Annotated in this window: 44 protein-coding genes and 2 riboswitches; of the genes, 15 read left to right on the forward strand and 29 right to left on the reverse strand. The window is 44.0% G+C overall.

Translation table 11 applies throughout. The features are described 5' to 3' along the window. Window positions 1-103 precede the first annotated feature (103 nt). The 3 genes from C7Y66_RS13600 (at window position 104) to C7Y66_RS13610 (ending at window position 4,942) form a co-directional block, all read left to right on the forward strand. Window positions 104-1,801 carry a M14 family metallopeptidase gene (locus C7Y66_RS13600; protein ID WP_106545990.1) on the forward strand — a complete coding sequence of 566 codons (1,698 nt, stop codon included), beginning with the start codon at window positions 104-106 and terminating at the stop codon, window positions 1,799-1,801. Window positions 1,802-1,927: 126 nt separating this feature from the next. Next, the gene (locus C7Y66_RS13605; RefSeq protein ID WP_106545991.1) at window positions 1,928-4,132 is read left to right on the forward strand and encodes an alkaline phosphatase family protein; all 2,205 of its coding nucleotides are present in this window, start codon (window positions 1,928-1,930) and stop codon (window positions 4,130-4,132) included. Between the two features lie 555 nt (window positions 4,133-4,687). Further along, the gene (locus C7Y66_RS13610) at window positions 4,688-4,942 is read left to right on the forward strand and encodes a hypothetical protein (RefSeq protein WP_106168846.1); all 255 of its coding nucleotides are present in this window, start codon (window positions 4,688-4,690) and stop codon (window positions 4,940-4,942) included. Between the two features lie 70 nt (window positions 4,943-5,012). On the opposite strand, the gene ychF is transcribed toward C7Y66_RS13610, so the two are convergent. Continuing rightward, window positions 5,013-6,104: a redox-regulated ATPase YchF gene (gene ychF / locus C7Y66_RS13615; RefSeq protein WP_106218216.1), complete on the reverse strand. Its 1,092-nt coding sequence runs from the start codon at window positions 6,102-6,104 to the stop codon at window positions 5,013-5,015. A 138-nt stretch (window positions 6,105-6,242) separates the two neighbouring features. Here ychF and C7Y66_RS13620 point away from each other — a divergent pair, with 138 nt between their 5' ends. Further along, on the forward strand, window positions 6,243-6,587 hold the full coding sequence (locus C7Y66_RS13620; RefSeq protein WP_106545992.1) for a hypothetical protein: 345 nt from the start codon (window positions 6,243-6,245) through the stop codon (window positions 6,585-6,587). Between the two features lie 13 nt (window positions 6,588-6,600). Here C7Y66_RS13620 and C7Y66_RS33260 read toward each other — a convergent pair whose 3' ends face one another. The 3 genes from C7Y66_RS33260 to smpB all read right to left on the reverse strand — a co-directional run bounded on the left by C7Y66_RS33260 (window position 6,601) and on the right by smpB (window position 7,937). Next, window positions 6,601-6,810: a hypothetical protein gene (locus tag C7Y66_RS33260; protein WP_106170570.1), complete on the reverse strand. Its 210-nt coding sequence runs from the start codon at window positions 6,808-6,810 to the stop codon at window positions 6,601-6,603. Between the two features lie 194 nt (window positions 6,811-7,004). Next, window positions 7,005-7,295, reverse strand: coding sequence for a WGxxGxxG family protein (locus C7Y66_RS13630; RefSeq protein WP_106545993.1), 291 nt, complete (start codon window positions 7,293-7,295; stop codon window positions 7,005-7,007). Window positions 7,296-7,472: 177 nt separating this feature from the next. Continuing rightward, entirely contained in the window at window positions 7,473-7,937 is a 465-nt protein-coding gene (gene smpB / locus C7Y66_RS13635; RefSeq protein WP_039715995.1) for an SsrA-binding protein SmpB, read from the reverse strand. 497 nt (window positions 7,938-8,434) lie between these two features. Between smpB and C7Y66_RS13640 the strand changes: the two genes are divergently transcribed. After that, the gene (locus C7Y66_RS13640; protein ID WP_015153616.1) at window positions 8,435-9,091 is read left to right on the forward strand and encodes a response regulator transcription factor; all 657 of its coding nucleotides are present in this window, start codon (window positions 8,435-8,437) and stop codon (window positions 9,089-9,091) included. A 75-nt stretch (window positions 9,092-9,166) separates the two neighbouring features. On the opposite strand, the gene C7Y66_RS13645 is transcribed toward C7Y66_RS13640, so the two are convergent. The 9 genes from C7Y66_RS13645 to C7Y66_RS13685 all read right to left on the reverse strand — a co-directional run bounded on the left by C7Y66_RS13645 (window position 9,167) and on the right by C7Y66_RS13685 (window position 18,515). Beyond that, a complete protein-coding gene (locus tag C7Y66_RS13645) occupies window positions 9,167-9,688 on the reverse strand; it encodes a low molecular weight protein-tyrosine-phosphatase (RefSeq protein ID WP_106545994.1) in 522 nt (173 codons plus the stop codon). Between the two features lie 64 nt (window positions 9,689-9,752). Beyond that, complete coding sequence (locus C7Y66_RS13650) at window positions 9,753-10,103, reverse strand: YbaB/EbfC family nucleoid-associated protein (RefSeq protein ID WP_015153618.1); 351 nt, start codon at window positions 10,101-10,103, stop codon at window positions 9,753-9,755. 282 nt (window positions 10,104-10,385) lie between these two features. Beyond that, window positions 10,386-11,342 (reverse strand): UDP-N-acetylmuramate dehydrogenase, encoded by a 957-nt coding sequence (murB, locus tag C7Y66_RS13655; RefSeq protein WP_106545995.1) that lies wholly within the window; start codon window positions 11,340-11,342, stop codon window positions 10,386-10,388. A 119-nt stretch (window positions 11,343-11,461) separates the two neighbouring features. Then, window positions 11,462-12,961, reverse strand: a complete 1,500-nt coding sequence (murC, locus tag C7Y66_RS13660) for a UDP-N-acetylmuramate--L-alanine ligase (RefSeq protein WP_106545996.1) — start codon at window positions 12,959-12,961, stop codon at window positions 11,462-11,464. A 414-nt stretch (window positions 12,962-13,375) separates the two neighbouring features. Next, window positions 13,376-14,101, reverse strand: coding sequence for a GTP cyclohydrolase I FolE (folE, locus tag C7Y66_RS13665; RefSeq protein ID WP_039715992.1), 726 nt, complete (start codon window positions 14,099-14,101; stop codon window positions 13,376-13,378). Between the two features lie 206 nt (window positions 14,102-14,307). Further along, entirely contained in the window at window positions 14,308-15,033 is a 726-nt protein-coding gene (locus C7Y66_RS13670; protein ID WP_106545997.1) for an SDR family oxidoreductase, read from the reverse strand. A 394-nt stretch (window positions 15,034-15,427) separates the two neighbouring features. Further along, window positions 15,428-16,408, reverse strand: coding sequence for an acetyl-CoA carboxylase carboxyltransferase subunit alpha (locus C7Y66_RS13675; protein ID WP_015153624.1), 981 nt, complete (start codon window positions 16,406-16,408; stop codon window positions 15,428-15,430). Between the two features lie 157 nt (window positions 16,409-16,565). Next, window positions 16,566-17,603, reverse strand: coding sequence for a long-chain acyl-[acyl-carrier-protein] reductase (locus C7Y66_RS13680; protein ID WP_106545998.1), 1,038 nt, complete (start codon window positions 17,601-17,603; stop codon window positions 16,566-16,568). A gap of 216 nt (window positions 17,604-17,819) precedes the next feature. Next, a complete protein-coding gene (locus C7Y66_RS13685; RefSeq protein ID WP_106545999.1) occupies window positions 17,820-18,515 on the reverse strand; it encodes an aldehyde oxygenase (deformylating) in 696 nt (231 codons plus the stop codon). A gap of 196 nt (window positions 18,516-18,711) precedes the next feature. Here C7Y66_RS13685 and C7Y66_RS13690 point away from each other — a divergent pair, with 196 nt between their 5' ends. Next, on the forward strand, window positions 18,712-19,551 hold the full coding sequence (locus C7Y66_RS13690) for a carbohydrate ABC transporter permease (RefSeq protein WP_233222674.1): 840 nt from the start codon (window positions 18,712-18,714) through the stop codon (window positions 19,549-19,551). A 35-nt stretch (window positions 19,552-19,586) separates the two neighbouring features. Here C7Y66_RS13690 and C7Y66_RS13695 read toward each other — a convergent pair whose 3' ends face one another. Together C7Y66_RS13695 and C7Y66_RS32940 are read right to left on the reverse strand one after the other, a co-directional pair. Beyond that, entirely contained in the window at window positions 19,587-20,618 is a 1,032-nt protein-coding gene (locus tag C7Y66_RS13695; protein ID WP_199197420.1) for a hypothetical protein, read from the reverse strand. Between the two features lie 95 nt (window positions 20,619-20,713). Next, window positions 20,714-20,842, reverse strand: coding sequence for a hypothetical protein (locus C7Y66_RS32940; RefSeq protein ID WP_255409980.1), 129 nt, complete (start codon window positions 20,840-20,842; stop codon window positions 20,714-20,716). Window positions 20,843-21,510: 668 nt separating this feature from the next. On the opposite strand from C7Y66_RS32940, the gene mgtE reads away from it, so the two are divergent. Next, on the forward strand, window positions 21,511-22,911 hold the full coding sequence (mgtE, locus tag C7Y66_RS13705; RefSeq protein WP_106218494.1) for a magnesium transporter: 1,401 nt from the start codon (window positions 21,511-21,513) through the stop codon (window positions 22,909-22,911). A 23-nt stretch (window positions 22,912-22,934) separates the two neighbouring features. Here the strand turns inward: mgtE and C7Y66_RS13710 are convergent, their stop codons facing one another. From C7Y66_RS13710 to C7Y66_RS13730, 5 genes are all read right to left on the reverse strand, one after another. Next, window positions 22,935-23,192 carry a hypothetical protein gene (locus tag C7Y66_RS13710; protein ID WP_106166946.1) on the reverse strand — a complete coding sequence of 86 codons (258 nt, stop codon included), beginning with the start codon at window positions 23,190-23,192 and terminating at the stop codon, window positions 22,935-22,937. A gap of 167 nt (window positions 23,193-23,359) precedes the next feature. Next, window positions 23,360-24,532 carry a M20 family metallopeptidase gene (locus C7Y66_RS13715; protein WP_106166945.1) on the reverse strand — a complete coding sequence of 391 codons (1,173 nt, stop codon included), beginning with the start codon at window positions 24,530-24,532 and terminating at the stop codon, window positions 23,360-23,362. 194 nt (window positions 24,533-24,726) lie between these two features. Further along, window positions 24,727-25,173 (reverse strand): DUF732 domain-containing protein, encoded by a 447-nt coding sequence (locus C7Y66_RS13720; protein ID WP_106218495.1) that lies wholly within the window; start codon window positions 25,171-25,173, stop codon window positions 24,727-24,729. A gap of 517 nt (window positions 25,174-25,690) precedes the next feature. Further along, the gene (rbfA, locus tag C7Y66_RS13725; protein WP_106546002.1) at window positions 25,691-26,110 is read right to left on the reverse strand and encodes a 30S ribosome-binding factor RbfA; all 420 of its coding nucleotides are present in this window, start codon (window positions 26,108-26,110) and stop codon (window positions 25,691-25,693) included. A gap of 182 nt (window positions 26,111-26,292) precedes the next feature. Further along, window positions 26,293-26,499, reverse strand: coding sequence for a DUF751 family protein (locus C7Y66_RS13730; protein ID WP_015153636.1), 207 nt, complete (start codon window positions 26,497-26,499; stop codon window positions 26,293-26,295). Between the two features lie 229 nt (window positions 26,500-26,728). Here C7Y66_RS13730 and C7Y66_RS13735 point away from each other — a divergent pair, with 229 nt between their 5' ends. Beyond that, on the forward strand, window positions 26,729-27,586 hold the full coding sequence (locus C7Y66_RS13735) for a DNA adenine methylase (protein WP_106546003.1): 858 nt from the start codon (window positions 26,729-26,731) through the stop codon (window positions 27,584-27,586). Here the strand turns inward: C7Y66_RS13735 and C7Y66_RS13740 are convergent. Then, window positions 27,583-28,065 (reverse strand): PD-(D/E)XK nuclease superfamily protein, encoded by a 483-nt coding sequence (locus C7Y66_RS13740; RefSeq protein WP_106546004.1) that lies wholly within the window; start codon window positions 28,063-28,065, stop codon window positions 27,583-27,585. The genes C7Y66_RS13735 and C7Y66_RS13740 overlap by 4 nt on opposite strands. A 292-nt stretch (window positions 28,066-28,357) precedes the next feature. Between C7Y66_RS13740 and C7Y66_RS13745 the strand changes: the two genes are divergently transcribed. Next, on the forward strand, window positions 28,358-28,969 hold the full coding sequence (locus C7Y66_RS13745; RefSeq protein WP_015153640.1) for a hypothetical protein: 612 nt from the start codon (window positions 28,358-28,360) through the stop codon (window positions 28,967-28,969). Between the two features lie 33 nt (window positions 28,970-29,002). Here the strand turns inward: C7Y66_RS13745 and C7Y66_RS13750 are convergent, their stop codons facing one another. Next, window positions 29,003-29,290 (reverse strand): antibiotic biosynthesis monooxygenase, encoded by a 288-nt coding sequence (locus C7Y66_RS13750; protein WP_106546005.1) that lies wholly within the window; start codon window positions 29,288-29,290, stop codon window positions 29,003-29,005. A gap of 93 nt (window positions 29,291-29,383) precedes the next feature. Here C7Y66_RS13750 and C7Y66_RS13755 point away from each other — a divergent pair, with 93 nt between their 5' ends. The 3 genes from C7Y66_RS13755 (at window position 29,384) to C7Y66_RS13765 (ending at window position 32,410) form a co-directional block, all read left to right on the forward strand. Continuing rightward, window positions 29,384-30,169 (forward strand): transglutaminase family protein, encoded by a 786-nt coding sequence (locus C7Y66_RS13755; RefSeq protein WP_106166938.1) that lies wholly within the window; start codon window positions 29,384-29,386, stop codon window positions 30,167-30,169. Between the two features lie 26 nt (window positions 30,170-30,195). Continuing rightward, window positions 30,196-30,969: a DUF1350 family protein gene (locus C7Y66_RS13760; protein ID WP_015153643.1), complete on the forward strand. Its 774-nt coding sequence runs from the start codon at window positions 30,196-30,198 to the stop codon at window positions 30,967-30,969. A gap of 655 nt (window positions 30,970-31,624) precedes the next feature. Further along, the gene (locus tag C7Y66_RS13765) at window positions 31,625-32,410 is read left to right on the forward strand and encodes a class I SAM-dependent methyltransferase (protein ID WP_106218498.1); all 786 of its coding nucleotides are present in this window, start codon (window positions 31,625-31,627) and stop codon (window positions 32,408-32,410) included. Between the two features lie 82 nt (window positions 32,411-32,492). Here C7Y66_RS13765 and C7Y66_RS13770 read toward each other — a convergent pair whose 3' ends face one another. The 6 genes from C7Y66_RS13770 to C7Y66_RS13795 all read right to left on the reverse strand — a co-directional run bounded on the left by C7Y66_RS13770 (window position 32,493) and on the right by C7Y66_RS13795 (window position 38,415). After that, window positions 32,493-32,627 (reverse strand): SDR family NAD(P)-dependent oxidoreductase, encoded by a 135-nt coding sequence (locus tag C7Y66_RS13770; RefSeq protein WP_015153645.1) that lies wholly within the window; start codon window positions 32,625-32,627, stop codon window positions 32,493-32,495. 74 nt (window positions 32,628-32,701) lie between these two features. Next, complete coding sequence (locus C7Y66_RS13775) at window positions 32,702-33,319, reverse strand: universal stress protein (protein WP_106546006.1); 618 nt, start codon at window positions 33,317-33,319, stop codon at window positions 32,702-32,704. Between the two features lie 138 nt (window positions 33,320-33,457). Next, the gene (locus C7Y66_RS13780; RefSeq protein WP_106546007.1) at window positions 33,458-34,297 is read right to left on the reverse strand and encodes an ABC transporter ATP-binding protein; all 840 of its coding nucleotides are present in this window, start codon (window positions 34,295-34,297) and stop codon (window positions 33,458-33,460) included. Between the two features lie 48 nt (window positions 34,298-34,345). Further along, window positions 34,346-35,752 (reverse strand): ABC transporter substrate-binding protein, encoded by a 1,407-nt coding sequence (locus C7Y66_RS13785; protein ID WP_106546008.1) that lies wholly within the window; start codon window positions 35,750-35,752, stop codon window positions 34,346-34,348. 79 nt (window positions 35,753-35,831) lie between these two features. After that, a complete protein-coding gene (gene ntrB, locus C7Y66_RS13790; RefSeq protein ID WP_106546009.1) occupies window positions 35,832-36,674 on the reverse strand; it encodes a nitrate ABC transporter permease in 843 nt (280 codons plus the stop codon). Between the two features lie 99 nt (window positions 36,675-36,773). Further along, a riboswitch (cyclic di-AMP (ydaO/yuaA leader) is annotated at window positions 36,774-36,922 on the reverse strand. 155 nt (window positions 36,923-37,077) lie between these two features. Continuing rightward, entirely contained in the window at window positions 37,078-38,415 is a 1,338-nt protein-coding gene (locus tag C7Y66_RS13795; protein WP_106218843.1) for an ArsB/NhaD family transporter, read from the reverse strand. Between the two features lie 371 nt (window positions 38,416-38,786). After that, a riboswitch (cyclic di-AMP (ydaO/yuaA leader) is annotated at window positions 38,787-39,003 on the reverse strand. Window positions 39,004-39,301: 298 nt separating this feature from the next. On the opposite strand from C7Y66_RS13795, the gene C7Y66_RS13800 reads away from it, so the two are divergent. Continuing rightward, window positions 39,302-40,492: a sensor histidine kinase gene (locus tag C7Y66_RS13800; protein WP_106546010.1), complete on the forward strand. Its 1,191-nt coding sequence runs from the start codon at window positions 39,302-39,304 to the stop codon at window positions 40,490-40,492. A 346-nt stretch (window positions 40,493-40,838) separates the two neighbouring features. Continuing rightward, window positions 40,839-41,423, forward strand: a complete 585-nt coding sequence (locus C7Y66_RS13805) for a hypothetical protein (protein WP_106546011.1) — start codon at window positions 40,839-40,841, stop codon at window positions 41,421-41,423. Window positions 41,424-41,471: 48 nt separating this feature from the next. Here the strand turns inward: C7Y66_RS13805 and C7Y66_RS13810 are convergent, their stop codons facing one another. Next, window positions 41,472-41,951, reverse strand: coding sequence for a hypothetical protein (locus tag C7Y66_RS13810; RefSeq protein ID WP_106546012.1), 480 nt, complete (start codon window positions 41,949-41,951; stop codon window positions 41,472-41,474). Between the two features lie 297 nt (window positions 41,952-42,248). On the opposite strand from C7Y66_RS13810, the gene C7Y66_RS13815 reads away from it, so the two are divergent. Then, window positions 42,249-43,291 (forward strand): ATP-binding protein (locus C7Y66_RS13815; protein ID WP_158265924.1); only part of this gene is annotated, 1,043 nt, incomplete at its 3' end.

The raw sequence follows: 43,291 nt of genomic DNA on the forward strand, positions 1-43,291 counted from the left end.
GACAAGGAAGACAAGGGAGACAAGGAGGTTATTCTAGTCACCAGCCACTAGCCACTAGCCACTAGCCACTAGCCACTAGCCACTAGCCACTTGATAACTGAAAATGCCAGAAGTCCGGTTCGATAAGTACTATCGCTATGCAGATTTGACCGAGATTGTCCGCGCATATGCCCGAGAATTTCCGCAATTGTTACGCCTGCAAAGCATTGGTAAAAGCTACGAAGGCAGAGACATTTGGCTATTAACAGTTACCAATTTCGCGACGGGCGACGACACGGATAAGCCTGCTTTGTGGGTAGATGGTAACATTCACGCTACCGAACTCGCGCCTTCGAGTGCTTGCTTGTATTTACTGCAAACGTTGGTGACTGGCTACGGTACTCAACCTGAGATCGCCCGTTGCTTGGATACTCGCGTATTTTATATCTGTCCTCGCGTCAACCCTGATGGTGCTGAGTTGGCTTTGGCAAACAAACCAAAGTTTATTCGTTCTAGCACTCGTCCTTATCCTCACCAGGGAGAACGAGAAGATGGGCTAGTGATGACAGATATGGACGGAGATGGGCGAATTCTACAAATGAGAATACCAGATCCGAATGGTGCTTGGAAAGTTTGCCCAACTGAACCGCGTTTATTAATGCCACGGGAACCGACAGAAACGGGCGGACAATATTATCGCATCCTCCCAGAGGGAGAAATTGAAAACTACAACGGCATCCAGATTGACATTCCACCACCGAAAGAAGGACTCGACTTAAACCGCAATTTCCCTAGTGGATGGCGACAAGAACAAGAGCAAATGGGAGCTGGACCCTATCCTGCCTCAGAAGCAGAAGTGCGATCGCTAGTTGATTTTATTACGAGTCATCTCAATATTACAGGGGCGATCGCCTTTCATACTTTTAGTGGTGTTATCCTGCGCCCCTACAGCCATCAAAGCGACGACGAGTTACCTACTAAAGATTTGCGCGTTTATCAACGCATCGGCGATAAAGCCACAGAAATCACTCAATACCCTGCTGTCTCAGTCTTTCACGAATTTCGCTACGATCCCAAAGACTTTATTACAGGTGCATTTGACGATTGGGCTTACGAACATCAAGGGGTATTTGCCTGGACGGTAGAAATTTGGAGTCCGCAGCGTCAAGCCGGAATTAAAGAGTATAAATTCATCGACTGGTACAGGGAACACCCCTTTGAAGATGACTTAACCATGCTGCGTTGGAGCGATGAAGTTTTAGGTGGTAAGGGTTATATCGATTGGTATCCCTTCGAGCATCCTCAACTCGGTCAAGTCGAACTAGGAGGCTGGGATGCAATGTATGCCTGGTCAAATCCTCCCCCTCAGTTTTTGGAAAAAGAGCTTGCGCGTTTTCCCGAGTGGTTGGTATGGCACTTATTAATCTCACCTCAGTTGGAAATCTATGAGGCGAGTATCAGTCACTTAGGCGGTTCTAACTACCGCATCCGCTTTGCCGTTCAAAATACAGGTTGGCTACCTACCTACGTTACCGAAAGAGCAATGGATAAAAAACTGGTACGGGGTTGTCTATGTGAAATCGAGCTACCAGAAGGGGCAAAATTGGTAACGGGTAAATTGCGAGAAGATGTAGGACAACTCGAAGGACGCGCCTACAAACCCTCTGCACCCCTGAGAAGACAAGCCGATCCGACAAGCGATCGCGCTTTAGTTGAATGGGTAGTATACGCGCCTGACGATGGTACGGTATTCAAATTAACTGCTCGTCACGATCGCGCCGGAGTCGTCAACTGTCAGTTATCAGTGACCAGTGACCAGTGACCAACCAACTACCAATTACCAACTACCGATAACTCTCCCATATTCTGTTCTTAAAGTCATGACGGTATGCTCCGATTATTCCTATCTTGCAGCGTAGGATTAAGACTTTCATAGAGGATAAGAAATATGGGGTTGAGGGTTCCGCTTAGTTTCAGTCTAGCTTCGCTCAAACGTTTTATCCCGATTGCGATTGTGACTTTCGGATTAACTTTTATATTGCACTTTTTTGCTGCAACTCCAGCTGTTAGTAAACCTCATCCCAAGATTGTTCTGATTTCCCTAGATGGTGCAACACCACCGTTGCTCGATCGCTACTTCGCAACTGGTGTATTAGATAAACGTGAGGGATTGGGACTGTTACAAAGTCAAGGACTTGTTGCAACACAAAATCAAACCATTACTCCATCTCTAACTGCACCAGCTCATATTGCGATCGGGACTGGTTCCACAGCTGCTCGTAACAATATTAACGCTAATAGCTTTCACCTCGTCGTCAGTCCTTTCAAACAAAATATCAGCGGTTTTGCGGCTCCAATTGGCGGCTACTCGGTGGGAATTGATGGACCCCTAGACGACCATACCCAAACTGCTGAATCTCTTTGGATTGCGCTGCGAAACAATGGTAAGAAAGTCGTTGCAGCTACCTTTCCTGGTGCTGATGGACTCGATATCAAAATTCCTGGTTTAACTGACAGCCCGATCGTGCAACCAGCTAGCGATCGCACGGTTGATTATACTGTACCATTTGGCGCATTTGGTGGCGTGGGAGCTAGGGGCTTTAGTTTCACAGCGGCAGATTTTAGCGATGCTCCAAGCGAGATTATTCAGCAACTCACAACCGCAGGCAGATCGTCTTTTAGCCCTGTCAAAGTAACGACTCTCGAAACCATCCCCGCAAGCGGTTCGGGTAGCTTGACGGGTGGCGGCGGTTCCTATAATCTGCAAGCAATTGCGATTGACACCAGCAACGATAAAGCAGTAAATTACGATACTTTGGTTGTTTTTGATACTAGTCAAGGTATCCAGCCTAGATCGTCTCAACCCCCTGCTACTGGTTCCGCCTACCTTAAAGCCAGCGATCGCACTTCTAGCTTATTTTATTTTGAAGGCAGTACAAATAAAGTCGGTACGAGTTTCTACGTCACTCAACTCGCCCCCGACCTTTCCCAGGTGCGGTTAGCGCGTTATTCTGCTAACTATATTCCTCGCAACCAAGCAGTTTTGGCGGATGTGGACGATGCAAATAACAATGTTGGATTTTGGGTTCCTCAGCCTGACTTCCGCATCCCCGAACGAATCAGTCCAGGCTTTGATGATTTTCCCGATTTAGAACTAGAAGCAATTTATCAAGATCAAGTCCGTACTTTTGTAGATTACCAAACACGGATTGCTTTACGGGCGATCGCCCAAAATCCCGATGCAGATCTCGTACTCACATATATCGAACAACCCGATGGTTCGGGACACCAATTTCTAATTACCGATCCTCGTCAAGCGACTGATTTTCGCGATCCAAACTCAATTGCCAATAACCAAGACCGAGAAAAAATTGAGCGATATCAAAAGTATCTGCGATCGGCTTATCGAGCAGCAAATACAGCCGTGCAGCAAATTATTGAGGCGGTTGGGACAAATAAGCGCGGTAGACCGAATAGTAATATTATCGTAGTTTCCGACCACGGTTTTGCCCCGTTCCACACCGCAGTTAGCCTCAACAACTACCTCAGCAGCTTGGGATTTGATAATACAAAAGTACGAGCAATTACCTCGGGTCCAGCGGTGAACATTTACATCAATTTGCAGGGACGAGAACCGGATGGCACTGTGAGCAAAGCAGAATATGTCACGCTGCAACAACAGTTGGTTAATGCTTTAGCCAAATTTACCGATACTAATCCAAACTATACTGCGGGAAGCAAATCTGTAGCGATCTTCGATAAGATCTACGCTCGTCCCATACCCAACGATCCGAGCGATCGCAACTTTGGCTTAGATACAAGTGAGTTTATCGGTCAAGACAGCGGAGATGTTTTTGCAATTATGCGACTGGGGTACAATTTTGACGGCACTCAAACCCCAGTGGTACAACGTTTGGGCGATTCGGCTTCAGAGACTCCATTGCTATCAGTCCCCAACTTCTACGGCGCTCATGGCTACGATCCAGAATTACCAGAGATGAGCGCAATTTTTTATGCTGCTGGACCAGATATTGGTACTGGGACAATTAAGCGAGTGCGTAATATCGATATTGCTCCTACGATCCTGCGAATTTTGGGCGTGCAACCCGCGCCCACTGTGGAAGGCGATCCGGTCAATCTAGGTCGGGCGTAAAGTCTTACGCAGATCCCCCAACTGGGTTAAAAAGTGGCATTTATTTCCCCCCTTTTGAAGGGGGGCTAGGGGGGATCTCTCTTGTCGCAGTCAAACAATAAAATGACATTCGTTAGCAATTCCGTTCGCTCCAGACTTGGCAAAACATTAAGAATATCTTAAGAATAAAAATAAATTCCCGAAATATGCTGCTATGCTTATTCGCTAATTATTCAGCAGTAGATCGTTCTGGGATTTAATCTTGGATAGAATTCTGTCAATTTGAATACAAAAACTAGCTGAATTACGACCTAACAGAGGAAAGCCAATGCAAGATAGCGTTTCCCTAGTGGATGGCAGATTTATCGGTTACGTATTTGCCAATTGCATATTTCTCGATCGCTCGCAGCTAATTTACTTATATTCGCAAAATTCACTCAAAACTTAAAAATCATAAGTAAGTGTGATGTATCGATTTACCTAAGTGCGATCGCAACTTTAACGACAGTTAACCACAGTTTAGATCGCTAAAATTCTGAATGTTTTTGCCGTTTACTTAATCCATGAGGAGTTTTTATGTCTAGACGTATGTGCTGGTTATCTCAAGCCCAAGAGGGAGAAAAAATCTTACACTTACAACTCTCGCCCGACGAGCCTTGGAAGCCATATACTACTTTTCGCCAATTCGCCGTACCAGACTATCCTATTCCAGGTGGTTCTAAGGGTTGGGCAACCTACCAAAAGTTATTAAAAGCAGGTTGGACTTTAGTGCATAGCTCCCGCGCTCAAGAATTTACCCTTAAGGATACCAGTGTCGTCAAAAACTCATAACTCCTAAAAGAATTTTGTCAGAGGAGTTAGGAGCCATTCTACCTTCTGTCTCCTGTCTCCTTTCGTAAAACTACACGTTAAACCGGAACAGCATCACGTCCCCTTCCTTGACGATGTATTCTTTTCCTTCACTACGGACTAAGCCTTTCTCTTTGGCTCCATTCATCGAGCCATTGGTTACTAGGTCGTCGTAAGCTACCGTTTCAGCGCGAATAAAACCGCGCTCAAAATCAGAGTGAATGACTCCAGCAGCTTGCGGTGCTACCATTCCTGCGGTAATTGTCCAAGCGCGAGTTTCTTTTGGACCTGTAGTAAAGTAGGTACGCAAACCGAGTAATTCATAGGTAGCGCGAATTAAAGATTTTAACCCGCCTTCTTCTACCCCTAATGTGGCAAGAAATTCGGCTCGTTCTTCTTCTGGGATCTCGACTAATTCCGATTCCACTTGTGCTGAAACTATAACCACCTGTGCTTTATCAGAGGCTGCAAATTGTCTGACTTGTTCCACCCATTGGTTTCCAGTTGACAGATCGTCCTCCGATACATTTGCGGCATAAATGACTGGTTTAGCTGTAAGCAATCCCAACCCTTTAATTAAAACAGCTTCTTCATCAGTTAGACTAACTTGACGCGCTGGTTTACCTAGATTGAGAGCTTCTGTCAATTTATCTAACACAGTTAATTCTAGCTGAGCTTCTTTGCTGGTTCGAGCTAGCTTGCGGGCGCGATCGCTTCTACGTTCGATTTGAGCTAAATCTGCTAAACCCAGTTCTAAATTAATCACCTCGATATCTCGTACCGGATCGACAGAACCAGCGACGTGAATGATATCGTCATTCTCAAAACAACGCACGACATGGACGATGGCATCAACTTCGCGGATGTGGGACAGAAATTGATTGCCTAGTCCTTCTCCCTGACTTGCACCTTCGACCAAACCCGCAATATCGACAAACTCAACCCGCGTAGGCACGATTTGCGCGGAGTTAGAAATTTCGGCAAGCACCTTTAATCGTTCGTCTGGTACGGCAACCACGCCCACATTTGGTTCAATTGTACAAAAAGGAAAATTAGCTGCTTCCGCTTTGGCATTGGCAACTAAAGCATTAAACAATGTAGATTTGCCGACATTAGGCAGTCCGACAATTCCGGCTCTGAGCATGGCTGTGTAACGATCGCTTATTCCTTTGTCAGGATAACAAAATCTCAGAGGGATATATGAAACTTAATTTCACAAAATTCACGGAGGTTTTTACTACAGGTGAATTCTATCCTGAGAAAACTATCTAGGTTAACGTTTGTGTTGCAGAATCAGACTTCTATTTTACTTATTGCTGCTAGCTTGTGCTTACCAGTTATTGGTGCGATCGCTCCAGCCGCCAGAGCCGATATCCGCGATTTTACGCTGCACAATGAAACCAGCGTCGATATTCAGGAACTACATATATCTAATTCTGGCGCTGACAAGTGGGGAGCAAATCTTTTGGATAAAGATATTCTACTTCCAGATGAATCGGCGGACATAGTTTTTGAAGACAACTCCACCTCATGCCTTTACGACATCCGTGCTATTACTGATGATGGTGAAATAGACAAGCGCCAAGTTAATCTTTGCGAAACTGTAGATTTCTCAGTCAAGGAATAGCATTTGCTGCTAGCTACACCGGTTCGGGAATTGGTTGTGGAATTGGTGCGGGGACAGGTTGAGGTATCGGTGCGGGTACGGGTTCTGGTGCTGGCGATGGAATTGGCTGCGGTACTGGACTCGGTACGGGTTCCGGTGCTGGTGAGGGAGTTGGTTCTGGAGTCGGTTGAGGTAGGGGACTTGGTGTCGGATCGGGAATTTGTGGGTCGGGAATATAAATCATAGATGGGTGAAAGTAAATACAATACTCATCTAAGCTAAAGAGCGATCGCCACTGCTGACATCTCCCGAAATGCTTACACCTAGATACTGAAAAAACTAGGCAACTCGATCGCATTAGTAGTAATAAAAGTTGCCTAGTTATTCATTTTTCCCTCAGATATTATTTAGATCTCCATTTTTGGGAAATCAGAGAGGCTATTCTCTATAAGTCGTGCTACCTACAGTGTGATTAGGGTCACGATATGCTGTGGGTTCTTTTCTCTTTCTTCCGGCTAGACCGAGCAAACCAGCTAAACCGAGTAAGCCAAGCCATCCCCAGTTGCTATCATCATCGCGATCGTCGACGTCATCGTCAACCACTGTAGGTTGAGTCGTTGTTGTTCCAGTGTCTGGGGTGGTAGTGGTTTGTGCGGATACAGGTAGTGCTGTCAAGCTGAAGGCGAGAACTCCAGCACTAATTATTTTAGGAAGAGCGGCAATTTTCATGGTCTAAGTTTCCTGGTTAAATTGTTATGTTGCCTACTAATCTATTCAGTGGCAATCTCAACTAAATCGCTCTTAAGCCAGAAAACTCATTTGTTGGTAGATCTAGCTAGAGAAATAGAAAAAAATATTTCTCTTAACCAAATTTAACTTTTCATTTGTAGTTAAATTAACTTCTGATTAGTAGTTTTTCATTGCCCTTTGTATCTCTCTTTGGTCTTGACGACGCTTTAAATCCTCCCGCTTGTCGTGGAGTTTTTTACCTTTAGCTAGTCCAATGCTAATTTTGACTAAGCCGCGTTTGAGATACAGTTTTAGCGGTACTAATGTCAAACCCTGTTGTTCTACCTTACCGATCAGCTTGCGAATTTCCTGCCGATGCAGTAGTAGTTTACGAGTGCGGCGAGGGTCGTGATTAAAATACTGACTGCTGCTAGTATAGGGTGAGATATGAACGTTAATTAGCCATGCTTCTCCGTTGCGAATTAGAGCGTAGCCATCTTGCAGGTTGACTTTACCTGCACGGATTGACTTGACTTCCGTACCCATGAGTTGCAGTCCTGCCTCATAGGTTTCGAGGATATCGTACAAAAAGCGGGCTTTGCGATTGTCACTCAATACCTTATAACCGTCGTTGTCGCTCATTGAAGTTTTCTTGCAGTATTCTCGTGCTGCTCTAAAGTACTAAAGTAAGGGGAAAATAAATTGTCTGCTATTTGCTAAAAGATTTACATCTACCTTGCTAAAAGTTAAGGTATGCTGGCTATTGCGAACTTATCACGTTTCTCGCTATCTTGCCATGTTAAATCGTTACTATTGAAATTAAGAATACATCTCATTTTCTTAATGTAAAGACACGGAAGACAGAATTATTCTCACAAATGAACTATTAGAGTCGAATAAGGATGCTTTGTTTAAACTCTCTCCATAAATTATTTGAGGGACTTGAACCGTCAGATCCACTCCTAAAAGTTCTGCCTCCTATTTCCTACTGTAGCGATCGCGATGACAATTTTCTATCAAGAGTTGGAATTACTTGCATGGATGAGTTTCGGTAGGATAAATAAATCCTTGGTTAATACTGTCAAAGTAGAGCCAGAAACTGCAAAATCTTTACTCAGCGTAGTAACTCCATATTATTCATGCCTCTGACTATTCTTGTTGTTGATGACGATCCTGGGACTCGTCTGGCTATCAGTGATTATCTTGAGATGGCTGGTTACTCAGTCATTACGGCTGCTGATGGGCAACAAGGCTTGGATATGGTCGAGACTTATCGCCCTCATTTGATGGTGACAGATATTGTGATGCCGCGCATGAATGGCTATCAATTGGTACGGAGTGTCAGACAACACCCTTCATTTCGACTGCTGCCAGTCATTTTTTTAACAGAACGTAACAAAACTGAAGAGCGAATTCAAGGCTATCAGTCGGGAGCAGATCTTTACCTACCTAAACCGTTTGAGTTACAAGAACTAGGAGCGGCAATCCGCAATTTGTTGGAGCGATCGCAAATGATCCAATCAGAGTATCGCCTATCCCAGGAAGAAGGTTTGCGTCCCCAGACAACCGCAACGGCGATCGTCGAAAAACTTGATTTTCCCTTCCACCTCACCCAACGGGAACAGGAGGTGTTAGTCATGCTCACTCACGGTCTTTCCAACGCTCAAATTGGCAGCCAGCTTCACCTTAGTCCCCGCACGGTAGAAAAATACGTCAGCAATCTCCTGCGCAAAACAGAAACCAACAACCGAGCCGAACTCGTCGGTTATGCCATGAAGCATCGGTTGGTTGAATAGTCATTTGTCATTTGTGAGTGGCTAGTGTCTGGCGGCTGGTGACTAGATTCTTTTCTAGCCACCAGCCACTACTCACTACTCACTTTCTTCAATTTCCTGTTTAACGCGATCGAGCAGTCCGTTACAGGCATCAAGTAGGAGGTCAATTACCTGGTTAAAACCCTCTGCACCACCGTAGTAGGGGTCAGGCACTTCTTTTATGGTATGCGCGGTACAAAAGTCACACATTAAATGCACTTTATCGCGGTATTTGCCACTGAAATCTAGCGCCAGAATATCGTAGTAATTTTCTCGATCCATTGCCAAAATCAAATCGAATTCCGCCAAATCCGATTTTTGCAACTGGCGAGCTTTACCGCATAACTGAATTCCTAGCCGATTAGCTGCTGCAAATGTCATGCGACGGTCTGGCGGACTGCCAACATGATAGCCACCCGTACCAGCAGAATCGCAAACAACGCGATCGCTCAACTGATGGCGATCGAGCAGATGGTTCATAATATTTTCTGCCGCTGGAGAACGGCAGATATTTCCCAGGCAGACAAAAAGTAACTTATACATACAAATAATTTTTGACAATTGCTTTTTGTCTATCATTTGTCATTTGCCATCAGCCATTGGTTGTATACAAATGACGAATGACGAATGACGAATGACGAATTTACATTCCTGGCAATTCCAAACCACTAGTTAACTCTTCCATCCGCTCTCGCATGGTAGCAGTAGATTTGTTGTACGCATCTTTCATCGCTGCCAGCACTAAATCGGAAAGGACATCTGCGCCTTCTTGCAGTGCTTCTGGAGCCACTTCTACCCGTCGAGGTTCTTGGTTTCCACTGAGAGACACTTTGACCATACCTCCACCAGCTTCCCCCTGAATTTCCATCATCTCCAATTCTTCTTGGAGCTTTTTCGCGCCTTCTTGTACCTGCTGCGCTTTTTTGAAGGCATCTGCGAGTTCCTTCATTTTGCCCAGACCGAAGCCAAATCCTTTTCCTTGTCCTTGTGTCATATGCTAGTCGAGTCGATTTAATCGAAGTTCCATTAAATTATAGATGCGCCGAGAATCGATAAAGGGCAAAGGTGAAGTTGTGATACGTAATTTGTAATTAGGGAGTCGGGAGCGGCACTTAGTAGAGACGTTACATGTAACGTCTCTACTAAGTATCGATCACTGATATAGCCTTTTTCAATTCGATGAAATACAAGATCTGTAGGGGCGCACAGCTGTGCGCCCCTACGAATGTATCGCATCATAACGAGAATCGCTATAACTGACAGCTGGTCACTAATATTAAAATTCTCCAATTGTTTTCACTTCTGGCTCTAGCAGTAGTGACCAACGTTCTTCTACATGATGCTGGACGTAACGAATTAGCTGCCATATATCGTGAGCTTTTGCACCACCACAGTTGAGAATAAAGTTAGCATGGCGCTGTGCGACTTGAGCTGCACCAATTTGATAGCCCTTCAAGCCTGACTGTTCGATCAACCAGCCAGCGGTGTAGGGTAGGGGGTTACGGAACACGCTACCACAGCTAGGTAGATGATAGGGTTGAGTACGCCGCCTTTGCTCTAGGTGTTCGGTGGTGGTTGCTAGCACTTGTTGTGGATCTGCGCCTGGTTGCAGCTGGAAGATCGCTTGAGTGACCAGACGCTGGCTGCCTTGCAAAATTGAGGTGCGATAGCTGTAACTTAGTTGGTCTGGAGTAAGGGTTTCTAGCTGCCCAGAGGGAGACAAAACTTGAGCGCTGACTAAAATATCGGCAATGCAGCTTTTGTGCGCTCCTGCATTCATCACCACAGCACCGCCGACACTACCAGGAATTCCAACAGCCCACTCCAGCCCTTGCCAGCCTAATTCTGCCACTTGCCAAGCTACGCGAGGTAAAGGTTCTCCAGCCGCCACGGTCAATTGACCGGTTCCCAGATCGAAGCGGCTGTAGCGCAAATGACGAGTGCCAATGACCAAACCAGGCAGACCGCGATCGCTAACTAATAAATTAGAACCTGCTCCAATTAGTGTCACGGCTAATCCTTCTGAGCGCGACCACTCCAAACTAGCTTGCAATTCTGCTAGATTTTGAGGTGCTACATACCATTGGGCTGGTCCTCCAACCCGAAAGGATGTGAGACTAGCTAGTGGGACTTGAGATTTAATCGCGCATTTTGTTCCAGGCAAGTATATTATCTGGCGATCGCCAGCAGTTTCTGGAATCGGAATTGGATTGGGGTGTTGGGAGGAGTTCATAGTGAGTGATGCGTGGTGTGTGGTTTGTGGTGCGTAGCTAGTGGCGATTGAGAGCTGGATTCTTTTCTAGTCACCAGCCACTAGTCACGCTTTCACCGATAACTGATAACTAATAACTGTCAGCCTTTAGCCTTGATTCTTTCAATTGCATTGGGAATAATTTGATTCAAGTTCCCTGCACCTAAAAATAAAGCTGTGTCTCCAGAACGCAAATTATCTCCCAAAAACTCCTCGACAGCAGCAAGTGTAGGTAAATACGTGACTTGAGGATGATGGTTTGCAACCAGTGCTGCTAGTCTTTCGCCGTCAATCTGCCCTGAATTGGACTCGCCTGCGCTATAGATATCCGTGAGAACGACGGCATCGGCATGACTAAAAGATTTAGCAAAGTCTGACAAAAAAGTCAGAGTACGGCTGTAGCGGTGAGGCTGAAAGATCGCCACGACTCTAGTTTGGGGTTTAGCTTGCAACTTCGCAGCCGCCAGGGTTGCCTGGAGTTCGCTGGGGTGGTGCGCGTAGTCGTCGATGAATTGGATGTCATTAACAACACCACGCAGTTCAAATCTACGCCTAGCGCCTTCAAAGGTGGTTAGACTATCGGCGATCGCCGCAAATTCTACTCCCAACAGCCGACCGACAGCGATCGTGGCTAAGGCATTACTGAGATTGTGTTGTCCTAGCAATGGCAAACGCAACTGCCCTAACTCTTTGCCTCGCTCCCATACCGTGGCGATCGTGCCATCAGCACCGTAAACTACATTGGATACCGTGTAGTCTGCTGCCATCTCTGGATTGAGGCTGTAGCTAATTGTCGGTTGCAGGCGATCGCGGACTGTTTGGCAATCTATACAACCTACGACATGCTGGCACTGTTGCGCAAAAGTTTGAAAAGTCTTGACTACCTGCTCTAGAGACTTGTAGTGGTCGGGATGGTCGAGTTCGATGTTAGTAACTACGCCAATTTGACAAGCCAATTTGACTAAAGAACCATCCGATTCATCTGCTTCTGCTACTAAATACTGACTGTTACCGAGCCTCGCGTTACCCTCCCATGCTTTTACCTCTCCACCAACGATGATGGTAGGGTCGAGACCAGCTTTGAGTAGCATATACCCGATCGCGCTGCTGGTGGTTGTTTTACCGTGAGTCCCCGCTACGGCAATGCTATAACGCTCTTGAATCAGTGCTGCCAACAAATCGGAACGATGAAAGATCGGACAACCTAAATCTAGCGCTGCTTGATACTCTAAATTACCTGCATGAATTGCCGTCGAACAGATGACTTGTGGTAAGTCGGCAATTTTGCTGTTAGCGATCGCTTGACTTGCTGAGCGTCTCGTTGGCTTTACAAGTACAGGCGCACTATTACCGCTCACCGCTAAGGCTTGGGGGCTGGCATCGGTCTGAGAGCGAAAAAACTCCAGATTGGATGCATCTTGGCGACTAAAAATATGCGCTCCTAAAGCTGCTAATTTCTCGGTGATATGACTCTCTCGGATATCGGAGCCAGAAACAGGTAAACGACGCTTAGCTAAGATATAAGCAAGAGCAGACATCCCAATACCACCAATACCGACGAAATGGAATGGTTTACCGCTTAAATCGACATAATTAGTCATTTTTACTCCTCACACCTCACCCCAAAGTCCAGTATACAAATGTCACGCGATATCATATCAGGAAATAAATTTTACGGATGGCTCGACTGTTTAAGTTTTTTATATCTGACATCAATTCGCTCTGTCCTCCCCAGGCGATGTTTATTTACAGGAATTTACGTACTTAGCTAATAGAGTTTAATTTTTATTTTGAGAAAGTATTTTATTTGGCAGAGATTTTAGTTTTTTTTCTGAAAAAAAGCACCCAAATGCTGAATGTCATTGGGTGCAGTATAACTAAGTACTGATTAAAACTGACTAAAGCGCGATCGCAAATTATCAGACCAGGTGGTGACGAAAAGAATACACTCTTTACGACTTCTGATTCACTAGTACGGGCGCACAGCCGTGCGCTCCTATCGACTCCCCGATTGCTTAAAAGAAAGCTGGTTGATGGCGAATCAAGTTGAAAAACTCTTCGCGGGTTTTTTGCTCGTCCTGGAATACTCCAAGCATGGCACTCGTAACAGTCCAAGAGCCAGGTTTTTGCACCCCACGCATCACCATACACATATGAGTTGCTTCCATGACCACTGCTACGCCTTGAGGTTCTAAAATTTCCTGTACTGCTTCAGCAATTTGGCGCGTCAGTCGTTCTTGTACTTGCAAACGGCGGGAGTACATCTCGACAATTCGAGCTAGCTTGCTCAGACCCACAACTTTTTGATTGGGAATATAGGCGAGGTGAGCTTTACCCATAAAGGGCAGCATATGATGCTCGCACAAGCTGAAGAAGTTGATATCGCGCACGAGTACCATTTCGTTGTGTCCTTCATCGAAAATGGCTCCGTTGACGAGTTCTTCTAAAGATTGACTGTAGCCACTAGTGAGAAACCGCATGGCTTCTGCAACACGCTTAGGAGTTTTCAACAACCCTTCTCGCTCTGGATCTTCGCCTACACCGATCAAGAGGGCGCGTACAGCCTCCATCATCGACTCGTGGGCTTCTGCTTCAGTAGGAGTCTGTAAGTTTGGTTTTTGACCGTTGTGGGTGTTGCGGTCTGGTCGGGATTGAATCGCCTCCACCAGATCGGAATTCAAAGGCGATGATTGAAAGCGATTGGTAGAACCATTAGAACCGTTAGAAGCAGCAATAGTCATGGTGTATGTCTCAGATAAAGTTTAACAATGGTTATTGGTCATTAGTCATTGGTCATTAGCCATGAGTTAGCAGTAAGTGGAAAGTTAACCAGTGACAACGGGTAGACTGTCCAACTTGGAGAATCTAAAACTACAAGCCTATATTTCTAATTGCTTGTGGATATCGTAGACGCTTCGATAGCATTCACTTACAAATGACAAATGACTTATAGAGCGCCACCACCGGGCATGAGAGTTAATTCGGCGATCGCGGCTGGTGTTGGTAACAAGGCTGTATGTACGATTGACTGAGCGACAATTTCTGGTGTCAGCATGGCATTACGGTCAAAGTTATGCTGAACTGTTTCGCTGTCCCAAAGTTCTGTATTCACAGCACCAGGACAGATGGTGGTGACGCGAATACCGCGAGCGCTTTCCTCTGCTGCTAGGGTCTTGGATAGGGCAATCAAACCAGCTTTGCTGACGGAATAAGCTCCCCAGTTGGGGAAGGGAGATTGTCCGGCGATGGAAGCAACGTTAATAATTGTACCGGAGCCGCGCTGGTGCATTGTGGGTAAAACTGCCAAGATGCACCCAAACACGCTAGTTAGGTTTAAATCTATCACTTTTTGCCAGTCAGGTAGAGGCGTAGCACTCAAAGCCCCCGTGTAGCCCATACCCGCACTATTGACCAAAATATCTATAGCTCCACAATCGGCAGCGATCGCAGCCATCTTCTCTGGCACGACATGAACTTGGGCAAGATCCAGGGCGTAAGTTTTTGCTTCTACGCCTGTCTGCCTTGCTGCACTTGCAACTGCCTCTAACTTGTCTAGCGAACGACCAACTAGAGCTAAGTTTACTCCCGTCTTTGCAAAGGCGAGGGCTGTTGCTTTACCAATCCCACTACTAGCACCCGTAATTAGGGCGCGTTTTCCCGTTGTCAATGTCATAAACTCCAACTTAATCGCACCACAAATTGCATGGCTGTTGTACTCATGTCAATCTCTTACCCCTGATAGATGCAATTACCTCTAGATTCAACTTATACTTTACCTGCAAGAATTGTTGTCTCGAACGTTCGGGCAGATGATTAATTCTTTATTCATGTTGGCTATAGCCATTCAATCGCGGATTTATTATGTAAATCTCTAGTAGAGTTGAATAGAACATAGAGATTACCGATCGCTTGGCGATCGCGAGCCGTTCCGGTAGACATTGCTGCTACCTATTGTCCACTTTGCTTTGTTTTGCCTAGCATGAGACAAAAATGAGAGGTTGTAAAAAATCTTTACACCCCTCGTTGATTATATCACCATCTTTTCCGTCTTCATCTTCTGACAAAACTTAGGAGTCAAATTCGGTAAAAACACCAATCTGACGGAATTTTTGATACCGCAGTTGACGGCGCTGTTGGCTAGTAAGTTGAGTTAATTCTTCTAAATGTTGTAGCAAAGCTTGCTTGAGAGCGATCGCGGCTTTGAGAGGGTCGGAGTGAGCGCCGCCGATTGGCTCTGGTAAGATTTGGTCAACAATACCTAAATTTTGTAAATCGATTGCTGTCATTTTTAATGCCATAGCAGCTTGAGCGGCTTTACTTGCATCTCGCCAAACAATTGCAGCACAAGCCTCGGGGGTGATGACAGTATAAACTGCGTGTTCAAACATGAGCAGGCGTTCGCCGACACCAATACCCAAAGCACCACCAGAAAAAGCTTCACCAATTGCGGTACAAATAATCGGTACGTCGAGGCTAAACATTTCGCGTAAATTATAGGCGATCGCTTCCCCAATTCCTTGTTCTTCAGCTGCGACTGTGGGTAAAGCCCCTGGAGTATCAATAAAAGTTAAAATTGGCATTCCAAAGCGGTTGGCGTGTTCCATCAACCGCATAGCTTTGCGATAGCCACCAGGGGAAGCCATCCCAAAATTACGGGCAATATTATCTTTCGTATCGCGTCCTTTCTGATTGCCTAAGATGACGACTGGTCGCCCTGCAAGGCGCGCAACGCCACCAACTATAGCAGAATCATCGCTTCCACGGCGATCGCCGTGTAACTCCATCCATTCGTCGCTAATAGCTTGAATGTAATCCAAGGTGCTGGGACGACGGGGATGCCTTGCTAATTGTAATTTTTGCGACGGCGATAAACTATTAAAAATCTCCTGGCGCAATTGGCGGGCGCGGGCTTCTAGTCGGCGAATCTCTTCCGACACGTCAACGCCATTTTCTGTTGCTAGCTCTCGAATTTGGTCGATGCGCGACTCCAAATCAACTAGTGGCTTTTCAAAATCTAACAGTAGAGTTTTGCGTTCGGTTGTTGCCATCTCGGAAGTGAGTAGTGAGTAGCGAGGGGTGGGGAGTGGTAAGTCAGTTGTCAGTTATCAGTTATCGGTGACCAGTTAGTTTTGACTTCTGACTTCTGTTTTCTGACTCCTCAGTTTTAACTTTTGACTTTTAACTTTTGACTTACTCTTCAATCCCTTAAACTGGTGAATTCTCAAACAGTAGAGGGCGAAAGCCGTGTTTGCGAGACATTTGACCAATTTGATCCATCTTTGCCACAGTAATTTGGTTGCGTCCCCAAGAAAAGTTAGTGTAGACCTTTTCAAATTCCAGTAGCATTGATTCAGCAAAGCAGGCAAACAACTGACGAGCTGGTACATCCATGAAGTTAACAATCTTCATAATTTTCCAGTCGATATCCAAAGAGTGTTCGACAATGCCACCGTTGAGAATATAAACCCCTGGATGTTGAATTTTTGTTGCCAGATTTTTAGGATAACCACCATCAATCATCAAACAGGGTTGTTTTAACATCTGGGCATCGATTTCAATTCCCTTGGGCATACTTGCCACCCAGACGACGATATCTGCTTGCGGTAGGGCAGTTTCCAAATCTAAGATTTTACCTCGTCCTAACTCTGCCTGTAATGCTTGTAGGCGCTCTTGATTGCGGGCAATTAGTAATAAATCTGCTACGTCGGTACGAGCATTTAACCAGCGACAAACTGCACTACCGATGTCACCGCTAGCACCGCAAACGGCAACAGTAGCTCGATTGAGGTCAATACCCAACTGCTTTGCTGCTTGCTCCACCTGCTGACAGATAATGTACGCAGTATGAGTGTTCCCCGTCGTGAACTGCTCGAATTTCAGTTGTACGTTACGGACTTGTTTGATCTGCTGCAAGTTAAAGTTTTCAAAAATAATCGAAGAAAAGCCGCCCAAAGCTGTAATGTCAATCCCATGCTTTTGAGCGTGCGCCATTGCGTTGATGATTTTTCGCGTTGCAGCTTTAATCCGTCGCGTAGCAAGCATTTCTGGCAGAAAGCAAGATTCGACATACTTGCCCTCGATTTGCTGTCCAGTGACGCTAGTAACTTTGATATCATCGACTATCTGTGGTGGTGCGCTGCACCAGAAATCAAGTCCTTGATCGGCATATTCGGGGTAGCCTAATTCTTGTGCTACCGATTGTGCGTGTTCCAGACTGTTTAAGTGACCGATTAGACCAAACATGTATTACGGATGTCAAACTGGTAGCTCTGACAAAGCAGAGCGGGTGGATGAGAATTTTTGTATCTTTAATCTTAAAAATACTACATAAAGTCAGTTACCAGTTACCAGTTATCAGTTACCAGTTACCAGTTATTAGTTATCAGCTACCCAGATTTCTTTGTTACGGTCACTGATCGCTGTTCGCTGGTCACTGGTCACTGGTCACTGGTCACTGTTTCAAGCAGCTTGTAGTCCGTAGGCGGATAGACGCATGATGTCACGGGTGGAGAAGCCAATATTGGCAAGGGTTTCACCGTATTGGATCATGAAGTCTTCCACCAAAGCATCTTTTTCCATGCCTAAAACCCGAGCATCATCCTCGACTTTATTCAGCATTTGCCAGACAATCGGGAGATTTTGGCGATTGGCTGCTTCTAGTTCGGCTTTGGACTGTTCGAAGTTGTCTTTCAGCCAAACTTCGCCGAAATTGAGGTGAGTATACTCGTCTTTGACCACGCCCTCGGTAATTTTACGGGCGAAGTCATCGGCACAGGGAATGTAGATGTTGTAAGCCGCGATCGCAAAACACTCAATAATCAGCGATTGGATTAACAAGCACGTCACGACTTGTCCTGCTGCTGCTGCTTGTTGAAAGTTTTGATGCAGCCCAGAAAAGAACTCGCGAGCAAATTGCATATCCGGTGTAACTTGGAGATTGCGCCCGCAGGCTTCAAACCCTTTTTTGTGGCGGTTCTCCATTTTGGATAGGCGAATCAGCTCATCCTTGAAGTCCGGTAGCATTTCAGCCAAACGAATATAGTTTTCGTAGGCTTCTTGTTCTCCTTCGATCACGATCGCGTTAATGCGACTGTATGCGTCCTTATAGGTTTCGCTGTGGAAATCGATTTCGGAGGTGGCAGCAACTTGCTGCATAGTCGTTCACTCCTATTGGCGTAAATCAGCTTTGTCGATTGCGGTTGACTCTTTAGCTCTATGCATCAGCGTCAACAATAATTAAAATTAAACCTAACAAATCCCAAGGGGATCTGTTATCTATTGCAGCAAAATAGAGTCCATTTGGGAGAATATCACCTCTAGGTATAAAAGCATAGAGGAAAGCGAACAATTCATGCTTCAGAAAGATGTGAATGCCAAACATAAGAATTTCTCTATACCATCCCTTAGTTTTATAGTGCTGATACTGGGAGCGGTAATTGTCTTGCTCCCATTGGGAGTTGTCTTCCTCACATCCTTTGCACCGTCTGGCTCAACACCCGATTTGTTAACGCGATCGGGATGGACTTTGGTTAACTACCAACAAGCATGGCAGCGAGCAAATTTCTTGCTAGCATTTGCTAATTCCACGCTGGTAGCTTTAGCCGTGACTGGAATTCAAATCGTGACTTCAGCTTTAGCGGGTTATGCCTTAGCAAGATTGAAATTCCGAGGACGACAAGCATTACTGCTGGTTGTTTTGGCAACTTTGGTCATTCCATTTCAGTTATTAGTTATTCCTATCTTTCTCGTCCTCAAATGGGGACATTTAATTAATACCTATGGAGCTTTAATTCTACCTACAGCTGTAAATGGTTTTGGAATTTTCTTACTCAGGCAGTATTTTCAAACTATTCCCATAGAGTTAGAAGAAGCAGCAGCGATCGATGGGGCGAACCGCCTGCAAATCTTATGGCGGGTAATGTTGCCTTTATCTCGTCCGGCTTTGGTAACATTATTTTTGTTTACATTTATCGGTGAGTGGAACGATTTATTTAAACCGCTTGTCTTCACAACGCGCCCAGAATTGCGGACGGTTCAATTAGCACTAGCTGAGTTTCAAGAACAATTTACTAATAACTGGTCTTTAATGATGGCAGCAGTGGCGATCGCCACCTTGCCAGTCATATTAATATTTCTCATCGGACAGAAACAATTTATTCAAGGAATCGCAACGACGGGAATCAAAAATTGATGTAGAGATGTTACATGTAACATCTCTACAAAAAATTACTCCTCGGTGATTTGCAAGCGAATCGTGCGTTCGTTATCTCCCCCTAAACTAACTTCCATCACTTCGCCACCGAGGGGTTCGAGACAACTCAAAAGCGATCGCAAGTGGGGAGTACTCGCCCCCGTATCTACATACAGGCGATCGGCTAAACTACCAATCCGCTTCCAAGTACCGTAAAGTTTAGCTATGGTTTGTTCTAACTGCGATGCCTGATTTACCAAGTCAGCCGCGACGTTAATACAGCCGACTCGAATTGCTTCCTGAATCGCCCGTTCTAAGTCTACATCGTCATTGTTTAGGGCTTGGACGGTCGTAGCAGCATTAATATATTTGGACAGGTACTTTGCTTCCGTTGTCACTTCTTTAATTGTGTCTACGTCAGGATTTGCTGCAATTTCCCGCTGTAACTCTTTTTGGTGAGACTCTGGTAATTTTTCCATTTCTTTCACCAGAGGCGCAAGATAGCGGGGCGGAAGCGCGTTTTCTGAAGCTTTCACTTTAACGGGTTCGGGGAGGAGTTCGGACGACATCGCCATCCACTCATCTGATAGCTGACGCACTTCACGACGGGTAATGCGATCGCCTCGTTTCGCTGCATCGGTGACTAATTGTTGAATTTCTGGTTCCGCTTTTGCAGTTTCGATAAACGCTCGTTTACTAAAGCATCTTACGGCATTGGGGTCTAAATGCCCTTGTTCTACTAGCGTATCGGCGCTGTTAGCTAACTCGATTAAGGAGTATGCTTGACTTTTACTAATTTCCCGCGCCTTCAGCCAGTTGAGAAAACCACTCCCACGGGCATCTCCTTGTTTTTTCTCGCGATCGCGCACCGCCCTTAAAATTCTGCCCCGCCAGATTTCTGTCTGTAGATCGAAGCGATCGCAAACTAGCCAAGCATTGTCTAGCTGCTGCTGAAAATCATGTTCCGAAATTTCTTCGTCTTCAGGATCGGGCAGTTCAAAATTTAGATCGATTGACTCTGCTAAGACAGCAGCTAAGTCGTCAGTAGAATCGGAGGATTGCAGCATGAGAAGGCGAACGATCTGGTCACAGACCGTTTATTATTGCACGACCAGCCGAGCATGAATAGCTCGTATTCCCCTTTCCTTTCATCTGCGTCGCGCTAACTGTTGAAAGGCAAATCGGGACGACGAAACCAGTTTCGATCGACCCATTCAGCTTTGAACTTGCCTCTCGTCAACTTTTCTACCAAATTCGGGGTATGGGAACCTGGCAAAATATTAACCCCCATTCTACTTTTTGCTTTGTAAGCGGGTATAATCGATAACATTATTAATATGGTAGCGATTGCTACTTGTTGTTTTTTAATCATAAAATTTGACAATATTCATTACTTTATTAAATTTAAGTATACAGTAGGATTGTGTTTATTAAGTATAAATAAAAACTATTAAATGAATTTTTTACTTAGATGCCAGACAGCATCTATAAGAGGAAACACCTATAGAGACGATGAAGCCTCACATAGAGTTCCTTCAATTGGAATCTATCCAATTCCAGAAAACGATCTATGTTGCCTATCCTCATAGCAATTCTCGATTGTATGGATGACATTTGTAGGGGCGCGAGCGAGAAAGCGCCCCTACCAGACGTGTATTGCATCCAATTGAAAACCGCTATCAGAAGATATTTGGAACTCGATAGTTAAGTTGTTGAGGCACGATCGCCGACCTTGTTTTACAACGAACTCTACCAACTAGGCGATGTGCCTAGAGCCAAGATTAGAGAGAATCGAAACCAGGAATTTAGAAAATTGCGATCGCAGCTACTTAACCTACATTAGTAAGCGATCGCGCTAAAACATCGAGCCGAAAAATAGTATGCTTCGATCTGGTAGCTGCCACCGTCACCTAGACTAAAGGCAGCACGTTCACTTGACTGTTATAGGAGGATAGGCTATTGACCGATCGTAACAACCCATCCTCGACCCTGCAAAACTTCTCCCGTAGAGAATTACGCAACCTTGTACGTACTCAACTGCTAGCCCTACTGGAACAGGGAGACTTACAGGGAGCTAAAGCCATTTTGGTTCCGGTACAGCCTGCTGATATCGCCGAAGCCATTGAAGGCTTACCCGAACCAATGCAAGTCCTTGCCTTTCGCTTGCTTTCTAAAGGCGAGGCGATCGAAGTTTACGAATATCTCGACCATAGCGTACAAGAAGCACTCGTTCAAGAATTCAAGCGCCAAGACGTGATCGATATCGTGGATAAAATGTCGCCAGACGATCGCGCCCGCTTATTCGACGAACTCCCCGCTAAAATTGTCAATCGCTTGCTAGAACAACTCAGCCCTTCCGAACGGCAAGCCACCGCTTTACTATTAGGCTACGAAACGGGAACAGCAGGGCGGATCATGACCCCAGAGTTAATCTCTCTGAAAGAGGGAATGACCGTCACGCAAGCCCTGGAACGCATTCGCTATTTAGCTAAAAATACAGAAACTATTTACTACCTTTACGTCACCGATGCAGCGAGAAGGCTGACGGGAACCTTATCTTTACGTGATTTAGTCACTGCCGATCCGCAAGAAACGATTGGCGAAATTATGACCCGCGATGCTATCTGCGTGCATACAGATACCGATCAAGAAGAAGTAGCTAGATTAATTCAGCGTTACGACTTTCTCGCTGTCCCAGTCGTCGATCGCGAACAGCGACTTGTAGGCATCGTTACTGTAGATGACGTAATTGATATTATTCAACAGGAAACTACCGAGGATATCTACGCTTTAGGTGGAGGGGTGCAATCTGGGGGCGATGGCTATTTTCAAAGTAATTTGTTTTCCGTTGCCCGTAAGAGAGTCGTCTGGTTATTTGTTTTACTAATTACAAATACCGTGACAGGGACGATTATTAAAGCTGAAGAAGAGATTTTACAAAAAGTCGTGACACTGGCAGCATTTATCCCACTACTAACGGGGACTGGTGGTAACGTAGGGGCGCAGTCTTCAACTGTGGTAATTCGCGGGATGAATACCGATGAGATTAGGGCGTTAGGACCAGCACAAGTCATTGTCAGAGAAGCACTGGCTGGATTGTTACTCGGTTCTATGTTGGGAACGATCGCTACTATTTGGGCTTTTTTCCTACAAGGAAACTTATCGGTAGCGATCGCCGTGGGAGTTAGTCTTGTCGCAATTTCTGTTTTGGCTTCTGTTTCCGGTTCTGCACTACCATTTTTATTTCGCTTACTAGGCTTAGATCCAGCTTTGATGTCAGCGCCGTTTATCACAACCGCAGTTGACGTATTAGGAGTTTTGATTTATTTCAACTTGGCAAGAGTCATTTTACGGGTCTAAAATTCCCAGTTTCTAACCCCCGCTCACAGTTCCGAAGCACTATCGGGTGCAACAATTTCCCCTTTACCCATTTGAAGAATCATCTCGTCATCGGTAATGAGTTCGCTCAGTTCCTTCACTTGTAAATTCATGCTTTCGCAGGCTTGCTTGAGCGCTTGTGAAAAACCATTTAAATCTTCACCAAAACCGCACTGACGGGCAGCAGTTTCAATTCCCTGCTTAGCGTTTGCTCTCGCACAGTCAACTAATTCAGTACCTTGCAGTGGTGTAGGTGATGCCATATTGTAATTACTACTGTCTCGGTATTTTTTGTTAAAGTAGCAAATCTGTGGATATAGCTGCATCTTTCCTAAGTCAGTTGTTAGTTGTTAGGGAGCAGGGAGCAGGGAGCAGAGAGCAGGGAGAGAAGATGAATTTCTAACTTTTGACTTCTGACTTCCGACTTCTCCTATTGCCAATACTTCACCGCAGCGTAGGCAAGGGTGACGACACCAGTAACGATCGCGGCTTCGTTAACTTCAAATTGAGGATGGTGCAGGGGATAGTTCGTGCGATCTTCGTATCCTACCCCCAAGCGGAACATAGCGCCAGGAGCGTGTTCGAGATAGCGTGAAAAGTCTTCCGCACCAAGGGACGGTTCGGTTAAAACTAAAACGCGATCGCTTCCCCAAGCCTCTTCTGCGGCTGTTTGTAAAATTTGGGATAGACCAATATTATTTTGCACCCCTGGTACTCCTGGGCGATAGCTCATTTCGTATTGCGCTCCGTAGGAGTGGCAAATATTCGCGACAATTTTTTCGATCCACCCAGGTAGATTAGTCCGGGTTTCGGGATGGAGCGATCGCACGCTGCCAAGTAATTTTACTTGGTCGGCAATGACGTTTGGCGCTCTACCACCTGTAATCTGTCCGATGCTCAATACCACTGGACGCAACGGATTTTGCGTGCGGCTGATGGCTTGTTGCAAGGTGGTAATGACTTGCGCGGCGATCCAAATAGCATCGATCGCTTCGTGGGGTCGCGCCCCATGCCCCGATTCACCGATAATAGTAATTTCTAACTCGTCTGCTGCTGCTGTTAGCGCCCCATAGCGGATACCTACCTTTCCGGCGGGAATGGAAGGGAAGACGTGTACGGATAGAATTGCCGAGACATTTTCCATCACCCCGTCAGCAATCATCCAACTGGCTCCTTGAGCAGTTTCTTCTGCTGGCTGGAACAACAGCCGCACGTTACCTGGTAACTGGGATGCTAGTTCGGAAAGAACCATAGCAGTTCCAAGTCCTACGGTGGTGTGGACATCGTGTCCGCAGGCGTGCATCACACCTGTCGCTCTGGAAGTAAATTCTAATCCCGTGCGTTCGTTGATGGGTAGTGCATCCATGTCGGTACGAATTGCCAATAAGCGGCGATCGCTACCATGTCCCTGCACTTCTCCTAATACACCAGTTTTCCCAACCGCCTCTTTTACATGAACTCCACTAGACGAAAGGACACCAGCAACATAAGCAGATGTGTGATACTCTTGACCGCTTAATTCTGGATGACTGTGGAGATGGCGGCGAATTTCAATTAAACGCGGCGCTAACTTTAGGGCTATGTCTTTTATTTGGGTAAGCATTGACTATTTATATATATAATCAACTTTCCCCCATCATAAATAAGATAAGACGAGCAGTTCGTGACTACTTGAGCAGATATATACAGATTCAACAGTCAAATTGTGTCTGAGAGGAAATATTATGTGACGATCTGCTGACATGCCTTGACGTTTGGCGATCGCACTTTGATTTATCGATCGAGAGATGAATAGGTTTACTGCACGCCTGGGCAGTAGTACTGTGTAGCTAGTTTATTGACGATTTCCGAATTGACCTCATCTGCTTTTGCTTCATGCTCTTCCGATTGAGCTTCTTGAATTTCCTCTAGGGTAATTCCGGCTTCTAAGTCGTTACAAACACCTTTTGCGGCTGCGATATTAGCTTCTGGAGATTGCTGAATATTAGCGATCAAGTTATCGCGTACGTCAGCGTGTGTCATGGCTTGCTGTTTATAAGCTTCAATAAATGCTTTGTCTAGAGCTGCGATTGTCGATTTTGTAGCTTTTGCAGCACATAGGGATTGAGATAAGTCCAGCACGTCCCCCGCATCAGTCGTAACGAAGCAGAGGTAGTCTGGTTCGGAGGCAAAAGCTTGAAATTGGAAACCAGAAACTAGAGCAATAGCAGCAGCAGCGATGGTTGCATTGAGGCGGAAGTTCATAACGTTACCAAGATAGATTTCTATATTTGTTATGCCCAACCTTGGTGACGATCTAACAGAATTATAAAAAAAATCTTAAATTTTTTCGTATTTTTTTAAGATTAATCCAAACCTTGACTCAGACTAGGTTTCTGAAACTGAATATTTTCTAAAAAGATCCTTAAGAGAATTCAGCACTGGCTGCATCTGGGTTTTAGCAACAAAGGGCAAGTTCGGCAATCTTTTCTACCTTGAGATAGAAACATGCTAGATACAGAGAATGTACGGTATCGTATCTCATTTCAGATTTAATTTAGCTTTAGAGTCTGTTTTGCCATACCGGATTGATAGGTAAAGCTACTGGACTTTAGCGGCGATCGCTAAATCTACATAAACTTTATATGTACATCAACTTAGAAGCCGATCTATATCGGCACAAGATAGCGCAAGATAGCAAATTATGCCTCATTTCCTAAATCGAGAAGCACAGGTAGGGACACACAGCTATATGCCCCTCACATATTGTGATATCAGTAGGTTACGCTTCATCCTCAGCGGAGACTTCGATTTCATCTTCCTTGTAGTCTGGCTCTAGATTGGCGGGGCGATCTTGATTGAGCCGATTAATCAGCGACAGCACTCTTGTTCCTCTTTCAATCGAACGATCTTCGTGAAATACAACTTCTGGAGTGCGGCGGAGACGGATTCTTTGCCCTAACTCTCGGCGAACGTACCCTGTGGCTGACTTTAAGCCTGCCATAGTTTGCTCTCTAGCATCGTCTGAACCATATATTGATACGTAGATCTTGGCGTGTTGTAGATCGCCGGATACGTCTACATCGGTAACACTAACCATACCTACACCGACTCGATCGTCTTTGATGCCATTTAATAGCATCTGACTTACCTCGCGTTTGATTAATTCAGCAACGCGATCCACGCGGCGACTTGTAGCCATAACAATAACCCTTCCTCATACTTGAATCAAATCAGTAGAGCCAACCAATGGTTCTACCCAACTTTTCTAGTCTATTAGCTATTGCAAGAAGGCAGCAGGCAAAAGATTATAATACTGATTCCATTTGCTCGATCGGTTGGCGATCGGCTATACGCTTATTCTCGCGTTACTTCGCTATTTTATTAGGACGGGCTTAAGCCCAACATAGCGCGGAGGGTAAATAGGACGAACAAAGATAACCCAACAAACATACCGACGATCGCGATCGCGGTTGTGGGACGCTTGAATAGGGGAGTCAATGGAGATATGGCGTTTAAGAAAATCCCCAAGACGATTGTTACAAAGTAGCGGGGGTAGCGAGAGACGTTTTCCCAGAAGCCATCAAACATTTGATTTATAAGCCTTGTCTAGCTGTTAAATTTTTTTCATGTGAATTACGTTTATTCTATAGCAATTTGTTATTGGTCATTCGTGAGTGGCTGGTGGCTGGTAGCTAGTGGCTTGGCTCAATTCTTGTCACCAGCCACGCTTTCACTAGCCACCGATCGCTTTGTACAGAGATTACATGTAACGTCTCTAGACTGATAACTGATAACTGTTCACTACTCAATTCTTTGAATGCTACGTCAGTCACTCCAGTTAAGCCTTCCGCGTCCGTTTTTAAAATGGGCGGGTGGTAAAAGCCAGTTGATTTCTCAATATATTCCTTACTTTCCTCAAAAATTTGCTACGTACTACGAGCCATTTTTGGGAGGAGGGGCAGTCTTTTTTTACTTGTATGGAGTGGCTAGAAACGATAAACCGACAAAAAAGTTTCCAGCAGTACTGACAGATATTAATCCTGAATTGGTCAATGTGTATTGTTGCGTGCGCGATCGCGTTGAGGAATTAATCGAGTTGTTGGCACGGCATCAAGAACAGCACGAGCGCGATTATTATTATCGGGTGCGATCGCAGTTCACAGGAACGCCTGTGGAAATGGCAGCGCGATTAATTTATCTGAATAAAACTTGTTTTAACGGTTTATACCGTGAAAACTCTAAAGGAGAGTTTAATGTCCCAATGGGAAAATATAAAAATCCTACTATTTGTAATGCAGAGTTATTGCGTTTAGTTTCAGTCTCTCTTCAATCTGTAGTCATAGAGGTTAGACCTTTTGATGCTATTTTAGATTTTGCTAAAACGCCAGAGGATTTTGTTTATTTCGATCCACCCTACCATCCCTTGAGCGATACTAGTAACTTTACAGGTTATAGTCGTTACTCTTTTAACGAAAAAGATCAGATTAGATTGAGAGATACATTTGCAGAATTAGCTCGACGTGGGGTTAAGGTCATGTTATCTAATTCCGATTGTTCTTTCATTCAAGAATTGTATCAAGATTTTAAAATTCACAAAGTTTTAGCAGCCAGAGCTATTAATTCTAAAGCTGAGAGAAGAGGAAAAATTAATGAGTTATTGGTAACTTCATATTAAAGATGATTGTTAGCCCAAGCAATAAAACTAGAGAGTGTATGAACTGCTAATAAATTACTATTTATAGTAACTTGTGCGTTTAGCCAAGCAATTGCTCCTGGTTTCATTCCTCCACCATCAATTAACACAACGGCTGGCGCAGGATAGCAAGTTAGCACATTTAGGTTGACGTAAGGTAGTTTTTCATCAACTGAGCCACCAGATTGCTGCCATTTACACTCAATTATTAGACCGGAGGGAATTGTAGTAGAACCAATTATATAAAAGTCTACATAAATATCAGTACCATATATTCCTTGTCCTATGTAAACCTGTCTTGCATATCTTTTAGATAGATTAGTTGAGCTGAGCAGGCTTTGCAAGAGTTTTTTTCTCTGTAATTTCTTATCTACTTGAACGTATCCGTGTGTTAATAAAGTTGCTTCAACATTTTTTTCTAACACATTACCTGATTTATTTGCTCTACCACCTTGTGTCATTTTTATCCTGAATCTAGATTTGTAAGTCTTCTACAATTTATGATTCCCATGTAAAAGCTCTAATTATCAAACTGAGTCTAACTACAAAAATATAAAGACACAACGCAACTACTAGAAATTACGGAATCTCAGCTTTTTCTTGAACAATCCTTCTCAAGATAGAGGAATAGCATGAAAGAGATCCCTTCTGGGGATAGAGTGACTCGTTTGATTTCAGGGATTATGCTGATTTTGTCTAAACTTAAGTATCAAATAAAACATTAGATAACTTGAAAGGAGTTTTATTGAAATCATGTCTAATCTAAACCCAGGCAATAGCTATAACCGTGAAGTGCGTCAAGAGTCTTATCAAGATGCTAACGGTAACACCCATGTTAATGTGACAAAGACAACTGAATCTAATGATTCTTATCAGCATGGCTACGTACACGGTCGAGTTGCAGAGCGCAGCACTCAAGAGAGAGCATCAACTGTAAGAGATAATGAAAATGCAGCGAGAGGTTTGCTTTTGGGAATTCTGCTGACAACAATTGCAGCTTTGAGTGCGGGAGTCATTTGGTATTTGAATCAATCTCCTCAAGCATCTACATCGACACCACAACCTGTTCTCGTTCCTGTACCTAGCGACAAACCAAACACAGAATCTTCTACGGTCGATCGCAGTTCGGAAAAACAAACAATTATTGAGAGAATTAAGGAAGTACCAGTTCCAGTTCTGCAACCCCCAGCATCTACTCCACAGCAGAACGAAAATATGACAACTCCCGCTCCTACACAGCCTGAAACTGAAGCTGAAACAACTCAACCCCAACAGAATAACAGTGCTACTACCGAATCTCAAACACCATCTGCTGAGGGTACGTTAGGTCAAGATACAACTACAAGCGAAAGTTCTTCTCAGTAGACAATAGTAAGGTGGGCAATGCCCACCCCATGGTTAAATTTTTTCAAAATGTTCGACTACTGGAAATGGATCGTAAAAGTGGTGTAATAGTTTTTTCCATTGTTGATATTCAGGAGACTTTCTAAATTCAACTGTATGAGCTTCTAAAGTCTTCCACTTAACAAGTAATAAATATTTTCCTTTAATTTCTATACATTTATGTAATTCGTGGGATGAATACCCATTCATAGCCGAAATAATTCTGGAAGCCTGTTTGAAAGTTGCTTCAAAATCGCTTTCCATTCCCAACTTGACATTCAGCATTACTGCCTCAAGAATCATAAAATCCCTCCCAGGAAACTAGCTAATAATACAGTTTTTGTACTAAACAGCATATATGTAAATACTTATAAACTAAGTCAAGAGGAGGTAAGAATGCGGCTGATTGCAGGGTGTCAAATTACATATGAAGTCAACGCGCCAACTCCACTCATTTTCATGCTTAGACCTCGCAGTGGATTGGGACAATGGGTGATGCGAGAGGAATACATCATCGAACCCAGCGCACAAGTTATAGAGTATACCGATAGTTATGGTAATTTGTGTCAGCGGATGGTAGCGCCTCCAGGTTCATTTCAGGTACAAACTACAGCTGAAGTAGACACCGCAGATAAAATTGATACTCAACCAGGCGCGCCGTATGTGTTGGTACAGGATTTACCGGAAAGTACGCTGCAATTTCTGTTACCCAGTCGCTATTGTCAAGCAGATTGCTTGGGAGATCTAGCAAATGAGATTGCTGGCAATGCTGCACCTGGATACGATCAAGTAGAGGCGATTCGCAGTTGGATTCAGCAAAATATAGAATATCGCTACGGTACGAGCGATGCTTCTACTTCTGCTGTGGATACAGCCGAGCAAAAAGTAGGGGTCTGTCGCGATTTTACCCATTTGGGTATCGCCTTAAGCCGCAGTTTGAATATTCCGGCGCGGATGGTAGTAGGATATCTTTACGAGTTAGATCCGATGGATCTGCACGCATGGTTTGAAGCGTTTGTAGGTGGACGTTGGTATACGTTTGATGCTACCCAAAAAGAACCAAGGGGTAATAGAATTGCGATCGCCTACGGACGAGATGCGGCTGATGTTGCCTTAGTTACCCAATTTGGTGCAGTACAATTGAAGAATATGAAAGTTTGGGTAGATAAAGCTAATACCTAAAACCCTACTCCCCACTCCCTAAGCTCATGGAATGGAAAGAAATTGCTGGGAACTGGGTTTTAGTTCCCCACAAGCAAATCGGGATCGTGCATTTTTTAGGCGGTGCGTTTGTCGCCACTGCACCTCAATTGACGTATCGCTGGCTCTTAGAACAACTCGCTGAGGAAAATTACGTTGTCGTTGCTACGCCGTTTGTCAACACTCTAGATCATACCGCGATCGCCCGCTCGGTACTGAATGGGTTTGAAAATGCGATCGGACAACTTTACGCTAAATCCCTCCTGCGCAGCCGCTATTTACCAATTTACGGCGTGGGGCATAGTATGGGGTGTAAACTCCATCTATTGATTGGCAGTCTGTTTAATGTCGAACGCGCTGGTAATATCCTCATTTCTTTCAATAATTATGCGGCGCGAGATGCTATCCCCTTGGTACAGCAGTTGAATTTTAATCCGGGCTTCTCTGTCGAGTTTACCCCTTCTCCTCTGGAAACCAATACTCTGTTGCAAACTCGTTACGAGGTTCGCCGCAACTTAGCGATCAAGTTTACCAATGACACGATCGATCAGTCTGAAGCTTTGGTGAAGTTGCTGCATCAACGCTTTCCTGGGATGGTAACATTAAAAACCCTCAGCGGTACTCATACCACGCCTTTAAGTCAAGACCTACAATGGCAAACTGGTTCTAACTTTACACCTCTCGATGCAGTAGGACAGTGGTTTAAGCAAGAGTTTTCTCGCGATTTAAGACAGCTAAGACAAACAATCGTACAGTGGCTTAATCCCGTTTCTATGTTGTGATAGCGATCGAGCGTGTAGAAATACTATAGATTCGATCGCGCCTCTGTTGCATACATATAAAGTCAGTTAAATTCAGCTTTTTTAACCACGTATAAAATTATTGTCTATACTTAATTGTGTTTCCACCTAGCGACAGAGGAATTAAAGTTATGCAGTTCTTAACTTATTAACATATAAGCAAATTGCTCCTACATTACAGCAGTATTTATCTCTAAACCAGCGCACAGATATGCAAATTTTACTTACGCCACCATAATAGTAATTTTATAAGTTGGCATAACTCTAGTCATATATACCTGACATACAGAGTTAAAAATGTTGTGAATTGATATATTACCTAAGCTCGATCGCACAAGATTTGTAGCTATAGAATTGTACTCTACAATACGAATTTAAGCTGAATCAGAGCTTCGCAACTCACACGAACCGAGTTGACTTGTCAGCATATCAATTTTAAGTTTCAAGTACATTATTGCTGATATAGCAATCCTATTTGATTCATGAACGTGGAGTAGGCTTCTAGCCTGCCGCAGGCTAGAAGCCTACTTTACAAATCATTTAGAACTGCTATAGATACATTCTTTAACATCGCTGGGTTTCTGATATTAGCGATTTAGAAGTATAGCCATTTTAACCAGGTATAAGGAGATGGATTGTGAGCCAATTTGATAGTATTGGACAGCTTTTTCCGCCTAAGACAAAAGGTTTTTCTGAGCAGCTCAAGAAAATATTTAATAATGGAAAACAACTGCTACCAAAGAGTTTTAAGCAATCTGCCAAGCAAGCATTAAAACCTTTATTTATGCTCAAAACAAGAGTAGAGCTACTACAGGTAGGCGTGCAGCCTTTAGCAGAAAACTGGTGTGAGAGAGGAGATAGCGCTCATCGCGTTTATTTAGATTGGTATTTACAAAAATTCACGGCAGATATTAAAGGTCATTGCCTAGAATTTCAAGACGATACTTATACATCTCGTTTTAGGGATCGGATTACCAAGCTAGATGTTTTAAACAAGGATTCTATTCCAAATGCAACTATTGTTGCCGATTTAACTCAACCAAACGATCTACCTAGTAATACTTATGACTGTATCATTTGTACGTATGTCTTACACATAATTGCAGAACCAGAAAAAATCGTTTCAGAAATGCATCGTATTTTGAAGCCAGGGGGTGTATTACTGATTGCCGTACCGAATATTACAATCAATTATCCTGCCTATCCCGAATACTGGCGCTTTACAGCTCGCGGTTTGCACTACATCTTAGCTAAATCTTTTCTTGCCGAACAGATCGACATACAAACTTATGGAAATTCTCTTGTAGCTGCTGGAGAACTCCGAGGCATGGTAGCTTATGATTTTGCTAAGGCGAAATTGGAATATAACGATCCGCGTTTCCCACTGATTGTATGTGGGAGGGCAGTCAAATCAGAGCAATAATATAGAGAGCGGATACGATCGCCACAAGTAAGATTACCACTCTATCAGTTGGCGATCGCGGAAAAAGCTGCTCGTAGGTCCATCATCCGCTAAAGTTGCCAGCCACACAATTGGTTAGAATAATTTTAATATTTTGTTTTGCTAATTGACGGCAAGTTTCTAAACCCAAACCGCGATTTGCTCCCGTCACGATCGCAACTTTTTTAACTTCGCTCATGTTTTTCTATCCTATAAAGTTTCAAAAATATCTTAAAAAGATATTAGACTTCTGGCTAGATAAATTTTATTCATTTATTCAGAAATTCCTAAGATCGCACAAGGAAGACTTGGATCTAGTTGCCGAATCACTAGACTATTTTGAGAACGACAACCTAACAGCAGTATGTCTGCTGTTTCAGTCTCTACAATATTTTTGAGTTCCGTAGCTAAAGAACCAAATCGTAGATGAGCCACAAACGTACCTTTCCATGCTTCAGCTAAACATCGCGCTCGCCATAAAATTTCGTCTGCTTGTGCTAACAAAATTGTTTTAGATTTGGTTGCGAGTGCCTGAGTTCCAGAGAGAGTGGCGACAGGTGTAGATTTCTTTTGTCCCCGACGAAAAGCTTTTGAGGAACTGGAGCTATAAATTTTGGTCAGTAACTCTATTTGTACTTCATCTAAGACATAAACAACGTGAATTGTGACTTGGTTTTGAGTCGCCAAGCGAGTTTGATGAGCAATTAATAAAGCTAGATCTAACGCTGCTTGGCTGTCAGGAGAACCGTCATAACCGACAACTAAATTTAGCGATCGCTCGGATGTATTATTCTGAGTTTGATATCCAGTTGGCATCCGCAAAATCAAGTTGTGTACGTCTTGACTACCTAGAGCATTTTGCAGCCGCGCCAGAATGGGTTTGAGGTTCACAGTTTTTCCTTTGGGTGAGTGGAGGGAGACAAAATTCAAAATTCAAAATTCACGCATTCAAAATTGGGACAAGGGGGACAAGGGAGAATCTAGATAGATATACATTCTTCTAGCTTCTGACTCCTGACTTCTGACAACTTATTCGTCTTGGGTGAAATAGCGATCGAGAAAATCTAAGGCGCGATCGCGCAATTCCACGTATTCTGTTGAATGTCGCATGGCATGGCGATCGCGTGGGTGAGGAAAGGGAACGTCGATGATTTCACCAATTTTAGCGTTGGGACCATTTGTCATCAAAACAATGCGATCGGACATATAAATTGCCTCTTCTACGTCATGAGTAATCATCATCACCGCCTGTCGCTGATGTTCCCAAATATCTAAGACTTGTCTTTGTAATTTTCCGCGAGTGAGAGCATCTAGCGCTCCGAAAGGTTCGTCCATTAGTAGCATTTTTGGACGAGTTGCTAAAGCTCGTGCAATTCCTACTCGCTGTTTCATCCCTCCCGATATTTCATCAGGATACTTATCTGCTGCCGCTGTTAAATTCACCATTGCTAAGTGTTCGTTTACAATGCTAATTTTTTCGGCACGGCTAGCATTTTTTATCACTTCATCTACTGCGAGCCTAACATTTTCCCGTACTGTTAACCACGGCAAAAGGGAATATTGTTGAAACACCATCATTCTTTCTGCGCCTGGTTTGCGGATTTCTTTACCTTCCAGCCTTACCGATCCGGCAGTAGCTTTTTCTAACCCAGCCACAATTTTTAGTAGAGTTGATTTACCGCAGCCAGAGTGACCGATAATAGAAATATACTCATCTTCCGCTATAGTCAGATCGATGCCATCTAGCACGACGAATTCACTGCCATTAGGATTGCGATAAGATTTGACGAGGTTTTTAATTTCTAGGAAGTTGCGAGAATTATAGTCAAGCTCGTTTTGGTTAGGATAAAAACTTGTGGATTTGGTCATAAGATTAGAGAGTCGGGAGTCGGGAGTCGGAAAAATACCAATTACCTATTACCCATTACCAGACAAAAAGAAAGATTTTGGGCGATTTGCTCTAATTTCAAAACTGTAGAGATATCCCACTGGATCGCTAGGATCGAAAGCTTTTTTGTCAATAAAAGCTGTGGCTGGTTCTACCTTGTAATCTTCTTTCGGACATTCAATTCCCATTTCGGCGACGATTTCGCGGTATATGTCAGTTCTCCAGGCTTTTCGGGCTACAGCCTCGGCATTTTTCGGAACTTCTGGGATTTGTCCCCACCGTACCGATTGAGTCATTAACCACAAACTTTGAGACTGCCATAAAAAGGTGGAATGGTCGTTTGGGATTGTGGCAAGGTGAGCGGGATAATCGAAAAAGACTGTTGTTTCCGGTGCTTTGACAAGCCGTTTTTTGCCATCGAAACCACCATAGTTGTACTCTCCAACGATCGCAGCGCGGGTCAATTTCGGCTTAGCCGCAGTAAAGGAACGTTGTGAAATCACTTTAGCAACTTCTTCCCGATTTTCTGGTTTGCTGCAATACTGACAGGCTTCAACCATTGCCTTAACTAGCGATCGATATGTTTTTGGGTAGTTAGTAATAAAGCTTTCCATTACCCCCAGCAATCGATCTGGATGTCCCTGCCACACTTCTTTACCTTGGGCAAAGGTAAAACCTACACCCTCATTTCCTGTAATGGCGCGAGTGTTCCAGGGTTCGGCAACCATATAAGCTTGCATCGCCCCAATCCGCACGTTCGTCACCATCTGGGGGGGAGGAATGATAATAATCCGAAATTCTTTGGTTGGATCGACACCCGCCGCCGCTGAGAGGTAGCGGACGAAATATTCATAAATAGCAGAACTCAACACGACTGCCCAGACTCGCTTCTCTGAAGCCAAGTTGTCAAAATAATTGCGAAAATCGCGTCCGAATTCTTCTAAGTTGCCGTTGTACTCCCGCCAAGGACGCAAACCTGCATCCCACATGGCGCGGTTCATGGTCATAGCGTTGCCGTGACGGTGAATTGTCATTGCCGCACATAGGGGGGCATGACGCGCGCCTTCTGCCCCTGTCCTGGCGTTGGTGACAGCACCACTGACAACGGGAGCAGCATCGGTACGTCCGAAGATGATGCCATCTCGCGAAGTTCCCCAGCTAGCTTCGCGGTTGAGTTTGACATTTAGTCCGTACTTGCGGAAAAATCCTTTCTGCCAAGCGATCGCAAATGGGGCGCAGTCGTTGACTGGTACGTAACCTACGGTCAAATTTGGTTTTTCTAAGGTTTTCGGATCGACTATTTGTTCGATCGCTGCGGCTTCTGCTGTAAGTCCTGTGGCGCTTCTGTCGCCGCTAATCGCGCAACCACCCAGCGACATTCCCGCCGCTGTCGCGCCTATTCCTGCTAAAAACTCGCGTCGCGTCCAGTTGTTCATGGTTATTTGTCATTGGTCATTGGTCATTTGCCAGACAAATAGTAGAGACGTTACATGTAACGTCTCTACATGCGCAAATTTATGCGGGGCGGCGGTGGATGACTAGAGATTCAATTTTGGCAACGGCGAAGTCTAACAGTAAGCCTGTTAAGCCAATTACCAATACTGCGAGGAAGACGGAACTAAGATTGAGGCGACTCCATTCATCCCAGACAAAAAAGCCAATCCCAACACCACCTGTGAGCATTTCTACAGCAACAATTACCAGCCAAGCGATACCTAAACTAATTCGCAAGCCTGTAAAAATATAAGGTAAACTAGCGGGCAAAATAATTTTAGTTATCTGTCTCCAACGTGGCATTTCTAAAACTCTAGCAACGTTGATATAGTCTTTCGATACGCTAGAAACACCCAAGGCTGTATTAATAATTGTGGGCCACAAAGAAGTAATAAAAATTACAAAAATTGCCGAAGGATCTGCCAAATTAAAAATCGCTAAGGCGATCGGCAACCACGCTAAAGGCGATACAGGTTTGAAGATTTGAATAATGGGATTGAGTGCCATCATTGCTGGCTTTGACATTCCAATCAAGAAGCCAACAGGAATTGCTACTGCTGCGCCTAAAGCAAATCCGATTAATACTCTTCGCAGACTTGCCAACAATAGCCAGCCAATGCCTAAATCGCCTGGACCGCTTTGGTAAAATGGATTGAGAATGTAGTCTAAATTCGCTACTAGTGCTTGTGGTGGAGTAGGCATTAATTCGGGATTGACAAGAGCGATCGCCCACCACAAAATAATGATGCCCAAGAAACCAGCGGCAGGTAACAGAACAGCATCCCTGATAACAATCGGTCTAACCCTTTTCCACGCAGCTTGTCCGGCTACTGCTAGAGTAGCAAGATTTAACTGAAATATCATATTGATACTCCTCAGAGTTAATCGCAGGTACGTAAAATCGAGCAGTACCAGATAGGAACACTGATGAGTTCAAAACATTAATGAAATAATGCTTACTCTTCAGTCTCCTCTCAATGCCTACGAAGTTAGCTGACGGGCTAGGGCTGAGAGATGCCCCTCTTAAATTAAGATAAGCCCCTTACAATTGGTTCCTCCGTTCTAGCTTCATCTATATACATGTGAAGGACTAGATTAGGCTGACTTACTCTAACTTTCCTAAGATATCATCGCTATTTCTCTACCGTCAATCATTCTGTAGATATATGTATTTATTTGGTAATTGGTGATTGGTAATTGGTAAGTGGTAAGGCAGCGAGCGGAGTTTTTGGGTAGCGATCGCAAATCGCAAATGACAAATGACCAATTAAATCAAAAACCGAATTGTAACGTATATAGCAGCAACTATTAATTGGACTGCCATTACGGGTAAACCATATTTGAGAAAGGTTTTAAATGAAATTCGCCGTCCGTGTTGTTCGGCAATTCCGGCAGCAACTATGTTAGAAGAGGCTCCAACTAAAGTTCCGTTTCCACCTAACGTTGCACCAAACATCATGGCATAAAACAGAGGTAATACTTCTGCTGGCAACTCTCCTGTAAAACTTTTTTCTAGAATTACTGGCGATGCCAAACCAATATTGACTACATACTGTTTGAGTAACGGAACCATTGCCACAACCAAAGGAATGTTTGGCACGACGCTTGAGACTATACCAACAAAAAAGAGTAACGCTAGCGAACCTAAAGCAATATTTTTTCCTAAAATTGCTGCTAGAACACCAGAAAGGCTAGTCACGACTCCAGTTTTCTCTAGTCCACCAATTAAGACAAAAATGGACATAAAAAATATTAACGTACTCCAATCGACATCTCGCAAAATATTATTAACTGTATCAATTTTGCTATGATGTGACAGTAACAATGCTAAAGCTGCACCTAATAAAGCTACCGCAGCAGGAGAAATTGGAATTGGTAACATTTCCCCAATAACAAAGAATGTTAAAACACCAGCAATCAAAACAATCCCTAATGTTAAAACTTGAGGATGATTAATTTTTGGATGGGGAAGATGTTCTAAATCTTCTAAATCTTTATGCCAAATTTTACGAAATAGAAATGGTAGCATTGCAACCACAGTAATAACTGCAATAACTCCACCTAAACTGAGGCGCGCGAGGTAATCAATAAAGCTGACGTTTACGGCATCTCCGACAATAAATGTAGCTGGATCTCCTACCAATGTTAGTAATCCGGCACTGTTGGCTACGAATACCATTAAGATGAGTAGTGGTACAAAGTTTACCCCTACTTCCTCTGCAATCGGAGGAATCAGCGGTGCTAGTAACATAACTGTTGTAGCATTGGGCAAAAAAGCGCAAATTGGAGTTGTAATTGCCACAATTCCCAGTAGCAAGCGCTTGCCTTGTCCTTTAGCTAAAATCACAATTTGGGTGGCTAAATAATCAAAAACTTTTGTAGGTTCAAAAGCTCGTACCAACACCATTACGCCAAAAAACAAAGCAATGGTAGAGTAGCTATTACCAATATATCCAATTGCTTCATTTAGCGTTAACACATTTGTAAAAACAAGAATTAATGCTCCTAAAAATGCCGCGATAGTCAAGTGTATCCATTCTGTCATCACGAAAAAGATGACACTAAGGAAAGTAATAGTGCTAGCGATCGCCTGCCAGTTTTCCATATTATTACTACTGGTTTGATTATTAATTATTCTAACCAAAGTTATAGAGCTTTACATCCATACAAAACTCTACTAATGCGCTTGATATTTATTGGTAGTTAGCTACATACGGCTAAGGTAATGAAGCGATCGCATCTGTTTGTGATTCCGCAACTATAGCAGTTCTATTTGATGCTTGAAATTCAAGCCTAGTAGAGTGAGCGTTGCGTGCCTGACAATTTTTCAAGGCGAATTGCTTTATTTTTACCAGTGATTTTTGTGGGATTTTCATCTGCTATTTTTCAGTCTCTTCAAGTGCAGGTACAACAGGCTTAACAGTACGAGCCTTGGAAGCTGAACCAAGCAGCACATTATTGATAATGTTGCTTATTTCAGTCTCCTCTCAACGCCTACGGAGTTAGCTGACGGGCTAGAACTGAGAGATGTTCTTCTTGTCAAGGATGAATTATGAAGATCTGAACTCGATACTCGTTCTTGCTAATTCATCTTTAAACCAGATAAGCCCCAGATTTTGGTTCCTCCGCTCCAGTTTTACTAAAGTCTTGAACTCCTCAACACAGACACCACTGGATTAGGCTAACTGTTTTCAAACTATTGAAGAGAAATTTAACATTCTTACTCAAATTCGTCAAATTATTCCGGGTAGCGTGCAATTTTTGCAGACAATTACAATAACATCAAGCCAAAATTTTCAGCAGGGGAATCGATCCACTATTAGTGTCGAAAAGCTTTTCAGCTATCTCTACGGGGCAGAAATGCGGACGAACCACTGGCGAAGTACCATAGCATTGCTTACCGAAGTATCGAACGATAGAGTGGTTCCACCATCTGGCAGGTTCCGATAAACTGAAGATTGCCATGCCTATCTCTATGCGTGCTTGAAGTGATGCAAGATTTCAGTCAACTGCTGCTCGATCGAAGCGATACGATTTTGAAGGACTGGATTGCTGCCATTCGTGCAGATGACCAAATTGAAACAGCTAACGAACTGCCGTACAAGTCTTTGCAAGACAGCATACCGCGCGTAATTCAAGCGATGGCAACAGTGCTTTCTCAATCACAAGATAGCGATTTGAAAACACTAGTAGAGGTGAGTTTAGAACACGGTGTCATTAGGGCAGAACAAGGATTTGAGGCTGGGGAAATTGCCCGAGAGTATCGAATTCTGCGTCATGTTATCTTCTCTACCATTGAGACAAGCTTGCAGACAAGCTCAGCGTTAGAGGTGATTCGTGCTTTTCGGTTAATTGATACTGTCATTGATGAAGCGATCGCCCGCTGCTTTAAAAGTTACACCGAACAACGATTGGCAGAACTACAACAGCTACAAAGTCAACTGACACTCAACAATCAGGAATTAACGCGGCTGGTGCGGGCAAATCGCGAAAACCTTTCTCATCTCGCCCACGAACTGAAAACCCCTTTGACTTCAATCATTGGCTATGCCGATTTATTTTTGCGCCTACAGCGGAAAGACAGAGTTGAGGTAAAAGATAGTTACACCAACATAGAACATATCGAACGGGTGCTAAGCGGTGGTAGGCATTTATTACACTTGATTAACGATGCTTTAGAAATCTCGCGATACGAAGCAGGGCAAATGCAACTCCAGCCTGCAATAGTCGAGATTCGCGAGCTAACAAGCGATCTTGTTGCTATGATGCAGCCTGCGGCACAAGCCAAGGAACTCAAATTGAGCCTCGATTTAGATTCAGCCCCAAAAGAAGTTGTCACGGATTCGTTACGATTGCAGCAAATTGTGACGAATCTGATTAGTAATGCGATTCGCTACACGCTAGATGGAAAGATTTCGGTGAAATGTTGGACGATCGATCGCGAACGATGGGCGATCGCAGTTGCCGATACAGGCGTGGGAATTGCGCCAGAAGCACAGCAGCGCGTGTTTGAACCCTATTTTCAAGCCGGAACGATCGCCACACCCAACAGCACGGGTTTGGGGCTGGCGATCGTTTCGCGCTTAGTCAAGCTGTTGCAGGGAAAGATTGAATTAGCCTCTGAGGTTGGAGTTGGTTCGACATTTACAGTGACTTTTCCGCTCAAAGTTAAAACAAAATAATATTCCGCGATCGGCTATTTGTAATTTATTATTTTTGACTGTTAAGCTAAAATCATCTTATTTTAATTATTCTTAATTAAGAAATATTAGACAATTGCTAAAACTTTCTATTGTTGAGCCAATTTTTCTCAGAATTTTCTAAATTAATAATTGCGATCGCTTAACAGAAATAGGCAAAAGTATTTATGCCGTTCTGAGTGTAACTACAGAAGAAATGAAGCTACATAGTTAAAGCGAACCGTTATTTAATTATGGGTGTAGCTATTAAAGTATGCTCTAATCGCTTAAGTATAGAGCATATTTTAATTGACTAGGTTGCTATAAAAAAGCATGAGGAACTCGAAAAATGAAACTTGACCGTCGTTATTTATCTTTTGGACTCGTCTTACTATTGCAAACAATCTGGCTGGCTCCAGCAGGCTCGGAACCACTAAAACTGCGAAACTCAGAACTAAAATTAGAGCGATCGCAAATGCTCATAGCGAAAAAGCTAACATTAGCGTCAGGAACTAAACTGCAATTAGAACTAGCTGAAGAACTTAGCTCAAAGACAGCACAAGAGGGAGATATTGTTGTTTACTATGCAGCAACAAATGTCCTCTCACCAACCAAAGAAATTTTGATTAAAAAAGGAGCGCGAGCGACTGGAAAAGTTACTGAAGCAAAACGCGCTCGCATGTTTGGTAAAAAAGGACAATTAAACTTTACTGTGGAAGAAATTGAAGCAGTGGATGGTACTAAAATTCCGTTGCGATCGACCGTGGAGAAAAATGGTAAAGGTCGGGGTGCAACTATGGTAGCTGTGGCAGCACTTGTCAGCGTATTTGGCGTATTTATTAAAGGCAAAAATATCACCGTAAAACCAGGCACGTTGGTAGAAGCCTATGTAGATTATGACACGGTAGTTGAGACAGCCAGTCGCGCGCTATAAAGAAGTAACAGTAGATTCGTGGGGTGCGTTGATAACGCACCCTACCAGCTATTGTATCCAACCCCAGCTTTTGCTTTGTCCTGTAAATAGAGTCGAGCGATCGCTGTTATTTTGAGCCAAGTTCAAACTCAGGTTATGAATAGCTTGTCGATCGGACTTGACTTCTAGCAGTTTCATAAATACATTAAACTCTTGCTGATAACTTGGTTTTTCTAAAATTCTCTGATATACAGTTCTTAATTCCTTTTCAATAATTTGTTGAGCCTTAGCATCATCTTTAATTGGCTCTAACTGTACTTGAATTGATTTAAGTTCCTTTCGCAATACTTGCGTTTCTTCAGAAACAGGTAATCGACTCAGCATATTAGATAGCTTAATTTGAGCCTGTTTCGTCAATGACTTGCTTTGAGTTTGTTGATATTGGACTTTAGGGAGATTAGCAGCGTTTGAGTTAGCTGAATTTGGAACTTCTGTTACGGGTGTAAACAGTGTCAAGCCAGAAAAGAAAACTCCACATACAATACACATAATATGATTTTTACCTATTAGATTAGCGGATTAAGTATATACGTACATAGTTTACCGAGCGAATTCATTTTGTAGGTAAAGAATGCGCAAAGACAGGCAAAAAAATATTAAAGATCAATTAATTCTTGTGAGATTTCACGCATGTTTATGCAAGCTTTATAAAGTATTGAAATTATGAGAATATCGTTTGACTGACAAATAGAAGGGCGATCGCTCTCCGAACCGTTAACTGTCTTATTTTCAGTAAGGGACAAAGAATTGATATGCTAGAAGGCTGGAAGCTTAAAGATTGAAACCATGCCTGCGTCGTCTACTGCAACCGTTACCAGTTTTCCCTTAACTGCTGTTGTGGGACAAGAAGCCATTAAAATAGCCCTGCTACTAGCAGCCGTCGATCCTGGTTTGGGGGGAGTCGCGATCGCAGGTCGTCGCGGTACGGCAAAATCAGTCATGGCGCGGGCAATTCATACCCTTTTACCGCCGATTGAAGTTGTTAAAGGTTCTTTTTGTAACTGCGATCCCAATCGCCCTGAAGAATGGGACGACGAACTAAGTAGAGACGTTACATGTAACGTCTCTACAGAGGGTAACGTCTCTACAGAGGGTAACGTCCCTACAGAAGTGATTCCCGCACCATTCATACAAATTCCTTTAGGCGTGACAGAAGACCGACTTTTAGGTTCGGTGGATGTAGAACAATCGGTCAAACAGGGAGAAACCGTATTTCAACCAGGACTGCTGGCACTTGCCCATCGTGGCGTGTTGTATGTCGATGAAATTAACTTACTCGACGACAGTATTAGCAACCAACTGCTGACGGTTTTAACCGAGGGACGCAACCAAATCGAACGGGAAGGAATTAGTTTTGGGCATCCCTGTCAGCCTTTATTTATCGCTACGTATAACCCAGAAGAAGGAGCGTTACGGGAACACCTGCTCGATCGCATCGCGATCGCTCTTTCTGCGGATAGCGTGCTAGGTCTAGACGAACGAGTCCAAGCAGTAGAACAGGCGATCGCTTACACGACCTCACCACAGCAGTTTCTCCAGCAATACGCCGAAGATCTCGACAATCTCAAAACTCAAATTATCTTGGCGCGAGAGTGGCTCAAAGACGTACAAATTACCCACGAGCAAATTGCCTATTTAGTCGATGAAGCGGTACGCGCTAGAGTCCAGGGACACCGCGCCGAACTCTACGCCGTGCGAGTCGCCAAAGCCGCCGCCGCTTTAGAAGGCAGAACCACAGTCACAGCCGAAGATCTTCGTCGCGCCGTAGAATTAGTCATCGTCCCGAGAGCAACAGTCGTACAAACTCCACCCGAAGCACCACCCCCACC

Origin of the sequence: Chroococcidiopsis sp. CCALA 051, assembly GCF_003015105.1 — a bacterium.
GTDB lineage: Bacteria > Cyanobacteriota > Cyanobacteriia > Cyanobacteriales > Chroococcidiopsidaceae > Chroococcidiopsis > Chroococcidiopsis thermalis.

Coding starts and splice junctions, on each gene's coding strand:
- C7Y66_RS13600 (WP_106545990.1), top strand. CDS start 104: ATGCCAGAAGTCCGGTTCGATAAGTACTATCGCTATGCAGATTTGACC.
- C7Y66_RS13605 (WP_106545991.1), top strand. CDS start 1,928: ATGGGGTTGAGGGTTCCGCTTAGTTTCAGTCTAGCTTCGCTCAAACGT.
- C7Y66_RS13610 (WP_106168846.1), top strand. CDS start 4,688: ATGTCTAGACGTATGTGCTGGTTATCTCAAGCCCAAGAGGGAGAAAAA.
- ychF (WP_106218216.1), bottom strand. CDS start 6,104: ATGCTCAGAGCCGGAATTGTCGGACTGCCTAATGTCGGCAAATCTACA.
- C7Y66_RS33260 (WP_106170570.1), bottom strand. CDS start 6,810: ATGATTTATATTCCCGACCCACAAATTCCCGATCCGACACCAAGTCCC.
- C7Y66_RS13630 (WP_106545993.1), bottom strand. CDS start 7,295: ATGAAAATTGCCGCTCTTCCTAAAATAATTAGTGCTGGAGTTCTCGCC.
- smpB (WP_039715995.1), bottom strand. CDS start 7,937: ATGAGCGACAACGACGGTTATAAGGTATTGAGTGACAATCGCAAAGCC.
- C7Y66_RS13640 (WP_015153616.1), top strand. CDS start 8,435: ATGCCTCTGACTATTCTTGTTGTTGATGACGATCCTGGGACTCGTCTG.
- C7Y66_RS13645 (WP_106545994.1), bottom strand. CDS start 9,688: ATGATAGACAAAAAGCAATTGTCAAAAATTATTTGTATGTATAAGTTA.
- C7Y66_RS13650 (WP_015153618.1), bottom strand. CDS start 10,103: ATGACACAAGGACAAGGAAAAGGATTTGGCTTCGGTCTGGGCAAAATG.
- murB (WP_106545995.1), bottom strand. CDS start 11,342: ATGAACTCCTCCCAACACCCCAATCCAATTCCGATTCCAGAAACTGCT.
- murC (WP_106545996.1), bottom strand. CDS start 12,961: ATGACTAATTATGTCGATTTAAGCGGTAAACCATTCCATTTCGTCGGT.
- folE (WP_039715992.1), bottom strand. CDS start 14,101: ATGACTATTGCTGCTTCTAACGGTTCTAATGGTTCTACCAATCGCTTT.
- C7Y66_RS13670 (WP_106545997.1), bottom strand. CDS start 15,033: ATGACATTGACAACGGGAAAACGCGCCCTAATTACGGGTGCTAGTAGT.
- C7Y66_RS13675 (WP_015153624.1), bottom strand. CDS start 16,408: ATGGCAACAACCGAACGCAAAACTCTACTGTTAGATTTTGAAAAGCCA.
- C7Y66_RS13680 (WP_106545998.1), bottom strand. CDS start 17,603: ATGTTTGGTCTAATCGGTCACTTAAACAGTCTGGAACACGCACAATCG.
- C7Y66_RS13685 (WP_106545999.1), bottom strand. CDS start 18,515: ATGCAGCAAGTTGCTGCCACCTCCGAAATCGATTTCCACAGCGAAACC.
- C7Y66_RS13690 (WP_233222674.1), top strand. CDS start 18,712: ATGCTTCAGAAAGATGTGAATGCCAAACATAAGAATTTCTCTATACCA.
- C7Y66_RS13695 (WP_199197420.1), bottom strand. CDS start 20,618: ATGCTGCAATCCTCCGATTCTACTGACGACTTAGCTGCTGTCTTAGCA.
- C7Y66_RS32940 (WP_255409980.1), bottom strand. CDS start 20,842: ATGGGGGTTAATATTTTGCCAGGTTCCCATACCCCGAATTTGGTAGAA.
- C7Y66_RS13710 (WP_106166946.1), bottom strand. CDS start 23,192: ATGGCATCACCTACACCACTGCAAGGTACTGAATTAGTTGACTGTGCG.
- C7Y66_RS13715 (WP_106166945.1), bottom strand. CDS start 24,532: ATGCTTACCCAAATAAAAGACATAGCCCTAAAGTTAGCGCCGCGTTTA.
- C7Y66_RS13720 (WP_106218495.1), bottom strand. CDS start 25,173: ATGAACTTCCGCCTCAATGCAACCATCGCTGCTGCTGCTATTGCTCTA.
- rbfA (WP_106546002.1), bottom strand. CDS start 26,110: ATGGCTACAAGTCGCCGCGTGGATCGCGTTGCTGAATTAATCAAACGC.
- C7Y66_RS13730 (WP_015153636.1), bottom strand. CDS start 26,499: ATGTTTGATGGCTTCTGGGAAAACGTCTCTCGCTACCCCCGCTACTTT.
- C7Y66_RS13735 (WP_106546003.1), top strand. CDS start 26,729: ATGCTACGTCAGTCACTCCAGTTAAGCCTTCCGCGTCCGTTTTTAAAA.
- C7Y66_RS13740 (WP_106546004.1), bottom strand. CDS start 28,065: ATGACACAAGGTGGTAGAGCAAATAAATCAGGTAATGTGTTAGAAAAA.
- C7Y66_RS13745 (WP_015153640.1), top strand. CDS start 28,358: ATGTCTAATCTAAACCCAGGCAATAGCTATAACCGTGAAGTGCGTCAA.
- C7Y66_RS13750 (WP_106546005.1), bottom strand. CDS start 29,290: ATGATTCTTGAGGCAGTAATGCTGAATGTCAAGTTGGGAATGGAAAGC.
- C7Y66_RS13755 (WP_106166938.1), top strand. CDS start 29,384: ATGCGGCTGATTGCAGGGTGTCAAATTACATATGAAGTCAACGCGCCA.
- C7Y66_RS13760 (WP_015153643.1), top strand. CDS start 30,196: ATGGAATGGAAAGAAATTGCTGGGAACTGGGTTTTAGTTCCCCACAAG.
- C7Y66_RS13770 (WP_015153645.1), bottom strand. CDS start 32,627: ATGAGCGAAGTTAAAAAAGTTGCGATCGTGACGGGAGCAAATCGCGGT.
- C7Y66_RS13780 (WP_106546007.1), bottom strand. CDS start 34,297: ATGACCAAATCCACAAGTTTTTATCCTAACCAAAACGAGCTTGACTAT.
- C7Y66_RS13785 (WP_106546008.1), bottom strand. CDS start 35,752: ATGAACAACTGGACGCGACGCGAGTTTTTAGCAGGAATAGGCGCGACA.
- ntrB (WP_106546009.1), bottom strand. CDS start 36,674: ATGATATTTCAGTTAAATCTTGCTACTCTAGCAGTAGCCGGACAAGCT.
- C7Y66_RS13795 (WP_106218843.1), bottom strand. CDS start 38,415: ATGGAAAACTGGCAGGCGATCGCTAGCACTATTACTTTCCTTAGTGTC.
- C7Y66_RS13800 (WP_106546010.1), top strand. CDS start 39,302: ATGCAAGATTTCAGTCAACTGCTGCTCGATCGAAGCGATACGATTTTG.
- C7Y66_RS13805 (WP_106546011.1), top strand. CDS start 40,839: ATGAAACTTGACCGTCGTTATTTATCTTTTGGACTCGTCTTACTATTG.
- C7Y66_RS13810 (WP_106546012.1), bottom strand. CDS start 41,951: ATGTGTATTGTATGTGGAGTTTTCTTTTCTGGCTTGACACTGTTTACA.